The organism is Streptomyces sp. NPDC018026 (genome assembly GCF_044327745.1).
In the GTDB taxonomy this organism is placed as follows: domain Bacteria; phylum Actinomycetota; class Actinomycetes; order Streptomycetales; family Streptomycetaceae; genus Streptomyces; species Streptomyces rubrogriseus.
The window spans coordinates 1-52,678 of the sequence record NZ_JBIRFY010000025.1; the positions used below are offsets into that span (position 1 = coordinate 1).

General features: G+C 73.0%; 45 protein-coding genes and 1 pseudogene. 37 read left to right on the forward strand and 9 right to left on the reverse strand.

The annotated features are described in order from the left end of the window. From ACH4D3_RS39585 to ACH4D3_RS39595, 3 genes and pseudogenes are all read right to left on the reverse strand, one after another. A pseudogene (locus ACH4D3_RS39585) lies at positions 1–197 on the reverse strand (hypothetical protein); the annotation flags it as partial. A 91-nt stretch (positions 198–288) separates the two neighbouring features. Beyond that, positions 289–1,020, reverse strand: a complete 732-nt coding sequence (locus ACH4D3_RS39590; protein WP_398332618.1) for a DUF4157 domain-containing protein — start codon at positions 1,018–1,020, stop codon at positions 289–291. A gap of 161 nt (positions 1,021–1,181) precedes the next feature. After that, complete coding sequence (locus tag ACH4D3_RS39595; protein WP_398332619.1) at positions 1,182–3,974, reverse strand: hypothetical protein; 2,793 nt, start codon at positions 3,972–3,974, stop codon at positions 1,182–1,184. 561 nt (positions 3,975–4,535) lie between these two features. Between ACH4D3_RS39595 and ACH4D3_RS39600 the strand changes: the two genes are divergently transcribed. From ACH4D3_RS39600 to ACH4D3_RS39615, 4 genes are read left to right on the forward strand one after another with little or no spacing between them, the layout of a single operon-like run. Further along, the gene (locus tag ACH4D3_RS39600; RefSeq protein ID WP_398332620.1) at positions 4,536–6,140 is read left to right on the forward strand and encodes a phage tail sheath subtilisin-like domain-containing protein; all 1,605 of its coding nucleotides are present in this window, start codon (positions 4,536–4,538) and stop codon (positions 6,138–6,140) included. 52 nt (positions 6,141–6,192) lie between these two features. Further along, on the forward strand, positions 6,193–6,642 hold the full coding sequence (locus ACH4D3_RS39605) for a phage tail protein (RefSeq protein ID WP_003974723.1): 450 nt from the start codon (positions 6,193–6,195) through the stop codon (positions 6,640–6,642). Then, positions 6,642–7,175, forward strand: coding sequence for a hypothetical protein (locus ACH4D3_RS39610; RefSeq protein WP_109035221.1), 534 nt, complete (start codon positions 6,642–6,644; stop codon positions 7,173–7,175). The genes ACH4D3_RS39605 and ACH4D3_RS39610 overlap by 1 nt, the downstream gene beginning before the upstream one ends. Next, positions 7,172–7,330: a DUF6760 family protein gene (locus ACH4D3_RS39615; RefSeq protein ID WP_007450918.1), complete on the forward strand. Its 159-nt coding sequence runs from the start codon at positions 7,172–7,174 to the stop codon at positions 7,328–7,330. The genes ACH4D3_RS39610 and ACH4D3_RS39615 overlap by 4 nt, the downstream gene beginning before the upstream one ends. 2,546 nt (positions 7,331–9,876) lie before the next feature. On the opposite strand, the gene ACH4D3_RS39620 is transcribed toward ACH4D3_RS39615, so the two are convergent. Then, positions 9,877–10,500, reverse strand: a complete 624-nt coding sequence (locus ACH4D3_RS39620; protein WP_398332621.1) for a hypothetical protein — start codon at positions 10,498–10,500, stop codon at positions 9,877–9,879. Here ACH4D3_RS39620 and ACH4D3_RS39625 point away from each other — a divergent pair. From ACH4D3_RS39625 to ACH4D3_RS39685, 13 genes are all read left to right on the forward strand, one after another. Continuing rightward, positions 10,466–11,230 (forward strand): hypothetical protein, encoded by a 765-nt coding sequence (locus ACH4D3_RS39625; protein WP_398332622.1) that lies wholly within the window; start codon positions 10,466–10,468, stop codon positions 11,228–11,230. The genes ACH4D3_RS39620 and ACH4D3_RS39625 overlap by 35 nt on opposite strands. 89 nt (positions 11,231–11,319) lie before the next feature. Then, positions 11,320–11,742, forward strand: a complete 423-nt coding sequence (locus ACH4D3_RS39630; RefSeq protein WP_003974727.1) for a phage tail protein — start codon at positions 11,320–11,322, stop codon at positions 11,740–11,742. Between the two features lie 28 nt (positions 11,743–11,770). Beyond that, a complete protein-coding gene (locus ACH4D3_RS39635) occupies positions 11,771–12,493 on the forward strand; it encodes a LysM peptidoglycan-binding domain-containing protein (protein WP_398332623.1) in 723 nt (240 codons plus the stop codon). Then, entirely contained in the window at positions 12,493–14,427 is a 1,935-nt protein-coding gene (locus ACH4D3_RS39640) for a VgrG-related protein (protein ID WP_398332624.1), read from the forward strand. Before ACH4D3_RS39635 ends, ACH4D3_RS39640 begins: the two co-directional genes overlap by 1 nt. 34 nt (positions 14,428–14,461) lie before the next feature. Next, on the forward strand, positions 14,462–14,914 hold the full coding sequence (locus tag ACH4D3_RS39645) for a GPW/gp25 family protein (protein WP_398332625.1): 453 nt from the start codon (positions 14,462–14,464) through the stop codon (positions 14,912–14,914). Further along, positions 14,914–16,872 carry a putative baseplate assembly protein gene (locus tag ACH4D3_RS39650; RefSeq protein WP_398332626.1) on the forward strand — a complete coding sequence of 653 codons (1,959 nt, stop codon included), beginning with the start codon at positions 14,914–14,916 and terminating at the stop codon, positions 16,870–16,872. The genes ACH4D3_RS39645 and ACH4D3_RS39650 overlap by 1 nt, the downstream gene beginning before the upstream one ends. Before the next feature lie 59 nt (positions 16,873–16,931). Continuing rightward, on the forward strand, positions 16,932–17,441 hold the full coding sequence (locus ACH4D3_RS39655) for a phage tail protein (protein ID WP_398332656.1): 510 nt from the start codon (positions 16,932–16,934) through the stop codon (positions 17,439–17,441). Further along, positions 17,438–18,823: an NADase-type glycan-binding domain-containing protein gene (locus tag ACH4D3_RS39660; protein ID WP_398332627.1), complete on the forward strand. Its 1,386-nt coding sequence runs from the start codon at positions 17,438–17,440 to the stop codon at positions 18,821–18,823. The genes ACH4D3_RS39655 and ACH4D3_RS39660 overlap by 4 nt, the downstream gene beginning before the upstream one ends. Positions 18,824–19,241: 418 nt before the next feature. After that, positions 19,242–19,859, forward strand: coding sequence for a hypothetical protein (locus ACH4D3_RS39665; RefSeq protein WP_398332628.1), 618 nt, complete (start codon positions 19,242–19,244; stop codon positions 19,857–19,859). After that, complete coding sequence (locus tag ACH4D3_RS39670) at positions 19,846–21,543, forward strand: GH3 auxin-responsive promoter family protein (protein WP_398332629.1); 1,698 nt, start codon at positions 19,846–19,848, stop codon at positions 21,541–21,543. The genes ACH4D3_RS39665 and ACH4D3_RS39670 overlap by 14 nt, the downstream gene beginning before the upstream one ends. Then, positions 21,543–22,406 carry a class I SAM-dependent methyltransferase gene (locus ACH4D3_RS39675; protein ID WP_398332630.1) on the forward strand — a complete coding sequence of 288 codons (864 nt, stop codon included), beginning with the start codon at positions 21,543–21,545 and terminating at the stop codon, positions 22,404–22,406. Before ACH4D3_RS39670 ends, ACH4D3_RS39675 begins: the two co-directional genes overlap by 1 nt. Then, complete coding sequence (locus tag ACH4D3_RS39680) at positions 22,403–23,569, forward strand: hypothetical protein (RefSeq protein WP_398332631.1); 1,167 nt, start codon at positions 22,403–22,405, stop codon at positions 23,567–23,569. The genes ACH4D3_RS39675 and ACH4D3_RS39680 overlap by 4 nt, the downstream gene beginning before the upstream one ends. Next, a complete protein-coding gene (locus ACH4D3_RS39685) occupies positions 23,566–24,306 on the forward strand; it encodes a DUF6182 family protein (protein WP_398332632.1) in 741 nt (246 codons plus the stop codon). The genes ACH4D3_RS39680 and ACH4D3_RS39685 overlap by 4 nt, the downstream gene beginning before the upstream one ends. 26 nt (positions 24,307–24,332) lie before the next feature. Here ACH4D3_RS39685 and ACH4D3_RS39690 read toward each other — a convergent pair whose 3' ends face one another. The 3 genes from ACH4D3_RS39690 to ACH4D3_RS39700 all read right to left on the reverse strand — a co-directional run bounded on the left by ACH4D3_RS39690 (position 24,333) and on the right by ACH4D3_RS39700 (position 26,289). Beyond that, a complete protein-coding gene (locus ACH4D3_RS39690; protein ID WP_398332633.1) occupies positions 24,333–25,112 on the reverse strand; it encodes a DUF4097 family beta strand repeat-containing protein in 780 nt (259 codons plus the stop codon). An 85-nt stretch (positions 25,113–25,197) separates the two neighbouring features. Beyond that, positions 25,198–25,572: a hypothetical protein gene (locus tag ACH4D3_RS39695; RefSeq protein ID WP_398332634.1), complete on the reverse strand. Its 375-nt coding sequence runs from the start codon at positions 25,570–25,572 to the stop codon at positions 25,198–25,200. Between the two features lie 66 nt (positions 25,573–25,638). Then, positions 25,639–26,289 carry a LuxR C-terminal-related transcriptional regulator gene (locus tag ACH4D3_RS39700; protein ID WP_398332635.1) on the reverse strand — a complete coding sequence of 217 codons (651 nt, stop codon included), beginning with the start codon at positions 26,287–26,289 and terminating at the stop codon, positions 25,639–25,641. A 297-nt stretch (positions 26,290–26,586) separates the two neighbouring features. Here ACH4D3_RS39700 and ACH4D3_RS39705 point away from each other — a divergent pair, with 297 nt between their 5' ends. The 15 genes from ACH4D3_RS39705 to ACH4D3_RS39775 all read left to right on the forward strand — a co-directional run bounded on the left by ACH4D3_RS39705 (position 26,587) and on the right by ACH4D3_RS39775 (position 43,401). Then, a complete protein-coding gene (locus ACH4D3_RS39705) occupies positions 26,587–27,663 on the forward strand; it encodes a fatty acid desaturase family protein (RefSeq protein WP_398332636.1) in 1,077 nt (358 codons plus the stop codon). Between the two features lie 142 nt (positions 27,664–27,805). Further along, positions 27,806–27,919, forward strand: a complete 114-nt coding sequence (gene mftA, locus ACH4D3_RS39710) for a mycofactocin precursor MftA (protein ID WP_385973095.1) — start codon at positions 27,806–27,808, stop codon at positions 27,917–27,919. Between the two features lie 26 nt (positions 27,920–27,945). Beyond that, positions 27,946–28,209 (forward strand): mycofactocin biosynthesis chaperone MftB, encoded by a 264-nt coding sequence (gene mftB / locus ACH4D3_RS39715; protein ID WP_398332637.1) that lies wholly within the window; start codon positions 27,946–27,948, stop codon positions 28,207–28,209. A 49-nt stretch (positions 28,210–28,258) separates the two neighbouring features. Continuing rightward, complete coding sequence (gene mftC / locus ACH4D3_RS39720) at positions 28,259–29,509, forward strand: mycofactocin radical SAM maturase (RefSeq protein WP_398332638.1); 1,251 nt, start codon at positions 28,259–28,261, stop codon at positions 29,507–29,509. Beyond that, positions 29,506–31,467 carry a mycofactocin system FadH/OYE family oxidoreductase 1 gene (locus ACH4D3_RS39725; protein WP_398332639.1) on the forward strand — a complete coding sequence of 654 codons (1,962 nt, stop codon included), beginning with the start codon at positions 29,506–29,508 and terminating at the stop codon, positions 31,465–31,467. Before mftC ends, ACH4D3_RS39725 begins: the two co-directional genes overlap by 4 nt. Beyond that, positions 31,464–33,419 (forward strand): mycofactocin system FadH/OYE family oxidoreductase 2, encoded by a 1,956-nt coding sequence (locus ACH4D3_RS39730; protein WP_398332640.1) that lies wholly within the window; start codon positions 31,464–31,466, stop codon positions 33,417–33,419. The genes ACH4D3_RS39725 and ACH4D3_RS39730 overlap by 4 nt, the downstream gene beginning before the upstream one ends. Further along, on the forward strand, positions 33,416–34,345 hold the full coding sequence (locus ACH4D3_RS39735; protein ID WP_398332641.1) for a mycofactocin-associated electron transfer flavoprotein alpha subunit: 930 nt from the start codon (positions 33,416–33,418) through the stop codon (positions 34,343–34,345). Before ACH4D3_RS39730 ends, ACH4D3_RS39735 begins: the two co-directional genes overlap by 4 nt. Continuing rightward, entirely contained in the window at positions 34,338–35,648 is a 1,311-nt protein-coding gene (locus ACH4D3_RS39740; RefSeq protein WP_398332642.1) for an FAD-dependent oxidoreductase, read from the forward strand. Before ACH4D3_RS39735 ends, ACH4D3_RS39740 begins: the two co-directional genes overlap by 8 nt. Then, a complete protein-coding gene (locus tag ACH4D3_RS39745) occupies positions 35,645–35,941 on the forward strand; it encodes a ferredoxin family protein (protein ID WP_385973075.1) in 297 nt (98 codons plus the stop codon). Before ACH4D3_RS39740 ends, ACH4D3_RS39745 begins: the two co-directional genes overlap by 4 nt. After that, positions 35,938–36,789: a mycofactocin-associated electron transfer flavoprotein beta subunit gene (locus tag ACH4D3_RS39750; RefSeq protein ID WP_398332643.1), complete on the forward strand. Its 852-nt coding sequence runs from the start codon at positions 35,938–35,940 to the stop codon at positions 36,787–36,789. The genes ACH4D3_RS39745 and ACH4D3_RS39750 overlap by 4 nt, the downstream gene beginning before the upstream one ends. Beyond that, positions 36,786–37,571, forward strand: a complete 786-nt coding sequence (locus ACH4D3_RS39755) for a mycofactocin-coupled SDR family oxidoreductase (protein WP_398332644.1) — start codon at positions 36,786–36,788, stop codon at positions 37,569–37,571. Before ACH4D3_RS39750 ends, ACH4D3_RS39755 begins: the two co-directional genes overlap by 4 nt. Before the next feature lie 53 nt (positions 37,572–37,624). Continuing rightward, complete coding sequence (mftF, locus tag ACH4D3_RS39760) at positions 37,625–39,037, forward strand: mycofactocin biosynthesis glycosyltransferase MftF (protein WP_398332645.1); 1,413 nt, start codon at positions 37,625–37,627, stop codon at positions 39,035–39,037. 47 nt (positions 39,038–39,084) lie between these two features. Then, complete coding sequence (mftE, locus tag ACH4D3_RS39765) at positions 39,085–39,747, forward strand: mycofactocin biosynthesis peptidyl-dipeptidase MftE (protein ID WP_398332646.1); 663 nt, start codon at positions 39,085–39,087, stop codon at positions 39,745–39,747. 446 nt (positions 39,748–40,193) lie between these two features. Then, positions 40,194–43,001, forward strand: a complete 2,808-nt coding sequence (locus ACH4D3_RS39770; RefSeq protein ID WP_398332647.1) for an AAA family ATPase — start codon at positions 40,194–40,196, stop codon at positions 42,999–43,001. 130 nt (positions 43,002–43,131) lie between these two features. Then, positions 43,132–43,401, forward strand: a complete 270-nt coding sequence (locus ACH4D3_RS39775) for a PqqD family protein (RefSeq protein ID WP_398332648.1) — start codon at positions 43,132–43,134, stop codon at positions 43,399–43,401. 52 nt (positions 43,402–43,453) lie between these two features. Here the strand turns inward: ACH4D3_RS39775 and ACH4D3_RS39780 are convergent, their stop codons facing one another. Together ACH4D3_RS39780 and ACH4D3_RS39785 are read right to left on the reverse strand one after the other, a co-directional pair. Further along, positions 43,454–43,720, reverse strand: a complete 267-nt coding sequence (locus tag ACH4D3_RS39780) for a PqqD family protein (RefSeq protein ID WP_398332649.1) — start codon at positions 43,718–43,720, stop codon at positions 43,454–43,456. Between the two features lie 323 nt (positions 43,721–44,043). Further along, positions 44,044–44,814, reverse strand: coding sequence for a thioesterase II family protein (locus ACH4D3_RS39785; RefSeq protein ID WP_398332650.1), 771 nt, complete (start codon positions 44,812–44,814; stop codon positions 44,044–44,046). 535 nt (positions 44,815–45,349) lie between these two features. On the opposite strand from ACH4D3_RS39785, the gene ACH4D3_RS39790 reads away from it, so the two are divergent. From ACH4D3_RS39790 to ACH4D3_RS39810, 5 genes are all read left to right on the forward strand, one after another. After that, complete coding sequence (locus tag ACH4D3_RS39790; protein WP_398332651.1) at positions 45,350–48,049, forward strand: AAA family ATPase; 2,700 nt, start codon at positions 45,350–45,352, stop codon at positions 48,047–48,049. A gap of 154 nt (positions 48,050–48,203) precedes the next feature. Then, positions 48,204–48,995, forward strand: a complete 792-nt coding sequence (locus ACH4D3_RS39795) for an ABC transporter ATP-binding protein (protein WP_398332652.1) — start codon at positions 48,204–48,206, stop codon at positions 48,993–48,995. 2 nt (positions 48,996–48,997) lie between these two features. After that, positions 48,998–50,356, forward strand: coding sequence for an FtsX-like permease family protein (locus ACH4D3_RS39800; RefSeq protein ID WP_398332657.1), 1,359 nt, complete (start codon positions 48,998–49,000; stop codon positions 50,354–50,356). 183 nt (positions 50,357–50,539) lie between these two features. Then, a complete protein-coding gene (locus ACH4D3_RS39805) occupies positions 50,540–50,959 on the forward strand; it encodes an SRPBCC family protein (RefSeq protein WP_398332653.1) in 420 nt (139 codons plus the stop codon). 105 nt (positions 50,960–51,064) lie between these two features. Next, positions 51,065–52,513: an MFS transporter gene (locus ACH4D3_RS39810; protein ID WP_398332654.1), complete on the forward strand. Its 1,449-nt coding sequence runs from the start codon at positions 51,065–51,067 to the stop codon at positions 52,511–52,513. The last annotated feature ends 165 nt before the right edge of the window (positions 52,514–52,678 follow it).

Here is a 52,678-nt window from a genome sequence, read left to right on the forward strand (position 1 = left end):
TCCACCGTCCCCGTCGTCCCCGGATACAACCGCAGCGTCTGCGGCTCCACCGTCGTCCAGGGAGCCACATCCCCCACTGGCTCGAACCGGTACTCATCCACCACGTCACCGGTATTACGCACCCTCAGGCGCACACGCGTACTACTGCCGGGGTCCACAGTCGCGGACGCGGGCTCCAGCGAAGTCCACAGGCTCACATGCCGACGCTACGAGGAGGTCGACGCAGCGTCAGGAAGCAGCAGGGCAGAGGGCGTTGCCCCAAAGGGCCGTTCGTGCGGCGCCCGGGGACTACGCCCCGTCCTCCACGTCGTCCGCGACCGCTCGCTGGGCGACGAGGGACGGGGCGGTGGTGTGCCCGGCCTTGAAGGCCGCTCCGTCGTTCACCGCCGCGACCTCGGAACCCTGCCCCGGATCGGTGACGGCGGGGCTGCCGCCGCTCGCGCTGCCCGTCTCCGTGATTCCCCGGCTGTTCTTGTCGAGGTGGCTGGCCTCGTGGGCGAGGATCTCCTCGTTGCCGATGGCGGACGGGCCGAGGTACACGTCCATGCCGATCGTCATGGCCTCGGCGCCCATGGCCGCCGTCGCGCGCTGGGCGACCGGGCCCGTGTACATGCGGGCCCCGGCGAGGGCGGGATTGTCGTAGAACGGCACCGCCTTGTCGAGGAAGGACCCGGGGAGCGTCGAGCTGGGCTCCCCCTTGGCCTCCTTCAGGAGCTGGTGCTGCCCCTCCGGGCTCCGGTCGTCGATCCCGTCGTGCCCGCAGCCGGCGCCGTGCTGGTGCGAGTCCGGATCCATACGGCGCTGGACGGTGTGCCCGCAGCCGGGTCCGTGCTGGTGTGCGTCCCGGGCGACGACGCGCTGGACGGCGGCGTTACCGGCGGCGCTCTGCAGCGCCAGGACCGTCGCCGGGGTCATCGGCGCTCCGCTCACTCCGGTGGTGGGCGCGGGCGCGGCCCGGTGTGGAGCGCGGCCGCCCCGGGCGGCCTGCTGGTCGGCGGCTTCCTCGTGCGCGCGCACCATGCGCTCCCTTCGACACCGTACGTGTGACCCTCAGCCTTACCGGAGCTTCCCCGTCGCCGACAGGTCTACGCGGGCAACGCCGGGGGCAGTGCCGTCGAACCGGGGCCCTGCCGGTCCGACGCGAGCCGGCGCCCCGCGGCTCGCGCATCCCTCCGCGGCGCTCAGGAGGCCATCCCCTTGGCGATCTTCGCCTCCCACGTCTTCTGCTGTGTGGGGTCGTTGAGCGAGGCCTCCCACTCTTCCCGAGTCTGATTGTGCCTTTCATGGCCGCACTTGATCTTTTCGAGCATGACACGCGCCATCTTGCGGATGTCGTCGGGAACGTTCTTGCCCGCGGGGACGGCCGGACCGGCCGCGAACGCATAGAGCTCCTGTGCCATGAGCTGACGCTCGCCCTGGTCCACAGATTTCGTCAGCTTGACGAACTCCAGTACCGCATCGCGCTTTCTCTGCCCCTTGCCCTTGGACTCTCCGGAGCCCTGCTCGTGCTCGGTGCTCTGAGTCTGCTCCGTGCTCTGGGTCTGCTCGGTGCTCGGAGTCTGCTCCGTGCTCTGAGTCTGCTCGGCGCTCTGGGACTGCTCGGGTTCCTGCTGAGCCGGCGTGGTCCGGGCATATTTCGTGGGATCCCGCATCACCTCGACACGCTTGGCGCCCTTCTTGGCCCCCTTGTAGACGGCACCTCCGCCCAGGAAGGCTGCCGCCACACCGCCTATGACGGGCGCGGCCACACCGAGGGTCGCCCCGGTGAGACCTGCGATCGTCAGGGCGGCGGCTGTGATGCGCGCCGCGTTCCCCGTGACACCGGCCCCGCGCTTGAAGATCTTGTTCTTCTGCTTTCGTATGACGTACTCGTTGATGAAGGAGAGGTTTCCCAGCAACTCCCCCCGGGAGCGCTCGATATCCTCCCTGAGGCGCTCGATTTCGTCTATTGTTTCCTTGTTCGAACCGCCCTGCGGGTCTGCCAGCTTTGAGCTTTCCTGAGCCAGCTGTTCAGTCGCCACCCCAAGATCGTCGAAGACCTTCTGAAGGTTTTCCGGGCGTTTCGCGGATATCTTTCGGAAATCCTTCCTGAGGTTGTGGTGTTTATTGATCGCACCCGCACCGGCCAAGGCGTCACGGGCGAGGAGAGGTGCGGAAAAGCCTATGATGAGGCCGCCGGACGCCTCGTCCAAGGCCAACACGCCCGCTTCGACGCCAGTACTCTTCTTCACATTACTGACCATCTTGACGGTGTCATTGGCCGCCATCATGGTGTTGGATGCGGCGCCGGCCGACTTCCCCTTCTTGTCCTTGGACGCCTGGTGCCCATCCGGGCCCTTCTTCTCGCTCTCCTTGCCCGTCTTCCTTCCGGTCACATAGCCACGAGCGTCGTTGATCCCTCCCGCGACGCTGACCATCACGTTGTGGACGGTCTCCACCACTCCCAGCGTCGCGATGTCGCCCAACTGCCCAGTGTTCGAGTGGGCAGTCGCGTTGCTCTTGACCCCTCCCGCCGTCGGCGAACTGACGCGAAGGAAGCCGACGTCGAGCGGATCCATCACCTGCTTGATCTTGGTCATACTGGCGCCTTCTTTGAGCCGTTCCCGCTTTCCCTTCTTCTTCGCGTCGGACGTCGCCGTCTCCGCCGACGGCGCCTGCTCTGCCGACGTCGCCGTCTCCTTCGCGGCTTCCGCAGCCCGCTTCACGGCCACGGCCTCGGCCGCCCGCGCCTCGGCCTCGTCCTCCGTCGCCTTCCGCTGCTCCTGCGCCGCGGTGGCCGCCGCCGCTTGCGCTTCGGCCACTATTTGCCGCTGATCCGTCACCTCCTGCTCAGCCAGCACCGTCTGTTCCTCGGCGGCCTTCTTGCTCTTGACATGCGTTTCCAGAACGGCCTGGGCCTTCGCCACCTCACCCTCTGCCGTTTGCTTGGCCTTCTCGAACCCCCTCAGCGTCTCCTCCGCCGCCTCACGATCAGCCTTGGCAGCATCAAACTCGGTCACCCGGGTATTCATCTCCACCCCGGCGTCAATTACCTGCTTCTCAGCCTCCGCCGTATCCGCCGAGGCTTGCGTCAACGCAGTATTGGCCTCCGACTCCTCACCGGTCGCCTCATCAGCCTCCCCCTTCCGTTCATTACTCTTGTTTTCGGCGGCAACCACCTTCTCCTTTGCCGCCTTCGTGGTCTTGGTGCATTTATCCACCACACCCTGCAGCTTTTTCTCGGCGTCCCTCGCCTTCTTCCGCACCTTCTCCTCGGCCGCCGCCCGCGCGGCTACCTCTTCCCCCGCGTTGTTCCGGGCCTCCTCCTCAGCCCTGGCCTTGTCCCTGAACGCCGCCAGCCTGGCCCTGGCCGCAGCCTCCGCGGCCTCGGCCTGCTCCGCCTTCTGGTTCACCACCCCCAGCTTGGCCTCCGCCGCAGCCTGCGCGGCCCTGGCCTTCTCGGCCTTGTCGTTCAGCACCTTCAGCGCAGTCCTGGCCGCGGCCTCCGCAGCCTTGGCCTTCTCGACACTCTCTTTCCGCTTCTTCAGGTCGGCCTCGGCCGCAGCCTTCCTGTCCTGCGCCGTGCCCTCCGCCTCGACCAGCGGCTCCAGGGCAGACTGGGCCCGCGCCCGATTTCCCTCCTCCGCGTCAACAGCGGTTTCCCATCGGCTCTTGTCGCGCTCCGCCGTCTTGCGCAGTGCCTCCGCGTCACCAGCCTTCGTCCTCCCCTGTTCCGCCAGGGCCTCGGCCTCTGCTGCCCGTTTCCGGGCGCCGGCCGCCTGCTGGGTGTGACTCCACACATCGGCAGCGGCCTTGCTCCGTTCCTCGGACTTGGCCTCAACCTGGCTCTTCAGCTTCTGCGCCTCGGCCTCGGCTGCCTGCTTCCGCGTTTCGGCGTCCTCCTGCCGCTCCGCCGGAGCCTGCTCGGACTGCGCCGCCGAAACGGGCGTACCGACGGCGGCGGAGACGGAGCCCGACCGTTCGAGGCCGGCCACCAACCCCTGCGTCCCCGACGAACTCGCCTGCGCCCGATCTGTGGCCCCGGTTGCCTCACGCGTGGCGGTCGCGCGCTGGATCGCCGCGGCGACGGCCTTGTTTCCGGCACCGGCCTGCAGGGAGGCCAGTGGCCGCTGCTGACGTGCCTGCGGGCGGGACGGGACCGCCGCGGCCCCGGACGGACGGTGTCTCTGCGTTTCGTGCAAGCGGTCCGACACGGACAACCCTTCCTGACGTCCCGTCACCGGCACCGTCACCGGCCCCCACTCGGCAAGGCCGCGCCCCCGGCGCGACGGGACGGCGCGTTTCCCATACCGGACGTGATCGCAAGATGACATCCTGGCGAACTGACACTCAATACATGATGTTGAAGCAGAAACGCCGGACAACCACCAGTGGTCCGCGGGGGAAACGAGGGGAAACGAGGGGAGACTGCCCCAAGGGGCACGACCAGGGGCAAGGAACCTGCCCCTGCTCCGGCACCCGGGGACGTTTCGGCGGCGGCAACGCGCGCGTGAGGCTGAGGGGCGTCCTGTCTCGTACCCCGAGGAGAGCAGAGCATGCCGTCCTACCTGTCGCCCGGCGTCTACGTCGAGGAGGTGGCCAGCGGCTCGCGCCCGATCGAGGGAGTGGGCACGTCGGTGGCGGCCTTCGTCGGTCTCGCCCCGACCGGCCCGCTGAACGAGCCCACGCTGGTGACCAACTGGACGCAGTACGTCGCGGCCTTCGGTGACTTCACCGGCGGGTACTACCTCGCGCACTCCGTCTACGGGTTCTTCAACAACGGCGGCTCGGCCGCCTACGTCGTCCGCGTCGGCGGCTCGGCCGAGGACGCCGCCGCCGACGGTTCGGTCAACGGCGCCGCCGCCCCCGCGGCCGTCACCGGCAGCACCGCCAAGGCGCTGCCCGCCGCCGAGCCCAAGCAGCTGGGCACCTTCGCCGTGACGGCCACCGCGGCCGGCCAGAGCGGCCCGCTGACCGTCGAGGTCGCCGACCCCGAGGGCGAGGGCCCCGCCGAGCGCTTCAAGCTGATCGTCAAGGACGGCGACAAGCCGGTCGAGACCTTCGACGTGAGCGCCAAGAAGGGCAACCGCTCCTACGTCGTCACCCAGGTCAAGGAGCGCTCCAAGCTCATCACCGTGACCGAGGCCGCGCCGTCCGCGCAGCTGGTCCGGCCGGAGAACCAGAGCCTGACGCTGCCCGCGCCGCCGTCCGCCGCCCCCGCCGTTCCGGCCGGGCAGGCCGAGAGCGCGCACCCCGGCCCCGCCCAGTACCTCGGCGACTCCTCGGACCGCACCGGCTTCGGCGGCCTGGAGGCGATCGACGAGATCTCCATGGTCGCGGTGCCCGACCTGATGGCCGCCTACCAGCGCGGTGCGATCGACCTGGAGGCCGTCAAGGCCGTCCAGCTCGGTCTCATAGCCCACTGCGAGCTGATGGGCGACCGCGTCGCGATCATCGACCCGCCGCCCAGCCAGAACGCCCGCCAGATCCGCGTCTGGCGCCAGGAGACGGCCGGCTACGACTCCAAGTACGCCGCCCTGTACTACCCCTGGATCAAGTCCTTCGACCCGGCCACCGGCCAGTCCCGCCTGGTCCCGCCGAGCGGTCACGTCGCCGGTATCTGGGCCCGCAACGACTCCGAGCGCGGCGTGCACAAGGCCCCCGCCAACGAGGTGGTCCGCGGCGCCGTCGACCTGGAGCTGCAGATCACCCGCGGCGAGCAGGACCTGCTCAACCCGATCGGCGTCAACTGCATCCGCTCCTTCCCCGGCCGCGGCATCCGCGTCTGGGGCGCCCGCACCCTCTCCTCCGACCCGGCGTGGCGCTACCTGAACATCCGCAGGTACTTCAACTACCTGGAGGAGTCGATCCTGATCGGCACCCAGTGGGTGGTGTTCGAGCCGAACGACCACAACCTCTGGGCCCGCATCCGCCGCAACGTCTCCGCGTTCCTGGTCAACGAGTGGCGCAACGGCGCCCTCTTCGGCCAGAGCCCCGACCAGGCCTACTACGTCAAGTGCGACGAGGAGACCAACCCGCCGGAGTCCGTCGACCTCGGCCGGGTCGTCTGCGAGATCGGCATCGCGCCGGTCAAGCCCGCCGAGTTCGTCATCTTCCGGCTCGCCCAGTTCTCCAGCGGCGGCGGCGAGCTGGACGAGTAGGCGGAACGCGCCCCCGCCCTTGTCCCACATCCTCTAGAAGGACAGCGAACTCATGTCTCTCCCCAAGCCCGAAGACGTACTCGTCGCACCGAATTTCGGCATCCAGATCGACGGTGTGATGGTCGAGTACCTCAACTCGGTCTCCAACCTGCAGATCGAGCAGGACGTCATCAGGTACCAGCAGAACCAGGGCACGACCGGCCGCAACAACGTCACCCTGATGCCGGGCGTGGCCAAGGACGGCTCGGTCCAGGTCGAGCGCGGTATGAGCCAGTCGTCGGTGTTCACCCAGTGGATCAACGACTCCATGGCGGGCCGGATGGCCACCGCCCGCAAGAACGCCACGATCATCGTGATGGACTACGAGGACAACCCGGTCAAGCGCTGGAACCTGCGCAACGCCTGGTGCAGCAAGGTCGTGGCGGGCACCCTGAAGGCGGGTGACACCAACGCGCTCACCGAGACCATCACCATCGTGTTCGAAGAACTGGTCGTCGAGTAATGCGCCGTAGCACCGCCAAGGCACCCGCCGCGGCACCCCAGTCCGCGGCGGCGGGAGCGGACTTCCCCCGTTCGGCTCCCGCCGCCGCGCCCACGGAGGCGCCGGCCGGTTCTCCGGCCGGCCCTCCGGCCGGGCCCCCCGTCGACACCGCCCCGAGGCAGCAGATGCAGACCGAGTTCCCCTTCGAGCTGCCGCGCGGGTACGTCGACGAGTCGGGCACGGTGCACCGGGACGGTGTGATGCGCCTGTCGACGGCGCGGGACGAGCTGATCCCGCTGCGCGACGTGCGGGTGCAGGAGAACCCGGCGTACCTGTCGGTGGTGCTGCTCGGCCGGGTCATCACCCGGCTGGGCACGCTGGCGATGGTGCACGACGGCGTCGTGGAGAACATGTTCGCCTCCGACCTGGCGTTCCTCCAGGACTTCTACCGCCAGATCAACGCGGAGGGGCACACGCGCGCGGCGGTCGAGTGCCCGCACTGCTCGGAGCCCTTCGAGGTGGAACTCGGCGGGAGCCGCCTGGGGGAATCGTGACGTACGCGACCGACCGGCTGCACGAGGAGATCGCGTACGTCGCCTACCACTTCCACTGGAGCCTGGAGGCGATCCTGGACCTGGAACACCAGGACCGCCGCCGGTACACGGACCAGATCGCGTCCCTCGTGACGCGAGGCACGGCGGAGGGCTGATCGGTGGGACTCCTGGACCGGCTGCGGGGCCGTCGCGACGACGGCGGAGCCAACGGGAACGGGGGCGGGATCGCGGCATCGGCGGCGGCCCCGTCCACCGAGACGGGTCCGCCCGCGGACACCGGCTCGCGTCCGGACCCGGGCGCGGACGGACGTGCGGCATCCGCGCCCGGACCCGCGCCCGTGTCCGTCGCGGCCTGGACGGGCCTGCCGCCGATCCAGCGCGCCACCGGAGCGGGCCGCACGGGGGTGGCGGACGCCGCTTTCGGCGGCCGCCTTCCGACGTGGCAGGACCCGTCGTTCACCGGGGCGCCGTCCCCGGCGGTACTCAACCCGGCGGCCGGCGACAGCCTGCTGTCCGGCGCCTTCGACTCGCCGGCCCGCCGGACCTCGTCCACGCCCCTGGCCCGCCCGGCCGGCCCACCGCCGGTACAGCGGATGCCGGTCGCACCGCTGCGCGCGATACCGGCGGACGCACCGGCCCAGGCCACGGCACCGGCCACGGCACCGACCGCGCCCACGGGTTCCGCCCCGAGGGCGCGCGGTGGTGCGTCGGGTACGTCTGCGGCTCGTCCCACGCCGTCGGCGGCTCCGACGGCGAGCACGTCGCCGAGCGCGCCCGCGGCCACGCCGGTCCAGCGGGCGCGTTCCGGCGCGCCGGCGTCGTCCGCCGCGCCCGCGAGCAGCCCGGCCCAGCCCTCCCGCGGGGTCCGGGTGACGCCGGTGCCCGCGCCGCCCGCCGCCCCGCGTCCGCGGCAGTCGCTGACCAAGGCCCCGTCCGGATCGCCGGCCGTGCAGCGCCGGGCGTTGCCGGCCAGCCGCCGGACCACCGGAGCCGCCCCGGCGGCCTCCGGCTCGGCGCCCTCGTCGGCGGACGCCGACCGAGCGGACCCCGGCTCGGCACCGGCCGGGGGCGCCTCCCCGGCCCACGGTTCCGTCACCCCCGCGCCCGCGCCGGCCCAGGAACCCGTCCAGCGGGCGGTGTCCGCGCCCGGGACCACACCGGCCCCCGACGCCTCCGGGACCACACCGGCCGTCACCGCGTCCGGCGACGCGACGGCACCGGCGTCCCCGGTACGGCGGCCCGGCGGCGGCAGCCCGTCGGCCCCTGCTCCGGCGAACAGCGGCTCCGCGTCCGGCACACCACCGGTCCAGCGCGCCGCCGTACGGCCGTCCAGCCCCACGCCGGACGTCGCCGCCACGCCCACCACCCCGCCCGTCCAGCGGGCCACCACCACTCGACCGACCGGCAGTGGCAACCCGCCGACCCCCGCACCGGGCAACAGCGGCTCCCCGTCCGGCACACCGCCCGTCCAACGGACCACCACGCCGCGGTCGTCCAGCGGCGGCACCCCCTCGTCCCCCGCACCGGGCAACAGCGGCACCGCGTCCGGCACACCCCCGGTCCAGCGGGCCACCGCACGGCCGTCCAACGGTGGCAACCCGCCGACCCCCGCACCGAGCAACAGCGGCACCGCGTCCGGAACCCCACCGGTCCAGCGCGCCGCCGTACGGCCGTCCAGCCCCACGCCGGACGCCCCGGCAGGACGCGGCAGCATCCCGCAGCCCGTCGGCGACAACCCGGCGGCCACCGCGCCGGACGTCGGCACCACGCCCACCGCACCGCCCGTCCAGAGGGCCACCACGACTCGACCGACCGGCAGCGGCACCCCGTCAACTCCCGCACCGGGCAACAGCGGCAGCACACCCGGCACACCCCCGGTCCAGCGCGCCGACACACGCCGGTCCGGCTCCCCGGCACAGCCCGGCAGCGGCAACCCGGCCGCCGCACCGGCCGACAGCGGCAGCGCGGCGGACAACCCGGTACGGCGGACCCCCGCACCGGACGGCGGCGCCAACCCGGCGGCCACCGCGCCGGACGTCGGCACCACGCCCACCGCCCCGCCCGTCCAGCGGGCCACCACCACTCGACCGACCGGCAGCGGCACCCCGCCGACCCCCGCACCGGGCAACAGCGGCTCCGCGTCCGGAACACCGCCGGTCCAGCGCGCCGCCGTACGGCCGTCCAGCCCCGCGCCGACCGACGCCGCGGCCTCGACGCCGCCGGTGCAGCGTGCCGTACGCCGCACGGACGGCGGCACGCCTCCCCCGGCGGGCAACGACACACCCTCCGCCCGACGAGCCACCGCGCAGCCCGCCCGCCCCGCCCCCGCAGGTGACCGCCGGACCGGTTCGCCGGAGGCCGCGGCGACCGGCGCCCCGGTGCAACGTGCCGTGTCCCGGCCCGAGTCGGGGTCCCGCGCCCCCGCGCGGCCGGTCCCGCCCGCGTCCGGCACCACCTCGGACGCGGCGCAGGGCGGGGCCGCCCCGGTGCGCCCGACGGAGTCCCGGCCCGCCACCACCCCCGCGACCGGCACCGGCACCCCGCCCACCGAGGGCACAGCGGCTCCCTCGCCGACGTCCGCGCCGGGAGCCACCCCCGTCGGTCCCCCGGTCCAGCGAGCCGGGTCGGCGGCCGAAGGTCCCTCGGACGGCCGGCAGCCCCCCGTCCAGCGCCGGGTGTCGGCCGCCCAGCCGTCCCCGGCTCAACCGGCCGGCGCACCGCGGCCCCCCGCCACACCGGCGGAGCCGTCGGCACCGACCGGCCCCGGCCCTGCCGCCACGGTCACCGCACCCGCCTCGCCCAGCACGCCCGGAGTCCGTACCGCGCCCACGCCCGCCGTACCGCTGTCCCGGCCGGAGACCGGCAGGACAACAGCCCCGGCGGCCCCCGTGCAGCGCAGCGCGGCCGGGCGGCGACCGGGGCTCGGCGCGCCCACCTCGTCCGGCCCGGTCAGCGCCGTACGCCCGACCGTGACGCCGGTCCCGACGACGACACAGTCACCGTCACAAGCACCGGCACAGGCACCGGCATCGGCACCGGCACAGGAACCGGAGTCCACCGCCGCACCGGTGGGGCCGACCGCGGCGCCCGCGCGTCGTTCTCCGCTCGGCGCGCCCCTCTCCGCGCCCCCGCGCGACACCACCTCGCTCACCACCCGGTCCCCGGCGCCGGTGCCCTCCGCGACCGAGGGCGGCACACCGCGACCGCCGGTCCAGCGGGCCACCACCCAGTCCGTCGCGCCCGCGGCACCCCCCGTCACGACGACGACCACGGCCACCGCCACCGCCGCCATGCCCGCGGTACCGCCCTTCGCGGCCCTGGCCACGCCCGACACACCCTCCTTCGCCTCCCTGGCCACACCCGCCACACCCCCCTTCGCGGCTGTGACGGCGCCCCCGGCGGCGCCGCCCTTCACGCCCCCACCGCTGCCCGGAGGCGGCGGGTCCACGCCCCCCGTCGTCCAGCGCGCGCCCGCCAAGGCCGTACCCCTGCGCAAGCCCGTGTCCCGCGCCGCCGCCACCGGAGCCCCGCTCCCGGTGGCCCCGCTCACACCGCCCCGGCCGTCGGCGGCCCGGCCCGAGATGCCGGTCGCCGCGCAGGCGGAGCCCGCGGACGCCATGCCGGAGGCCCTCGCCCCGGGCGACGCCGGGTCCGGGGCCGGGTCCGCCGGTGGGCCGCCGGTCCAGCGGTTCTTCCGCCGTTCCCGCCGTGCCAGCCGCACCACCGCCGCCCTGGCCTCCGCCACGGCCGCCACCGTGGTGGACAACCTGACCCGGCTGGACCCCCCGCCGTCCCGACCCGGCCCGGCCGAGCCACCGCCCCCGTACAGCAGCGACCCGCCGCCCCCGTACGAGGCGAGCGCGGGCGCACCACCGCCCGAGGATCCCCCGCCCGCGTACACGGCAGTCCCCGAGGGCGGGTTCGACCCGCGTGAACTCACCGACTTCCAGCTCGACGAACTGGTGCACCGGATCATCGGCCGCGTCACCCGTCTCGTCCGCACCGAACTGCGTATGGACCGCGAACGGATCGGCAGACTGCGCGACCCGCGCTGACCGGACCGCACCGGCCCAGCCGGACGGCCGGACCGCACCGAGGGCCACGCCCGCCGCCACCGCTCCCCGACAAGAAAGGTCGACCCCCGATGACCCGTAAGGACCCGGGCTCTTCCATCTGGTTCAGCCTCGCCATCGACGGCGAGAGCCTCGGTTACTTCAACGGGTGCGAGGGGCTGTCGACCCAGGTCGAGGTGGAACAGCGCCAGGAGGGCGGCAACAACGGCTTCGTCTGGCAGCTGCCCACCCGCGTCACCTACTCCAACATCCGGCTGACCCGCCCCCTCACCCCGGACACGGCGAAGGTCGCCAAGTGGATCTCGTCGGTGCAGACCGGCATCCAGCGGCCCACCGCGCAGATCTCCGCCCTGCGCGCGGACGGGTCGCTGGTCGCCCGCTGGGGGCTGATCGACGTCCTGCCCGTGAGCTGGCAGGGCCCCAGCCTCGACCCCGGCAGCGCGTCCGTGGCCAACGAGGTCCTGGAGATCGCCCACCACGGGTTCACGGACTGACGGCGCCGCGGAGCAGAGAGGAAGAACCATGGCCAAGAGCAGCAAGGGCGCCGGCAAGAGCCTCGTACGCGCCAACCTCGCCATCCACGAGCCGCCCACCGGCAAGTCCACCTCGCCCGGTGCGCTGATCAAGCGGTTCCCGTTCGAGTTCAACCCGGCGCAGCTGTCGATCAGTCAGCGCTCCCAGTGGAAGGCGACCCCGACGGCGGCCGTGCGGAAGGCCGCGAAGCCGCAGTTCCTGGGTGCCGAGCCGCGCGAGATGACCCTGGAGATCTTCCTGGACTCCTCGATGAAGCCCGGCGGCAACACCGTGATGAAGAAGGTCGAGTCGCTGCTGATCTGCTGCGAGGTCACCGCCAAGAGCCTGGCCGCCAAGCAGCCGTCACCGCCCTGGGTGATCTTCGAGTGGGGCTCGTTCTCCACGGCCCGGTTCAACGCCTACGTCGCGTCCATCGAGACCCAGTACACGCTCTTCGGCACCGCCGGCGTCCCCATCCGCGCCACCTGCCAGATGGCCCTGGTCGAGATTCCCGGCCCGACCCCGAGGCAGAACCCGACCTCCGGCGCCCTCACCGCCCAGCGCGTGCACCGGGTCGTCGCGGGGGACTCGCTCCAGTCGCTGGCCTGGAGCGAGTACGGCAGCGCCAACGCGTGGCGGGTGATCGCCGAGGCCAACGGCATCGACGACCCGTCCCGTCTGCCGACCGGTACCGAACTCATCCTGCCGGCCACCGAGGAGGTGCCTCACTGATGGTGCGTCCCTCCTTCTCCAGCATCGTCGAGGTGAAGATCGGCGGCGCCAAGCTGCCCGACAACATCGCCCCGATGCTCACCGACGGCTGGGTCGACCAGGGCGTCAACGTGCCGGCGGCGTTCCGGCTCACCTTCCGCGACCCGTACCACAAGCTCCTCGGCGACCTGAACGTGCAGTTCGGCACCCCGGTCGTCATCACGCCGATCGCCGACGGGCAGGGCAAGAACAACCCCCTGCTGACCGGTGAGGTCACCGGCCTGGAGACCGACTACGACGGCACCGGCAGTTTCACCGTCATCCGCGGCTACGACTACGGGCACCGGCTGATGCGCCAGCGCCGGGTGGCCGCGTACCGCAACCAGAAGGCCTCCGACATCGCCCGCAAGCTGGTGAAGATGGACGGCGTCTCCGTCGGCCGCATCCAGGCGACCAAGGGCACCTACGGGTTCATCGCCCAGCCCAACGTCACCGACTGGGACTTCCTCGCCCGGCTCGCCGACGAGAACAAGATGATCATGTACCTGGACTCCAAGGGGAAGTTCCGGTTCGTCACGCCCAAGCCGTCGGCCGGAGCGCCGTCGCCGAACACGGACGGCGACCAGAGCACCTTCGTCCTCCAGGCCGGCCACGACATCCTGCGGCTGCGGGCCGCCGTCACCGCCGCCGACCAGATCGGCAAGGTCGAGTCGCGCGGCTGGAACGTCACCACCAAGAAGAAGATCACCGAGATCGCGCCGGCCACCACCGACCCCGGCATCAAGATCAAGTGGACGCCGGGCACGGCCGCCGGCAAGTTCAAGCCCGGCAAGCTCGTCGAGACCGCCAGCCCGTACGACAAGCAGGACGAGGTGCGCAACGCCGCGAAGGCCCTCGCCTCCGACGTCACCGCCTCCTTCGCCGAGTTGGAGGTCGCCGCCAACGGCCACCCCGACCTGCGGCCCGGCGTCCCCGTCGCCCTCGCCGACGTCGGCACCCCCTTCGAGGGCAAGTACACCGTCACCTCGGTACGCCACCACTTCGGCGACGGCGTCGCCTACGAGTCCTGGATCACGGTCAGCGGACGCCAGTGGCGCTCCCTGTACGGGCTCGCCTCGGGCGGCAGCGGCGGCACGGACCCGGCGAGCGCCGCCCGGCTGCCCAGTGTCGCCAACGCCATCGTCACCGACGTGCAGGACCCCCTCAAGCAGGGCAGGGTCAAGCTGCAGTTCCCGTGGCTGGACGACACCTACGTCAGCGACTGGGCGCGCAGCGTCCAGATGGGCGGCGTGGCGGGCGGCGGCATCTTCCCCATGGACGTCGGCGACGAGGTACTGGTCGCCTTCGACCGGGGGGCGCTGGACCACCCGTTCGTGATCGGCGGCCTCTACAACGGCCGGGACGTGCCGACCAAGAGCGACGTGCCGCTGCACGACGGCCTGAAGAAGAAGGCCGTGCGGCACACCCTGTCCGACCGCCAGGGCAACCGGGTCGACCTGCTCAGCCAGCGCACCGGCGGGCGCAAGCAGGGTGTCCGGATCGCCAGCGGCAACGACAGGCTGACCATCAACCTCGACCGCACCAAGACCGAGATCACCGTCGACAGCAAGGGCTCCGTCAGCATCACCGGCAGCCGCTCGGTGTCGGTGGAGGCGGGCACCGACCTGTCGCTCAGCGCCAGACGCGCCCTCACCATCAAGAGCGGCGGACCCCTCAGCATCCAGGGCGGCAGCATGGTCAACGTGCGCAGTGGGGGTCTGGTCGGAGTCAACGCGGGAGGCGCCCTGAACCTGGGTGCGGCCGGCGCCGCGACGCTGAGCGCCGGGGCCGCGACGACCATCTCCGGCACCGTCAACGTGCAGATCAACTCCGTCATGACACGGATCATCGGCGCCCAGTTCGAGGTCAAGGCCCCCGTCTTCAAGGTCATAGCCCCTCCCATGCCGGGCCTGTGACGAAGCGTTTCCGAGGAAGGCAGGTTGTTCTCTGATGGCCGAACAGTTCGTCGGCTCCGGCTGGTCGTTCCCCCTGCGCATCGGGCCCACCGGCGGGATCGCCCTCGTCAGCGGCGAGCAGGAGGTGGAGGAGGCCATGCGGCTCATCCTCGCCACCGCGCCCGGGGAGCGGCCGATGCGCCCGGAGTTCGGCTGCGCCATCCACGACCTCGTCTTCGCCCCCGTCAACGAGCAGACGGCCGGCCGCATCCAGCACGAGGTGTATGTCACCCTGGACCGCTGGGAACCGCGCATCGAGGTCCACGACGTGGACGTCACCACCGGCGAGGAGCAGAACGTCCTCTTCATCGACGTCCGTTACTCGATCCGCGGCACCAACAACCCGCGCAGCCTCGTCTTCCCGTTCTACGTCATCCCCTCCCACGACGAGCCCGACCTCCCCGACACGCCGGCCGGCCTCCCGGGCTCTCCCGAAAGCGACCGCTGATGCCCCTGCCCTCTCCCAACCTCGACGACCGCCGCTTCCAGCAGTTCGTCGACGATGCCAAGCGCTACATCCAGCAGCGCGCCCCGGAGTGGACCGACCACAACGTCTCGGACCCCGGTGTCACGCTCGTGGAGACGATGGCCCACATGGCCGACCAGATCGTCTACCGGCTCAACCGGGTCCCGGACAAGAACCACCTCGCCTTCCTGGACCTGGTCGGCATCACGCTCTTCCCGCCGTCGGCCGCGCGCACGGACGTCACCTTCTGGCTGTCCGCGCCGCAGGAGGACACGATCCTCGTCCCGGTCGGCACCGAGGTCGCCACCCTGCGCACCGAACGCGACGAGGCCATCGTGTTCGCCACCGAGCACGACCTGCGCATCGTCCCGTGCGCGATGGACCGGCTGGTGACGCAGACCCGCGGCGAAGCCGTCAGCGACCGCACCACGGACCTCGCCGAGAGCAAGGACGTGATGTGCTTCGCCGAGGCGCCGGGCCCCGGCGACTGCATGCTCATCGGCCTCAGCGCCGCCGTCCCGGACTGCGCGCTCGCGCTCGAACTCGACAGCCGCGTCGACGGCGTCGGTGTCGACCCGCGCCAGCCGCCGCTGGTCTGGGAGGCCTGGACCGAGGACGGCTGGCAGCCCTGCGAGGTCGACCGCGACGGCACCGGTGGTCTCAACCGCCCCGGCGACGTCGTGCTCCACATACCCGGCGGCCATGTGCTGTCCCGCAACGGCGGCCACGAGGCCGGCTGGATCCGCTGCCGGGTCACCGAACCGCTGAGCGGCCAGCCCTTCTACACCACCTCGCCGACCATCCGTTCCGCCGAGGCCTACACCATCGGCGGCACCACCGGCTCCATCCACGCCGAGACCGTCCTGGACGAGCCCCTCGGCGAGTCCACCGGCCTGCCCGGCCAGCGGCTGCGGCTCGAACACGCCCCCGTCGTCGCCGGCGAACCGTCGGTCCTCCTCCAGACCGCCGCCGACGACGGCTGGCAGGACTGGCAGGTCGTCCCGCACTTCTCCGGCTCGCACGCCGACGACCACCACATCACCGTCGACGCCACCACCGGCGAGATCGGCTTCGGCCCCGCCGTCCGCGAGGCCGACGGCACCCTGCGCCAGTACGGCGCCGTGCCGCCCAAGGGCGCCGTCGTCCGCGCCCGCCGCTACCGCACCGGCGGGGGCAGGGCGGGCAACGTGGCCCGCGGCGCCGTACAGGTGCTGCGCACCTCCATCCCGTACGTCTCCGAGGTCGTCAACCGGGAGGCCGCGCTCGGCGGGGTCGACGGCGAGACCATCGAGGAGGCCAAGCTGCGGGCGCCCATCACGCTGCGCGCCCAGGAACGCGCCGTCACACTGCGCGACTACGAGGAACTCGCCCGCCGCGCCGCCCCCGAGACCGCCCGCATCACCTGCCTGGAGGGCGCGGAGAACGAGTACGGCGCCCACGCCGTCCGCGTCCTCGTCGTCCCCCAGGCCGTCCCGGACCCCGGCGGCCGGCTCCGCTTCGAGCAACTCGTCCCCGGTGACGCCCTCCTGAACCGCATCACCCGCCACCTCGACGAACGCCGCCTGATCGGCACCCGGCTCGCCGTCGGCCCGCCCTACTACCAGGGCGTCACCGTCGTCGCCACCGTGCACGCCTTCCGCGACGTCGACGCCGATCGCGTGCGCCGGCAGACCCACGACGCCCTCTACCGCCACCTCGACCCGCTCACCGGCGGCTCCGACGGCAAGGGCTGGCCCTTCGGACGCCCCGTGCAGACCGGTGAGCTGTTCGCCGTCCTCCAGCGCGTCCCCGGCGTCGAACTCGTCGACGAGGTCGTCCTGCACCCGGCCGACCCGCTCACCGGCAAGCGCGGCGACCCCACCAACCGCATCGACCTCGACGCACCCGCCCTGGTCTTCTCCTACGACCACCGGGTCCGCGTGATCGGGGACGGCGCGTGAAGTCCGCCTCGCAACGGGGCTCCGTCGACGGACTCGGCTCGTCGCTGCCCATCGCGTCGATGCTGCCGGCCGTCTTCGCCGACGACGACCTCGCGCTGCGCTTCGTCGCCGGGCTCGACGACGTCCTCGCGCCCATCCTGAACGTCCTGGACTGCCTGGACACCTACTTCGACCCCGCCCTCACCCCGGCGGACTTCGCCCAGTGGCTCGGCACCTGGGTCGGCGCGGAGACCGACGGCACCGAGGCCGAACCCATGCTGCGCGCCGCCGTCGCCGCCGCCGCCCGGCTGCACCGCGTACGCGGCACGCTGCAGGGCCTGTCCGAGACCGTCCGGCTCGCCTTCGGCGTCGCGCCGGAGATCACCGAGAGCGGCGGCGCCGCGTGGAACGCCCGGCCGCTCGGCCCGTTCCCCGGCCGCCCCCGCCCGCAGTTGCACGTCGCCCTCCGGCTGCCCGACCCCAGGCCCGTCGACGTCCACCGGCTGGACGCCCTGGTCGCCGCCGCCCGCCCCGCCCACATGCCCTACACGGTCGAAGTGACCGCCTCCGAAAGGACCCCGGAGAGATGACCACGCAGAACTGCGCCGAGTGCGGGACCCCCGCGGAACCGGGCCAGTCCTTCTGCGACGCGTGCGGCGCCGTGCTCAGCTGGGACCAGGCCGGCGCCGCCCGCACCGCACAGCCCGCCGCCGCGTCCGACCAGCGCCCCGGCTTCGACGCCTTCGCCGGTGCGGGCGTGCCGCCCGCCCGCACCGGCCGCCCGGCCGCGGCATCCGCCGACGAACCGGCCGGGGCCATCGGGGAGAACCCGACGCTGCCCCAGCCGCGCCGCACCGCGGCCGCGGGCGCCGCGGGCGCCGCCGGGGGCACGCCCGGCACGGGGAACACCCCGGACGCCGCGGCCCACGGTGCGGGAGGTGCCGCGGGCCCGGACGACGCCGCGGGAGCCGCCGCCCGCCCGGCGCCCGGCACCGACGAGACCGCCCCCACCGCCCCGGTCCCCTCCGCCGCCGCGCCCGCGCCCGCGCCGAACGGGCTCAGCGACACCATGTCCGACCGGGCCCGCTCGCTCCTCGTCCCCGTCGCCGACCCCGAGGCGCCCGCCCCGGCCGCGCCCCCCACCGTCGCGCCCGTGCTGCCCGGCCGCCCCGACGCGGACCGGCCGCAGGTCCGCGCCCCCGGCCACCAGCCGGACATCGCCAACGGCCCGCCCTGCCCGTGGTGCTCCACCCCCAACCGCCCCGACCGCCACTACTGCGCCCGCTGCGCCATGCCCCTGGTCGCGAGCGGCGACCAGGCCTCCCTGCGCGCCCCCTGGTGGCGGCGGCTCTTCGGCGGACGGCGTCAGGAGACCCCGTGGGCCGGCGACCGTCCCCGTCTGCGCCGCGTCTTCGACCGCATCGGCACCTGGATCACCGTCGCCGTCGTGGCCACCCTGGCCGTCCTCGGCTTCATGTACATCCCCGACGGCGTCCAGAACACCCGCGACCACTTCGCCAAGCGCGCCCCCGTCTCCCCGGACGGCATCAAGGCCTCGCGCTCCTTCCCCGGCCACAATCCCGAACTCCTCATCGACAAGCTCAGCAACACCTGGTGGGGTCCTGGCATCTCGGAGTCCGGCCAGGGCCAGTGGGTCGAGGCCAGCTTCACCGAGCCGACCCGGCTGCTCGACGTGATCATCACCCCCGGTGTCTCCACCCGCGCCGACAAGCTGCGGGAGTCGGCCCTGCCGCACCGCGTCAAGGCGACGATCACCATGAAGGACGGGTCGGTCAAGACCCGCGACCTCACCCTGGACCAGGGCGCCGGCGGCCAGCGGCGCCCGTTCCGCGTCGGCGAGGTCACCAAGGTCCGCTTCACCATCGAATCCGCCCACGCGGCATCCGCCAAGAAGCAGGTGGCCATCTCCGAGATCGAGTTCTTCGGCCCCTCCAGCGCCAACCGCTCCTGACCCGTCCCCGGCCGCCGGAACGGCCGCCGAGAACGACCGACGGCACCGCCCGCACGTCACCGCGTGCGGGCGGTGCCGTCACACTCTCCGGAACCACCGTGCGAACACAACCCGGCACACAGCCCAACAGCCCCTGATTTCCAGGCTTTCACCGGCCCCTCGGGTAGGGGTCGGTACGGGTTGAGCGCCGCGGCCGGCCCGCCGCTAATAGATGCTGCGGGGTCGTCACCGGACCGCACCGTCCGGGGCCCGCCGACACCCGGACCGCCGAGGCCGTGCGCCCGGCCGGCTGCCGCACCAGCTCCGAGAGAAAGACGGTGGACGTCGTATGATCGCACCTCCAACTCCCCTCGGCCCGACGGCGCATCCGCCGCATCCGGCGGCCCCTTCGGACCGGCCGAGGCCACCGTTCTCCGTTGTGCTGGGCGCCGACTACGCGGGCAAGTCCTCCGCCCTGGCGGAACTCGCCCGCCTCGTCCCCGAGGTGCGGATCGTCTCCGCCGACGACGAGCTGCTCGACCCCGGACACTCACTGATCACCCGGCTGCGCCGCGGACTGGTGGGCGACGTGATGCCCGCCCTGCACCGCGACTACTCGGCCGACTTCATGCTGACGATGCTGCAGGCGGCCGTACTGCACCTGCGGGACAGCATCGCCCGCGCCCCCGCCCACACACCTGTGCTGGTGGACTCCTACTACTACAAGATCCTCGCCAAGTGCCGTCTCACCGGCCTGGACCAGCACCCGCTGTTCGACTGGTGGCGGTCCTTCCCCCAGCCCCAGCAGGTCATCTTCCTGGAGGTGTCGGCCGAGACGGCCTGGCGCCGCTGCGGCGAGGGCCGCGACCTCAATCCGCTCGAGCACTACGGCGCCCGGCCCGACCGTGCCTCCTTCGCACGCTTCCAGGCCGATCTGCACCGGGTGATGTGGGAGGAAGTCCGCACGCTGCCCGTCTCGTTCATCGGTGAACAGGACCGGGTGTCCGCCGTCGCACGCGAAGTCCGGGAGGTGCTGACCGCACATGAACCTGTCTGAGGAATGGGCGGACCGCGATCGTGTCCGCCGCTACCGGCAGCGGGTCTTCGACGAGCGGGAGGGCATCTCGGCCGTCCTGCCCGACGCCCGGGAGCAGCAGCGGAACGTGCTGCGGGAGATGGTGCGGCACAACGCGGACACCGAGTACGGGCGTGCCCATGCGTTCGCGTCGATCCGCGAGCCTGCCGACCTGCGCAAGGCCGTCCCGATCAACGACTACGCCGCGCTCTCGGAGTACATCGAACGCATGGCGGCCGGCGAGAGCGGCGTACTGAGCGCCGACGATCCCGCCGTGTACTTCACCAGCAGCGGGACGACGGGCAAGCACAAGAAGATCCCGGTCACCCCGACGTTCATGCGGCGCACCTTCTTCCCCTTCTACTACGCCGCCTGGGCGCCGCTGATCGAGCACTACCCCGATGTGCTGGCCCGCCCCGACGCCGTCCTGAACCTGAAGCACGACCCCCTGGCGGCTCCTCCCACCACCGCCTCCGGACTGCCGCACGTGGGTGCCAGCCAGGTCGACTTCGGTGCCCGGTTCGGCGAACCGCTGTCCGCCGAACCCGGCACGGGCGCGCCCTGGGGCGTCCTTCCGGTGCCCGTCGAGCCCGGCGACCACCTGGAGAAGGCCTATCTGCGGCTGCGGCTGGCGGCGGCGAGCGACGTGCGCCTGGTGATCGGGATCAACCCGGCCATGGTCGCCGCCCTGCCGTACCAACTGCGCCTGTGGTGGCCGAGGCTGGTCAGGGAAATCCACGACGGCACCCTCGGCGGGGTGCCGCACACGGCTCCCGACGCCGCGCGGGCGCGCGAACTGGAGCGGCTCGCCGAGCACTTCGGCACCGTCCGGCCGGCCCACGTCTGGCCCCGGATGCGAGCCCTGTTCTGCTGGACCACCGGCATGGCGTCGCTGTACCTCCCGCGGCTGCGCGAGGAGTTCGGCACCGGGGTGGCAACGTTGCCGGCGCCGGTCGCCGCGTCGGAAGGACCCGTGGGCGTCGCCCTGGACCGGCACGAGTCGGCCTGTTCGCTCACCGTGGGCGCCTCGGTGTACGAGTTCCTGGACGCCGACGAGGACCTGACGCCCGAGGCCGCGACCCTGTCCTGGGACGAGCTGGAGGAAGGGCGCGACTACCACGTCGTCTTCAGCCACATCGGTGGGCTGTACCGCTACGCGGTGGGCGACGTGGTGCACGTCGTGGACCGCGTGGCGGGAGTGCCCCGGGTGTCGTACGCCGGACGTGCCACCCGGTCGAGCGTCGCCGGGGAGCGTCTCCGCGAGGCCCAGGTCCTGCGGGCGCTGTCCGCGGCGAGCGACGGCACCGGTCTGGATGTGCGCAACGCCGCCTGCCGCGTCGTCGACGGTGCGGGCGGCGGACCGTCCTACACCTTCGCGCTGGCGTCGTACGGGGCGTGGTCGTCCGCGGAGACCGCCCGCTTCGCCGCGCTGCTGGACACCGCGATCGGCCGCGAGTCGCGCGACTACCGTGCGGCGCGCGCCGAGGGGCGGCTGGGCCCGGTGACCGTGCGTCTGCTGGACGAGGACGCCTTCTTGCGGGACTGGCACGCGGCCGTCGCCACCGGCATCCGGCCGACGCAGGTCAAGGACCGGCTCTTCCGCCAGGACCCGGCCCAGTGGGAGAGGCTGACCGGCGCCGCGCGGCCCGGTCGGGGAGGACAGTGATGACCGACGTTCTGAGCCCGGTCGAGCGGACGGCCCTGCTGACGGCCGCGCTGCGCGCGGCGGAGACGAGCCGCGAGGACCGGCTGTTCGACGACCCCTACGCCGGCCTGCTGGCCGGGGACACCGGATTCGGTCTGCTGCGGCGGATACGCGAGGCGACGTTCCCGCCCGGCGAGGAGCGCAGCGCCCCGAGCACGCCCGACTACAACGCCATCCGGACCCGCTTCCTGGACGAGTGGCTGCACGGCGCGGCCCGCGAGGACGACGCCCCGCAGATCGTCCTCGCGCCCGCCGGCATGGACTCGCGGGCCTACCGGATGGACTGGCCGGCCGGAACCCGGTACTTCGAGCTGGACCGGCCCGCCGTGCTGGCCCACAAGGCGCAACGGCTGGCGTCGGCGCGGCCGCGGGCCGACCGGCGTGCGGTGGCGCTCGACCTCACCTCCCCCGCGTGGGAGGAGGAGCTCCTCGCGGCCGGATACGATCCCGCCCGCCCGTCCGTCTGGCTGCTGGAGGGGCTGCTCTACTACGTCGGTGAGCGGGACGCCCACCGCCTGCTGGGGCGGGTCGCGGCCCTGATGGCCCCGGGCAGCCGGATCGCCGCGGACCTCGTCAACGACGCCGCGCTGGTGCTGCCCGACGTCCAGGTGCTGCTGAAGGTGTTCGCCGACTGGGGCTGCCCCTGGGTGTTCGGTACGGACGAGCCGGAGGCGCTGTTCGGTGCCCACGGCCTGCGGGTGGCGGCCGTGCAGCCCGGCGACCCGGGCGCCGACTACGGCCGCTGGCCGGATCCGGTGCCGCCGCGTTCGGTGCCGGGGGTGCAGCGGGTGTTCTTCGTCCACGGGCGGAAGCAGCCGGTATGAGCGCCACCGCGACCGCGCCGCAGGCACCGGCCGGCGCCGGGGCGCGGGGGCCGGGCAGGCCGCGCGTGCTGCTCGCGCCGATCACCGTCACCCCGTCCAAGCCGCTCACCCCCAGCCACCTCAAGGGTCTGCTGTGGACGGACGTGATGTACCGCGCCAGCAGCGGGATCGCCGACGTGGTCTACCGCTACAGCCCCACCGCCTACCACCTCACCGAACAGACCCTGGGATTCTGGGAGTACCTGGACCGCACGGTCGGCGACGTCGACTACTCCGGGCTGTCGGAGGAGCAGATCGGTGAGCGGTACGTCGATTACCGGGCAGCGGCTCAGAAGGCGGACGCCGCCGCGCTGCGGCCCTATGCCGAGGCGGTCGAGTCGGACGGCTGGGTGCATCCGGCAGCGGCCCGGGTGCTGGAGCTGTGGACCGCCCACTACGCCCGCCTGGGCATGCACGATCCCGGACTGACGGCCCACCAGCCGCCGGCGCTGGGCGCCGAGGAGTCGCTCGAGCGCCTGCACGACCTGGGGTTCTGCCTCGACCTGCGCGGCTGCGGCGGGCCGGTGTACCTGGACGCCACCCGGCACGGCCTGCCGTTGCGCCAGATCGTCGACGCCGACGGCCGCCCGAACTACCTGGCGTGCATGATGCGGGAGCTGCTGCCCCTGGGCCGGCACTTCGACGAGGTCGTCCTGCTGTACGACCGGGAGCTGGATGCCGACTACCACCTGGTGGAACGGGTCCTGGCGGCGAGCGGCGTCTCCGTGCGCCGCGTCGTGCTGGGCCGGGTGCCGATCGACGGCCGGATCCGGTCCGCGCGGCACGGCGGCTGGGCGGGACACACCGTCGGTGCCCTGCTGGACGAGCTGGGCGGAGAGTACGAGGACGCGGTGCTGCGGCTGGGCCTGCGCCTGTACTTCATCGCGGTGCTCGGCGCGGGCCAGCAGCAGTCGTTCCGCCGGGAGGTACTGCGCCAGAGCCTGGCCCGGGCCGCCCGGCTGCTGTCGGCCGGCCCGGTGCCGGACCCGGCGCCGGTGGCGGACGTGCTGGCCCGGCACCGCAAGGACCACCTGTACGTCAACCCCTACCGCCTGACCTCCAGCCTGCTGGCCAGGCACCGCCCCGCTCCCGCCCGGGACCTCCTGGAAGCGGTCTACCTGTGATCATCTCTCAGCAGTTGCTGCGTGCCGAGAACGCCCGGCGCATCCGCGAGGTACGCCCGGAGCTGGCCGCGCGGATCGATCTGATGACGGACGAGGGTCTGCTGGCGGCGGGCCGGGAGGTGACGGCGCAGAGCGCGGAGCCCAAGGTACTGGCGGTCTGCGTACTGCGGGAGTTCGACCTGTCCGCCTGGATCAGGGAGACCTGCGTGTTCGCCCACCGCATCGCGGGCGGGGCCGCGGCGGCCTGGCGGCACGACTTCACGCGCACCGTCTTCCTGGCCGGCAATCCGGCCAATCTGCGCGAGCGGTTCCGCTTCGACCACGTCGCGGACGACGGCTCGGCCGCCTGGCTCGGTCCGGCGCCCGCCGAGGAGAGCACCTCGCTGCGCCGCCTGCTCAAGCTGTTCCCCGTCGGCGCGGTACTGCCGAACGTCTCCGGCACGGCCGTTCGGCTGCCCGCCGACGGGACCGCCGACGGCCGGGTCCCGGTGCTGCGCGAGCTGCACCTGGCCACGGCCGGGCTGACCCTCGCGCAAGCCCTGGTGCACCTGCACCACCTGCTGGCCGAGGCGGTGCTCGACGGCCTCGTCGGCCCCGGCGACCGGCTGGTCGTGCGGCCGGTCCCGCACCTGGTCGGGGTCGCGGGACCGTTCACCGCCCTTCGGGTCGTCCCCTCGCACCGGCGGCCCCACGAGCTGCGCGCCCACGCCGCCCTCGGCGCCGGCCGGCCGCTCTGACGTCCCGCGCCCCGGCGGGGCGCGGGTCAGGCCCGGCGCAGGGTGATGTCCCCGCTGGTCGTGGTGATCTCCAGGGCGATCTCCCCGGCTCCCGTCGAGGGGGCGCCGTCGGCGAGCTCACCGCGCCGGTCCCCGCTGTTGGTCCGCAGGACCGGCCGGACGCCGAAGGCCCGGTCGACGCCGATGGTCACGTCACCGGAGGAGGTGGTGACGTGGACGGCCCCGCCGCCGACGGTGGCGACGCGCACGTCCCCGGAGTTCGTCCCGACGCGCAGCCCGCCCTCGGCCGTGCCCAGGCGCATGTCGCCGCTGGACGACTTGCCGCTGACCGGTCCGCCGACGTGCTGCACGCGCAGGTCGCCGGAGCGGGCCGCGAAGGTCAGCGCTCCGCCGACGGTGCCCAGTTCGCTGTCGCCGGAGTTCACGTCGAGCCGCACGTCACCGGCGACGTACTCGGCCTTGGTCTGCCCGGAGCCGGTGTCGACGGTGAGCCAGGACAGCTGCCCGTGGGTTTCGAGGTCGGCCGAGTCGGAGGTGATCTCCAGGGCCGATCCCGCGGGCACCAGGACGTCCACCCGGATCCGTCCCTTGGGCCGGTCGCCCTGCTCGCCGGTGCGCACGGTGAGTACGCCGCCGTGGAAGTCCACCGTGGTCGCCTCGGCGGCCTTGCGGTCCCCGGAACGCCAGGACGCCGCCGGCTGCACCTCGGCCGAGACGCCCGGCCCCGCGGTCGCCTTCACCACGCACTTGCCGCCGGGAATGCGTACGGACGCGGTGACCGGGCCGTTCGCCGGGAATTCGTACATCGCACCTTCACCAATCGTGTGAGCGGGGAGACGGCTCCGCGCTGTGTGTAGGGGGTACGGCCGGGCCTGTGCTCGGGGCCGTCCGTCACGGTCGTACGGACGCCGCCGCGGCGGGTGTCCGCGCCGGTCCCCGCACCGGGGGCCCGGGCCAGGAGTCGTCGGCGGACAGCGCCCGTACCGCACTGTCGTCGAGGCCGATCAGGCGGCCCACCATCGGCAGCCAGGTCTGCCGCACGCTCGCCTGGGCGCTGTCCACCAGCTCGTCCCACGGCACGGCCGTGGGCACGATGCGCGGCGCGTCGGGCCGGCCGGCCGGAGCGGGCACCGCAGTCGGGGAGGGAGAGGGCATGGACGGGGCCGCGGCCCGGGCCAGCGCGACGTGCGCGCAGCTCCGTACCGCGTCCAGCCGTCGCTGCCTGGACTCCTGAGGGCCGTACCGTACGCGCAGGTCGCGGGACATTGCGCCAGGCTAGGACGGACGGCGACGGACCCGACACCCCGACCGACCCCTGTTTGCGGCGCCCCCTCATTGCCGGTCGAGGTAGGCGAGGACGGCGAGGACCCTGCGGTTGTCGTCGTCGGACTGGGTCAGGCCGAGCTTGGTGAAGATGTTCGCCGTGTGCTTGGAGATCGCGCGTTCGGTGCGCACGAGCTGTGCGGCGATGGCCGCGTTGGACCGGCCCTGTGCCATCAGCTCCAGCACCTCCAGCTCGCGTGCGGTCAGCCGGCCCATCGGCTGGTCGGCCGTGGAGTGCCGGGCCACCAGTTGCGAGATGACCTGCGGGTCCATGGCCGTGCCGCCCCCCGCGACCCGGCGGACCGCGTCGATGAACTGGTCCGCGTCGAGGACCCGGTCCTTGAGCAGATAGCCGACTCCCCCGCTGCCGTCGGCGAGCAGCTCCCGCGCGTACAGCTGCTCGACGTGCTGGGAGAGCACCAGCACGGGCAGTCCGGGGCGCTTGCGGCGGGCGGCCAGCGCGCACCGCAGGCCCTCGTCGGTCTGCGAGGGCGGCAGCCGTACGTCGACGATCGCCACGTCCAGGCGCGGGTCGTCCAGGGCGCCGGTGAGGGCGGGGCCGTTGTCCACCGCCGCGACCACCTCGAACTCATAGGCCTCCAGCATGCGCATCAGTCCGTCACGCAACAGGAAGAGGTCCTCGGCAAGCACTACGCGCACAGAATTCTCCAACGTCGCCGCATCTCGGGGGCCACCGGGCGTGGACAGTGGGCCGTTGACGAACCTACCCAGTACGACGTGGGGCGCCCCGGGCGCAAAGGCCTGTGCGCCCCCCTAACTTCCGCTGCGCCCGGGCGGGTTGCCGGGCCCGCGCACCGCACCCGTCCTCGCCCGAAAGCCGCAGGTGAAACGCATAGGGGTGGCGTCAGCCCCCCATGGGCGCGTGGGGTTGCCCCCACCCCTTCGGCGGGGCCCGGCCCACTATCCCCACGCCGTCCCGTTCCCGAGACTCCCTGCATGACGTTCCCGACTGACGCCCTGACCGACACCGCCGCCCCCGCGGCCCGGCCCCGTACGTCCGGCTCCGGTACCGGCAGTGACTTCGCCCGGCTGTCCCAACGCATCGCCGAGGCCGGTCTGCTGGCCCGGCGGCCCGGCTACTACACCGTGCGCCTGGGCCTGGTGACCGCGCTGCTGGCCGGGTGTGCCGTGGCCGTCGTCGTGCTCGGCGACACCTGGTGGCAGCTGGCGGTGGCCGCCTGCCTGGCCGTGGTCTTCGGTCAGATGGCGCTCGTGGCACACGACCTGGCGCACCGGCAGGTCTTCAGCCGGCGCGGGCCGAGCGAGACCTGGGGCCGGCTGTTCGGCAACCTCGGGATCGGAATGAGCTACGGCTGGTGGATGAACAAGCACACCCGCCATCACGCCAATCCCAACCACGAGGAGCTCGACCCCGACGTCGCCCCGGACATCCTCGTGTGGTCGACCGACCAGGCCCGCTCCAGCCGGGGACTGGCCCGCTTCCTCGGCGGCCACCAGGCGCTGCTGTTCTTCCCGCTGCTGACGCTGGAGGGCTTCAACCTGCACGTGTCGAGCATCCGGGCACTGCGCGCACCGTCGACGAAGCGCCGGGTGCTGGAGGGGGCGCTGCTGTTCACGCACATCGCGGTGTTCCTGACGGCCCTCTTCCTGCTGCTCTCCCCGGGCAAGGCGGTGGCGTTCGTCCTGGTGAACCAGTGCCTGTTCGGCGTCTACCTCGGCTGCGCCTTCGCCCCGAACCACAAGGGCATGCCGACCCTCACCGGTGAGGACCGGCCGGACTTCCTGCGGCGCCAGGTGCTGACCTCGCGCAACGTGCGGGGCGGCCCCGTGGTCGACGTGCTGCTCGGCGGGCTGAACTACCAGATCGAGCACCACCTGTTCCCGAGCATGCCCACTCCGCACCTGAAGCGGGCCCAGGTCATCGTGCGCGACTACTGCGCCGAGATCGGCGTGTCCTACCACGAGACGGGGCTGATCCAGTCCTACCGGGAGGCACTGACGCATCTGCACCGGGTGGGGGAGCCGATCAGGCGGCAGCGCAGGGAGGCGTGAGGGCCCGGGACCCGGCGCGCGGACCCCTAACCCGGCGGCAGCCGTGAGGATAGGGGTCCGCGCGCCTTCTGGTGCCCGCACCCCGGAGTTAGGTTTGTCCGCAGCTCAGACCACTTTGCCGCTCTCCGACGGAGGAGTTGTCGTGTCCGAGACCGAGTACCGCCAAGAGCCCGCTTCCGACGATCCGGAGGCAGAGGTCGAAGAGGACATTCTGGTCGAGGAGATCTCCATCGACGGCATGTGCGGCGTCTACTGACGAATGCGCCGCGGAGAGGAGCAGCCGTGTTCGACCCCGACCGGCCCTACCGCTGTTCCCCCCAGGTCGCCCTGCGCCCCGAGCCCTTCGGCGCTCTGGTGTACCACTTCGGCACCCGGCAGCTCTCGTTCCTGAAGTCGCCCGAACTCCTGCGGATCGTCAGCACGTTGGAACTGCACGACGACGTGCGGTCGGCGGTGGACGGGGCGGGGGTCCGGCCGGAACGGCGGGCGGCGTACCTCCGGGCCCTGGCCGGGCTCGCCACCGCAGGGACCATCGAACCCCGCTGAGTCCGCGACCGGACGCCCCGGGGGAGCCAGACGTGACGGGAGAGACCGCTTGAAGCTCGTCGACCACATGTCGCGAGGGCTGGACGCCCCGATCTGCCTGACCTGGGAACTGACGTACGCGTGCAACCTGTCGTGCGTGCACTGTCTGTCCTCCTCGGGCCGCCGCGACCCCCGGGAGCTGGACACCGCCCAGTGCCGCGCGGTCATCGACGAGCTGCAGCGCATGCAGGTGTTCTACGTGAACATCGGCGGCGGCGAGCCGACGGTCCGGCCGGACTTCTGGGAGCTCGTCGACTACGCGACCGACCATCAGGTGGGGGTGAAGTTCTCCACCAACGGCGTCCGGATCACGCCGGACCGGGCCCGCCGGCTCGCCGCGAGCGACTACGTGGACGTGCAGATCTCCCTGGACGGGGCCACCGCCGAGGTGAACGACGCGGTGCGCGGGCCGGGTTCGTACGCCACCGCCACGACGGCCATGCGGAGACTGGCGGACGCGGGCTTCGCCGACTTCAAGATCAGTGTCGTGATGACGCGGCAGAACGTCGGCCAGCTCGACGAGTTCGCCTCGCTCGCCGAGGAGTTCGGGGCGCAACTGCGGCTGACCCGGCTGCGCCCCTCGGGACGCGGCGCCGACGTGTGGGACAGCCTGCACCTCGGCGCCGACCAGCAGCGGGTGCTCTACGACTGGCTCGTGGAGCACGGCGAGGGCGTGCTGACGGGAGACTCGTTCTTCCACCTCAACGCGCTGGGAGAGGCACCCCTGCCGGGACTCAACCTGTGCGGCGCGGGCCGGGTGGTGTGTCTGATCGACCCCATCGGCGACGTCTACGCCTGCCCGTTCGCCATCCACGAGGAGTTCCTGGCGGGCAACGTCCGCTCCCCCGGCGGCTTCACCGAGGTGTGGCGCGGTTCGCCCCTGTTCGCCGCGCTGCGCGAGCCGCAGGGCGCCGGAGCGTGCTCGGCGTGCTCGGCGTACGACGCGTGCCGGGGAGGCTGCATGGCGGCCAAGTTCTTCACCGGCCTGCCGCTGGACGGGCCCGACCCGGAGTGCGTGCGCGGGCACGGGGAGCGGGCGCTGGAACTGGTGGCCGCCGGGTCGGTGCCGCGCCCCGGTGCGGATCACTCGCACCGGACCCGCCCGGCGACCGCGGCCCGCCCGGCGACCTCGGCCGGCCCGGTGCCGGTGGCCATCGGCTGGGGCCCGCCCGCCCCGGGGGGCGCGCCGCCGGACCTGGCCTGCGATCCCGACCCGCTCGCCGGTTTCCGGTCGCCGCGACGCACCAGCGGCGTTTCGTGACCCTCTGCCTGCCCGTCGTCCTGGCCGGCCGTACCGCGCCCAGCCGGGTCGTGTTCGGGCCCCACGAGACCAATCTCGGGACCGGCCGGGCGTTCTCCTCCCGGCACGTGGCCTACTACGAGCGCCGCGCGGCCGGCGGAGCGGGTCTGATCGTCACCGAGACCGCCAGTGTCGACGACTCGGACTGGCCGTACGAGCGGGCGCCCCTGGCGGCCGACTGCGCCGAGGGCTGGCGGGCCGTCGGCGCCGCCTGCCGCCCGCACGGCTCGCTGGTGGTCGCCGGGCTGGGACACAGCGGGTCCCAGGGGTCGTCCGCCTACGCCCGGTCCGCCCTGTGGGCGCCGTCCCGGGTCGCGGACGTGGTCACCCGCGAGATGCCCATGGAGATGGAGCGCCCGCAGCTGGAGCGGCTGGTGGCGGGCTTCGCGGACGCCGCGCGCGCCGCCGCAAAGGCCGGTCTGGACGGAGTCGAGGTGGACGCCGGCCAGTTCAGCCTGGTGCGGCAGTTCCTGTCCGGGCTGACCAACCTGCGGGACGACGCTTACGGGCAGGACCGGGCCCTGCTGCTGCGCTCGGTGCTCGACGCGGCACGCGAAGCCCTCGGCCCGGACCGGATCCTGGGTCTGCGGCTGTCCTGCGACGAGCTGGCCCCCTGGGCGGGCATCACGCCCGAGCAGGCCGCGGACATCGCGAAGGACGTCGCCGGGCGGATCGACTACCTGGTGGTCGTGCGCGGGTCCGCGATGAACCTCGCCGCGACCCGACCGGACCTGAACACGGCGCCCGGGTTCAACACCGGCCTGTGCCGTTCCGTCCGCGAGGCGGTGGCCGGTGCGGTCCCGGTGGTGCTGCAGGGCTCCGTGGTGGACCCGGCCGAGGCGCAGCGCGCGCTCGACGAGGGCGTCGCGGACCTGGTGGAGATGACACGGGCGCAGATCGCCGACCCCGGTCTCGTCTCGCTGTGGCGGGCCGGGCGGGGCGAGCGGATCCGGCCGTGCGTGCTCTGCAACCAGCGGTGCCGGGTGCGCGACGGCCGCAACCCGGTGGTGAGCTGTGTCGGTGAGCCGCGCAGCGGCCACGAGACCGAGGATCCCCGCCTCGACGGCGCGGACGAGGGCACGCTCGACGTGCTGGTGGTCGGCGGCGGCCCGGCCGGTCTGGAGGCGGCCCGGGTTCTGGCGGGCCGCGGGCACCGGGTGGAGGTCGTCGAACGCGGCCCGGCGCTGGGCGGCACCCTGCGCACGGCCGCCGCCGTGGGCGGCCGGTCGGCGCTCGGCGGGCTCGCCGACTGGTGGGAGGCGGAGCTGCGGCGACTGCGGGTAACGGTGAGGACCGGCCGGGAGGTCACCCTCCGGGACTTGGACGCCGCCGAGGCGGCCGGTCGTGCCGTCCTGCTGGCCACCGGCTCGCTCCCCGGTCCGCGCGGCTACGAGGTGCAGGACGCCGCGGTGGTCGAGGCGGCCGACCTGCTCGCCCTGGGGCCGGAGCGGACCCTGCCGCACCCCGGCCCCGTGGTCGTGGTGGATCCGGTGGGCGACGCGGTGGGCGCGGGCGTCTGCGAGCTGCTCGCCGGCCGCGGCTACGAGACCGCCATCGTCACGCAGGACCAGGTGGTGGGCACCCAGCTGGCCCTGACCGGTGACCTGGCGGACGCCAACACCCGGCTGCAGCGGGCCGGGGTGGAGCTGGTGAAGCGCAGCGTGCCACGGGTGGCGCGCGCCGGTGAGCTGGTCGTCGAGGACGTGATGACCGGCCGGCTGCGCACGCTCGGCTGTGCGTCCGTCGTCCACTGCGGCCACCGGCTCCCCGACGAGACCCTGTTCCTGGCCCGTCCCGGCACGCTGCGGGCGGGCGACTGCGTGGCGCCCCGGACGCTGTACGAGGCGGTCCTGGAAGGCCGGCGGGCGGCTCTCGACCTGGCCGCCGGCGCCAAACCCGACGGTGAGCGAAGGCCATGACGTACCGGCACCTCTTCTCCCCCCTGCGGGTCGGCCCGCTGACGCTGGCCAACCGCGTGGTCTTCTCGGCCCATCTGACGAACTTCGCACAGGACGGGCTGCCCAGTGAGCGGCATGCCGCGTACTACGGCGCGCGGGCGGCGGGCGGGGCCGGGCTGGTGATCACCGAGGAGCACTCGACCCACGTCACCGACTGGCCCTACGAGAAGCTCATCCACGGCTTCCGTCCGGCGGTCGTACCGGGCTACCGGCGCATCACCGACGCGGTGCACGCGCACGGCGTCCCGGTGCTGGCCCAGCTCAACCACAACGGCGGCCAGGCCTCGGGGATGTACTCGCGCCGGCCGGTGTGGGCTCCCTCGCCGGTGCCGGACCCGCTGTTCCGGGAGGTGCCCAAGGCGGTCGACCTCGCCGAGATCGCCGAGATCACCGACGGCTACGCGACGGTCGCCGGGCACACCGTCCAGGGCGGCTTCGACGGTGTGGAGCTGCAGTGCTCGCACTCCTCCGTGGTGCGCGGCTTCCTCTCCCCCGCGACGAACCTGCGCACGGACGCGTACGGCGGTGCGCTGGCGAACCGGGCCCGGCTGCTCCTGGAGATCGTCGACGCGGTCCGGGAGGCCATCGGCCCGGACCGGGCGCTGGGCGTACGGCTGTGCGGGGACGAGCTGATCGACGGCGGCACGACCATCGAGGAGGCCGTCGAGGTGGCCCGCATGGTGGAGGCGACCGGGAAGGTCGACTACATCAACACCTCCATCGGCGTGGCCACGTCGACGCTGTACATGATCGAGGCCTCAATGGCGGTACGCCCCGGGTACGCGCTGTTCGTGTCCAACGCGATCCGCCGTGCCGTGCGGCTCCCGGTGATCGGGGTCGGCCGCATCAAGGACCCGGTCCAGGCCGAACGGGCGCTGGAGGAGGGGCACTGCGACCTGGTGGGCGTGGTGCGCGGGCAGATCGCCGACCCCGACTTCCTCGCCAAGGCACGGGCCGGGCACACCGCCGAGATCCGCACCTGTCTGTCCTGCAACCAGGAGTGCGTAGGCCGGATGGGCCTGAACCACCGGCTCGGCTGCATAGAGAACCCGCGGGCCGGTCACGAGGCCGTCGACCTGCCGGTGCCGCGGGCGGGCACCCGGCGGGTCCTGGTGGTCGGCGGCGGTCCGGGCGGGCTGCAGTCCGCCGCGACGGCGGCGCGGCTCGGGCACCGGGTCACGCTGTACGAACGCGCGGGGGCGACGGGCGGGCAGGTGGCGTCCGCGGCCGTCGTGCCGGGGCGGGCCGAGTTCCTGGACCTGACCCGCAATCTGCTGACCGAGTGCCGCCGCCTGGGCGTCGAGATCAGGACCGGCGTGGAGGCGACGGAGGAGATGCTGCGGGCCGAGCGGCCGGACGCGGTGGTGCTGGCGACCGGCGCCCGCCCCCAAGCGCCGCACTGGGCGGGCGGGCTGGCACGCGTCGTGGACGTGCGGGACGTGGTGGAGGACCGGGCGGCACCCTTCGGCGACGTGCTGGTGGTGGACGAACTCGGCTTCCACCAGGCCACGTCGGTGGCGGAGCTGCTGGCCGACCGGGGCTGCCGGGTGCGCATCTGCACGCCCGGCATGGTGGTCGGCCAGGACCTCGGCATCACCCTGGACATGGAGACGTTCTGCGCACGGGCGGACGCCAAGGGCATCGAGTTCGCCACGGACCGCGTGGTCCTGTCCGCCGCGGGCGAGGAGGACGGCGACGGGGTGAGCGTCGAGGTGCTGACCCACACGACCGGGCAGATGTCCCGCGTGCGCGCCGACTGGGTGGTGTGCGCCGTGCACCAGACACCGGAGGACGACCTGTGGAAGGCGCTGCGGGACGCCCCCTTCGAGGTGCACCGGGTGGGCGACTGCCTGGCACCGCGCCGCGCGGACGCCGCGGTCGTCGAGGGCCACCGAGTGGCGGCGGCGCTGTGAGCGCGGCACTGCCCGCGCTGGACGCGGTCGCGGTCGTGCCGGTCCGCGGTGGCGGACTCCCGCCGGGGGCGGACGAGTCCGCGGCGGAGGCCGGTGCGGCGGCGCTGCTGGTGGGGGACGGTACCGAAGCGGCCCGCGCCCGGCTGGGCAGCGCCCGGACCGCGTGGACGATGGAGGCGCCGCTGCCGGACGCCGGTGTGCTGGCCGAGGCGCTCGCCCCGCTGCTGGCACGCGTGCACACCGTGCTGCTGCCCGCCTCCCCGGACGGCCGGGACCTCGCGCCCCGGCTGGCGGTGGCGCTGGACCGGCCCCTGCTCGCCGGGGCCGTCGCGGTGTCCGGGCAGGGCGCCGAAGTGCTCCGGCACGGGGGCCGGCAGCTGGTCGAGCTGGCGGCCGCCGGGCCCTTCGTGGCGACGCTGCTGCCCGGTGTGCGCGGTGCCGAACCGGCACGCGGCGAACCGGTGACACACCGGGTCGAGGCCGGGTGGCCGGACGCGCCCGGCGGCACGGAGACCCTGGGGACCGTCGCGCCCGGTCCCGGCGGCACCCCGCTGCCTCAGGCGTCCCGGGTGCTGGGGGCGGGGGCCGGACTGGGCGGCGGCGCGGCCGTCGGACTGCTGGCCCGGGCGGGACGGGCCCTGGGCGCTTCGGTCGGCGCGACCCGCGCGGTGACCGACCAGGGCCTGCTGCCGCACGACCGGCAGATCGGCACCACCGGTGTGGTCGTGGACCCGGACCTGTATCTGGCCTTCGGCGTCTCCGGGGCCGCGCAGCACGTCGGCGGCCTGGGCAGCCCGCGCCACGTGGTCAGCGTGAACACGGACCCGCACTGCCCGATGACCGCGATGGCCGACCTGGGCATCGTGGCCGACGCCCCGGCCGTACTGGCCGAGCTCGTCCGGCGCCTGGAGGCACCCCATGAGTGAACGCATGTTCGACGTGGTCGTCGTGGGGGCCGGCCCGGCGGGCTCCGCGGCCGCCCTGACCGCGGCGCGCGCCGGTCTGTCGGTGGCGCTGGTGGAGCGCGGCCCGCATCCCGGATCGAAGAACGTCTACGGCGGCGTCGTCTACGGCCGGGTGCTGGACGAACTCGTACCCCAGTGGTGGGAGCAGCTGCCGGCCCAGCGCTGGATCACCCGCCGCTCCACCATGATCATGACCGACCGGCAGGCGGTCACCGTGGATGTGCGCGCCGAGGCCTGGGGCGGGCCGCCGTACAACGGGGCCACCGCCTTCCGGGCCGACCTGGACGGCTGGCTGGCCGGGCTGGCCGAGGAGGCCGGTGCCGTGCTGGTGCTGTCCACGGTCGCCACCGGTCTGCTGCGGGACCCGGACGGAACGGTGCGCGGCGTGCGTACGGACCGCCCGGACGGCGATCTCACCGCGGGCGTCGTCATCGCCTGCGACGGGGTGAACTCCTTCCTGGCCAAGGAGGCGGGACTGTTCACCGGCCGGGACGCCGCCGGGCACAACTCGCTCGGGGTCAAGGAGACCCTGGCGCTGCCCCGCGAGGTGATCGAGGAGCGGTTCGCCCTGCGCGGCCGCGACGGCCTGGACATGGAGATCCTCGGCTGCACCCGCGGCATCCCGGGCGGCGGCTTCCTCTACACCAATCTCGACTCCCTCAGTCTCGGCGTCGTCGTCGGCCTGAAGGGCCTGGCGGACTCGGGGGTGCGGCCGGAGGAACTGCTCGCCGACCTCCGGGCCCACCCGTCGATCGCGCCGCTGGTGCGCGGGGCGGAGCTGAAGGAGTACACCGCGCACCTCCTTCCGGAGGGCGGCTACGACACCATGCCCGAACTCGCCGGGGACGGGATCCTGGTCGCCGGGGACGCCGCGGCGATGTGCCTGGCGGCCGGCGTGTGGCTGGAGGGCGTCAACTTCGCCATCGGCGCGGGCATGTACGCGGGCCGGGCGGCCGCCGAGGCGCTGGCCCGCGACGACACCTCCCGGGCGGGGCTGACCGGCTACCGGCGCATGCTGGAGGAGTCCTTCGTCCTCGCCGACCACCGCCGGCTGCGCCGGGTCCCCGGCCTGGTCTTCTCCGACCGGGTGCAGCAGCGCTACCCCGCCCTGCTGTGCGACCTCGCCGAGGAGTTCTTCCGGGTCGACAACCCCCGGCCCAAGCCGGGCCTGGGGCGCCTGCTGCGCAGTACCGCGTCCCGGCACGGGGTGCGGCTGCGCCATCTTCTGTCCGACGCAGTGACGGGTTGGAGGTCGTTCGGATGAACGCCGAGTACCGCGACATCGCCTTCGAGAGCCGGATGTCCACGGTGGACTTCCGGCTCTCGGAGCGCGCCCACATCAGCGTGGACGCGGCCGTGTGCCGCTCCTGCCCCCACCAGGTGTGCGTGCACGCCTGTCCGGCGAAGCTGTTCGTGCCGACCTCGGACGGCGGCATCCTCTTCAACTACGAGCAGTGCTTCGAGTGCGGCACCTGCTACCAGGTGTGCGACGCCGAGGGCGCCATCACCTGGACCTACCCCGACGGCGGCCACGGCGTCGTCTTCCAGCAGGGATGAGCGACGTGCTGGTGGCCGCCGCGATACGGCACGGCGACCCCGGGGTGCCGGTGGACCCGCTCACCGGCGCCGTGCGGGAGGACCGCGGGACCGGCCGGGCGAGCGACGCGGGACCGGCCGCGCTGGAGCACGCGCTGCGGCTGGCGGACGCGCTGGGCGGGCGGTGCGTGGCGGTCACCGTCGCGGGTGCCGGGGCCGACGGCATGCTGCGCGAGGCGCTCGCGGCGGGCGCGCACGAGGTGCTGCGCGTCGAGGGCCCCGACCACGACGGCGCGGCGACGGCGCGCACCCTGCACCGGGCGCTGCTGGAGCGGCACGGTCCGCCGGACGTGGTGGTGTGCGGAGACGAACCGGCCGGCCACGGCACCGGCGCCACCCCGGCGTTCCTCGCGGCCCGGCTCGGCGCGGCCCAGGCACTGGGGCTGCTGGAACTGCGGGCGGCGCGGGATGCGCTTGACGCCGTGCGCGGGCTGGACGCGGGGCGCTGCGAACGGCTGCGCATCCCGCTGCCCGCGGTGTGTTCGGTCCGGGCCGACTGCGTCCGGCCGCGGCGGGCGCCGCTGCCCGCCGTACTCGCCGCGAGCCGGGCCGGGATACCCGTCGTGACGGTGGCCCCGCCGGCGTCGCCGGACGCCGTGCGCACCGTCGCGGTACGGCCCTACCGGCCGCGGCCGAAGGTGCTGCCCGGACCCTCGGGCGACACCGCGCGGGACCGGATGCTGGCGCTGACCGGCACGTTCGTGCCGCGTACCCCGCCCCGGGTGGTGGCCGCCGCCGAACCGGCCCACGCGGTCGAGGAGTTGCTCGGGTTCCTGCGCGCCCACGGCTACCTGGAGCAGGACCGGTGAGCGCCCGGGTCGCGGTGGTGACCGGGGCGGCACGCGGGATCGGGGCGGCGGTGGTCCGGCGGCTGGCGCGGGAAGGCTGGCGGGTCGTCGCCGTCGACGTCTGCGCGGACCTGCCCGGCGTGGCCTATCCCCTGGGCACCCGGGAGGAGTTGGCCGCGCTCGCCGCCGAGTGGCCGGACGCCGTGGTGGACGTGGTGGCCGACGTGCGGGACACCGGGGCACTGGGCGAGGCGGTCATGCTGGCCGAGCGCGAGTTCGGCGGGGTGGACGCGGCGGTGGCCGCCGCGGCGGTGATGGCCGGCGGGCAGCCCCTGTGGGAGACCGGGGACGACGACTGGGAGGCACTGTTCGGCATCGGCGTGCGGGGCGTCGCCAACCTGGCCCGGGCCGCCGTGCCCGCGCTGCTGCGCAGGCCCCCGCCGCGCTCGGGCAGGTTCGTCGCTCTGGCGTCGGCCGCGGCCCATCGCGGGATGTGGCACCTGGCCGGGTACGGCGCCGCCAAGCACGCCGTGGTCGGACTGGTCCGGGGGCTGGCGTGCGATCTGCGGGGCACCGGGGTCACGGCGACCGCCGTGTCACCGGGTTCGACCCGTACGGCCATGCTGGACGCCAGCGCCGCGCTCTACGACCTGCCGGACGTGGAGGACTTCTCCCGGCACCAGCTCGTGGACCGTCTGCTGCTGCCCGACGAGGTGGCCGCCGCGGTGTGCTGGCTGTGCCGCGCGGAGTCGTCCGCGGTGACCGGCACGGTCGTGCACGCCGACGGTGGTCTCACCGTGTGACGGTTCGGCAGAGTCCGTCCGTGCCCGGCGCGGACGGGGAGAAGAGGTGGAACGTGACGACGCCCTTGCGCATGACCGCCGACCCGGGTCTGCGGCGCCTGAACGGCGGGCGGCTGCTGCTCGGCGGCTCGCCCTACCGGGTGCTGCGGCTGTCGGCGACCGGCGCCCGGCTGGTCGACGAGTGGCTGGCGGGAAAGCCCGTGGCCGCGCGGGACGCGCACCGGCGGCTCGCGGACCGGCTGGTCCGGGCGGGGATCCTGCATCCCGTGTACGAGACGGCCCGGCTCACCGGTCGGGACGTCACGGTGGTGGTGCCGGTGCGCGACCACGCCGAGGCGCTCGCCCGGCTGCTGCCGGCGGTGCGGGACTCCGCGCGGGTGGTGGTCGTCGACGACGGGTCGCGGCGGCCGCTGCCGGACGCCGCCGTGCGCCACCACACCTCCCGGGGCCCGGCGGCGGCCCGCAACACCGGCTGGCGGCTGGCCGGCACCGAACTCGTCGCGTTCCTGGACGCCGACGTCGTCCCGGACGCGCACTGGCTGGACCCGCTGCTGCGGCATTTCGAGAACCCCGACGTCGTAGCGGTGGCACCGCGCGTGCTCAGCGCCACCGGAACGTCGCTGCTCGCCCGCTACGAACAGGTGCGTTCCTCGCTCGACCTCGGTGGCGCGGCGGCACCGGTGCAGCCGGGCGGCCGCGTCTCCTACGTGCCCTCCGCGGCCCTCGTCGTGCGCGCCTCGGCCCTGCGGGAGAGCGGCGGCTTCGACGAGGGGATGCGCTTCGGCGAGGACGTGGACCTGGTGTGGCGGCTGGCGTCCGCCGGTTTCCAGGTGCGTTACGAGCCCGCCTCCACCGTCGTGCACACGCCGCGCTCCCGGTGGCGGGCGTGGGCCCGCCAGCGGTTCGACTACGGCACGTCGGCGGCGCCGCTCGCCCTGCGCCACGGCCGGGCGGTCGCCCCGCTGAAGGTGTCGGTGTGGAGCGCCGCGGCCTGGGCGGGACCGGCCGCGGGCCGGCCGCTGACCGGGCTGGCGGTGGCGGGGGTGACCGCCGCCCTGCTGCCGCGCAAGCTGAACGCCGTCGGGGTGCCCGCGGCCGAGTCGCTGCGGCTGGCGCTCTACGGCCATCTCGGCGCCGGACGGCTGCTGGCCGACGCGGTCACGCGTTCCTGGTGGCCGGTGGCGGTGCCCGCGCTGGCGGCCACCCGCCGCGGCCGCCTGCTGCTGGCCGCGGCGTACGCCTGCCATGTGCGGGAGTGGCAGCAGCGCCGCCCGCCCATCGATCCGTTGCGCTGGACGGCGCTGCGCGCGCTCGACGACCTGGCCTACGGCTCCGGCGTGTGGTGGGGCGCCCTGCGGCACCGCACCGTCGCCCCCCTCCTGCCGGACCTGTCCGACTGGCCCGGCCGCGACGGTGTGCGCACGGAGCCGGCGCCCGGCGACCACGCGGGCGGACAGCCGGAGTGAGGCGGTCCCACCGGCTGGACGCGTTGAGCTCGCCGGAAGTCGCGGCCGTGGCCGCGACCAGCCTGCTGGCGGTGCCCGTCGGCTCGACCGAACAGCACGGCCCGCACCTGCCGTTGACGGTGGACACCGACATCGCCACCGCGCTGGCCGACACCCTGGCCCGGGAGCGCGACGACGTGCTGCTGGCTCCGGCGGTGTCCTACGGGTCCAGCGGCGAGCACGCCGGCTTCACCGGCACGTTGTCCATCGGCCGGCAGGCCGTCGAATCGGTCCTGGTCGAACTCGGGCGTTCGGCCGACGCGTTCGCCGGGGTGGTGTTCGTATCCGGCCACGGCGGCAACGCGGTGCCGCTCGCCCGCGCGGTGGCCCGGCTGCGCCGGGAGGGACGGCGCGTCCTGCCGTGGTCGCCGACCGGCTCGCCCACCGACAGTCACGCCGGCCGCACCGAGACCTCGGTCATGCTGGCGCTGCGCCCGGAGACCGTGCGCACGCCTCTCGCGGAACCCGGTGACGTGCGGCCGCTGTCCGAACTCCTGCCGCGGCTGCGCGCGTCGGGGGTACGCGCGGTCAGCGGCAACGGCATCCTGGGCGACCCGGCCGGCGCCACCGCCGAGGAGGGCCGCCGCATCCTGGCCGCCTGGTCCCGCGACCTGCTCGGTGTGACGGAACGCTGGGCCGCCGCCGCGCGGGCCGCGACCGCGACCGACTGAGCGCGTCACTCCCCTTCCCCGCTCTCCCTTCCCCGCACTCCCTGCGCTGCTTCCCGCTGCCCTCCGTCAACTCTTCCCGGCAGAGGGTTGTCACTCCGCCCTGCCGCATGTACGGTTGTCTCATACGTAAGTACGTATAGATCATTTGCCCACCTGCGGCCCTCGCGAGGGCCGCCCACGAACGCCGCGCTCGTTGTGTTCCCCCGCCAACGAAGGCGCGGCCCCGGTCGGGGCTCCCGCAGCCGCGGGAAGCCCCGACCCTCAATCGACCGTGCGACGGCGTCGAGGCACTGATTCCGCCAACGCGACACTCCGCCGCCGCACAACTCCGTGGGCAAAATTTTGAGGTCCCCCTCCAAATCGGAACCAAGGGTGGGCTATATTCAGTCATACGTCTTAGTCATACGTTCATGCCACGCACCCGTACAACGGGGAGGTCCGACGACATGACGCTCGTCGAACGCGATCGGCCCATCGATCTCCTAGAACAACTTCTGTCCGAGAGCCGCGCCGGCCGGGGACAGGTAGCTCTCATCAGCGGCGGTCTGGCCAGCGGCAAGACCGCCGTCCTCGACGCCTTCACCGACCGGGCCACCGCATCGGGGGCTCTCGTCCTCAGTGCCACGGGCTCGCGGGCCGAACGCACCCTGCAGATGGGGGTGCTGGACCAGCTGTTCCGAAGTCCCGCCCTTCCACCGGAGGCCGCCCGGGGCGCGGCGGACCTGGTGACGGTCGCGGCACAGAGTCCCGACGAAGTGGACCTCGACCCCGTGACGATCCACCGTTCACACGTCAGCCGGGTCCACGGCATCTGCTCGGTGCTGCTGGACCTCTCCCGCGAGCACCCGCTGGTCATCACCGTCGACGACCTGCAGTTCGTGGACGGGGCCTCCCTCCAGGTGCTGCTGTATCTGCAGCGCCGGATCCGGGCGGCGCGGATCGTGATCGTCTTCAGCGAGTGGGACCATCGCCGCACTCCGCTGCCGCGCTCCTACGCGGAACTCACCCGCCGCCCGCACCACGTGATCAAGCTGTCCATGCTGAGCGAGGAAGGCATCGCGCAGCTGGCGGCCGAGTACCTGGAGCCCGCCGGGGCCCTGCGCCTGGCCCCGCACCTGCACCAGTGGAGCGGCGGCAACCCCCTGCTCGCACGCGCCCTGTTGCAGGACAGAGCGGCCGCCGGCCTGTCGGACGCCTCCGGCACACCCGACACCTGCACCGCCTTCACCGGCGGCGTCCTGAGCTGCCTGCACCGCTGGGACCCGCTGCTGCCGGAGGTGGCCCGGGCCCTGGCCGTACTGGGCGACTACTCCTCGCCCTCGATGGTGCGCCGGCTGATCGGTGTCGAGATCGGCACCGCGGCACAGGTCATCGGCGTCCTGCAGGAAGCCGGGCTGCTGCACCAGGACCTCACCTTCCGCCACCAGGCGGCCCGTGCGGCGGTACTGAGCAGCCTGGAGCCCGGCGACCGGACAGTGCTGCACCAGCGGGCCGCGGCCATCCTGCGGGAACACGGCGTCGCCGCGTCCGACGTGGCGCACCACCTGATCGCGGCCGACAGCGGCGAGGGCCAGTGGGCCGCGGAGGCCCTGCGCGAGGCCGCCCAGGAGGCACTCGCGACGAACCGGCCCGACTTCGCGGTGCAGTGCCTGACGCTCGCGCTGGCCGCGTGCTCCGACCAGCGGTCCGGCACAGCCATACGAAGAACGCTGATGCGCATCGAGTGGCGCGCCAATCCGAGCGCCGCCGCCCGGCATCTGCCCCCGCTGCACGACGCCCTGCGCGCCGGATCGCTGTCGGGACGCGACGCCGTCCTTCTGGTCCGCCACCTGCTGTGGCAGGGCAGCCCGGAGGCGGAGACGGTCGCCAAGGAGGTCTTCCGCGACGCGGACGAGCAGTGCGACATCGAGACGATGGCCGAGGTGCGGCTGACGCAGGCGTGGATCCACGGCTTCTCCCCCCTGGGCAGCGACACCGGAATGGACGCCCCCGCGGCCCTGAAGAAGAATCCCGGCAAGGCCAACGGAAACCTGTGGGTACAGGCGGGTGCGACCCTCGGCGCCGCGCTCGCCGCGCAGAGCAGCAGCCGGGTCGTCGACAACGCCGAGCACATCCTGCGCAGCTGCCAGCTCGACGACCGCACGCTCGAAGCCATCGCATGCGTCCTCACCGCACTGGTCTACGCGGGAAGATCCGACCTCGCGGGCGCCTGGTGCGACTCCCTGGCACAGGATGCCGAGCGCCAGGGGGCCGGCACCTGGAAGGCGGTGCTCACCGCGCTGCGGGCGGAGATCAATCTGCGCCAGGGCAACGTGGCGGAGGCCGCGGCGCAGGCGCGCGACGCGCTCGACCAGCTGCCCGCGCAGGCCTGGGGCGTGGTCATCGGACTGCCGCTGTCGACAGCCATCTTGGCGGACACCGCGATGGGACGGCACACTCCGCTGCCCGAACGGGCCGTGCCGCCCGCCATGTTCGACACGATCTTCGGGCTGCGGTACCTGCACGCCCGCGGTCACCGCCATTTCGCCCAGGACCGGGTCCTGGCCGCCATCAACGACTTCCAGCGGTGCGGCGACCAGGCCCAGGAGCGGGGCACCGATCTGCCCGTCCTGGTCCCGTGGCGCACCGACCTGGCCCAGGCGCACATCCGGATGAACCAGATGCAGACGGCCCGGGAGCTGGCGGAGGAGGAGCTGGCACGCCCCGGAGCGGACAGTCCCGTGGTCCGGGGCCACGCACTGCGCGTGCTCGCCGCCGCCAGCGACCCCAAACTGCGTTCGGGGCTGCTCAGGAAGGCGGTGGACGCCTTGCAGGACTCGGGTGATCGCGTGGAACTCTCGCACACCCTCAACGAGCTGAGTCAGCTCCACCACGAACAGGGGCACCACCACCGTGCCCGGGTGGCGGCCCGCCAGGCGGCACGGGAGGTGCGGACCCACCACACCAAGGAGTTGCTGTCCCAGCCCCTCGTACGGCCCGACCGGCCCGCCGAGGACTCCGAATCAGCCGTTTCCGCCACCGATTCGGTGCTGAGCGACGCCGAGCGCAGAGTCGCGACACTGGCGGCCCTGGGCCACACCAACAGAGAGATCAGCCGTCGGCTCTTCATCACCATAAGCACCGTCGAACAGCACCTCACCCGCGTGTACCGCAAGCTCAACGTCCGGGGCAGGGCCGACCTTCCGGCCGGCCTGACCGTGCACCGCGACCACCCCACCGTCGGTGCCGGCCCGCACACGTCGCAGGCGTACTGAGGCCAAGAGGGATCTGGATACACCCAAAGGGTGAGGACAGCCCCCTCTTCAACATCGGATCGACCTGCCACCATGGAGACTGTCGGTTACCTGAAGCGGCGGACAGCGTGGGGTCCGCGGGGAGGCAGTCGTGGCCATTCTTCCCAACCCGGACGTCACAGCGGTCGTCTTGGAGGACGGGTGTTTGGAGTTGCACTCGCAGCAGTCGGAGAAACCCATTCGCTGCGCCCCGGTGAATACGGCGATGTGGATCGCCATGCGCCAGCACGGCGGCCATCTGGACACGGTCGCCGACCTGTTGGCCGACCTGTGGGACGTGGATCCCGGACTCGTACGTTCCGATCTGGACCTGTGGGTGAGCGAACTGGGGAACGCCGGCCTGGTGCACGACGCCCCCTGAAGGAGAGGCGCAGTACTCCCTGACTACGCGAGGCTCCGGAGCGCCGCCGGGCTCAGCCCTCGACGCGACAGAGTTCCGCGGCCCGCAGCTCGTCCACCCACATTTCGAGTTCCGCGCGGATGAGTACGCATTCCGCGTTCCACAGCTCGGCAAGCGCATTCGCGGCTTCCGCCGGATCTCCGTCGTGCTGGCGCAACGCGATCCACAACGCGGCGGTGTGCGGTGCGAACCTGTACGTCTCACCCCCGGCCTTACTCAGGAGCAGCTCTCCGTTTTCCAGTACGGTCGCCGTGACACCGTGTCGGGGCAGAACTCGCATCGCCCCTCCCTCCTTGAAGCAATCCACGCCCGGACATTGAGGGAGCGGAGAACCCTGAAGGCCAAAAGGCCGCTTCGGCGACGAAGTGACAGACAGGTATTTCACGGCAACAACCCCGAGGGGCGTATGGACCCCGAAGAACAGCTGTGGAGACCAGGGAGCAGCCCAGCCGTACATACTCACTTTATATGTCACTTACGCAGCAGTAAAGGGCGGTAACCAACGGTCACCTAAGCGGCGTACGGGCCCCTGAGCAGGCAGGCGTGAATTGAATATGCAACAGGAGCACCGCATATGCGGCGCTCCTGTCCGGCCCGGGGTCGTCAGCGGGAGTCGGCCACCGCGGCGCCGGCAATGTGGCCGGATATCTCGGCCATCACCTCATCGGCGTGGGCGTTGAGGAAGAAGTGGCCGCCGTCGAACCGGCGCACCCTGAACGGCGCGGTCGTGTGCTCGGCCCAGGCGGCCGCCTCGTCCTCGGTCACCTGCGCGTCCCCGGTGCCGACCAGCGCGACGACGGGGCAGGCCAGCCGCGGGCCGCCCGGGAAGCGGTAGGTCTCCGCCGCCCGGTAGTCGTTGCGGATCGCCGGAAGGACCATACGGAGGAGCTCCGGGTCGCCCAGTACCTGCGAGTCGGTGCCGCTGAGCTTCCTCAACTCGTCGATGAGCATGTCGTCGTCGGCCCGGTGGACGGTCTCCTCACGGAACCGGGACGGGGCGCGCCGGCCGGAGGCGAACAGCCCGAGCGGCACGATGCCCCGGCTTTCGAGCCGGAGGGCCACCTCGAAGGCGAGGGACGCCCCCATGCTGTGCCCGAACAGCGTGAGCGGCCGGTCCGCCCACGGCATCAGTTCCTCCACCACGGCGTCGGCCAGTTCGCCGATGCTGTCGATGCACCGCTCACCGCGCCGGTCCTGCCGGCCGGGGTACTGCACGGACAGCACGTCGACGCCGGGGGACATCGCCCGCGAGACGGGGAAGTAGAACGTGGCCGATCCTCCCGCGTGGGGGAAGCAGACCAGCCGCGTCGGCGCCTCGGGCGCCGGGTGGAACCGGCGGATCCAGGCGCCTGCCTCGGCGGACGATCCAGTCATGGCTTCTGCACTCCATTCCCCCGCGGACGGCCGGTGCCGCGCCTCCGCACCGTGCCGCATCGGCACGGCACACCACTCATGCAATTCCGAATTCACCGGACCGTACGACAGCGTTCAGCCCACCCGGCACGGAGACTCGTCCGGATGCCGGACCGGTTCCTCGCAAAATGCAAAGGGAGAGCAAAAAACCGTCGGGGCGGTACCGGATCGCCCCGAGGGTTCATTCAACCCGCCGACCCGTGTGGCCCGCCAGAGGGATCCACCCCTACTCTGCACCCCGCTCCCCCTAGCTGAGAGCTGGTTCACAGGGGCGGCGAACGCGACCGTGGCCGAAATTGGACATTCCCCCTGGTAGATCGCGCATCAACGAGATTTAACCCGGCGCTTATTGCGTCAGGGCTTCTGGCCACTATGTTGAGGGTTGGCGTATACCTATTCTCAAATCGCTCACACGTACCGCCCGAGGCTCGCCGGCAGCTCCGCCACAACCTGCCGGACGGCACCGGGCGGCTTCACTGACAGTCGGGGGACTAACGTGACGCTCGTCGGACGGGAATCAGTACTGCACATATTGGATGAAGCGCTCAGAAGGTGCGCACCCGGAGAGGCGCGCACCGTCCTGGTGGAGGGCGCGGCGGGGTGCGGCAAGAGCGAACTGCTGGACGCCTTTTCCGAGCGGGCGTCGGAGGCCGGAGCACTCGCGCTGTCGGCGGTCGGGTCGACGGCGGAACGTACGCTTCCGCTGGGCGTGATGCGGCAACTCGCCGCCTGCGCCGGGCCCTGGTCGCTGCCGGAGCCGGAAGCCGACGACGAGCCGCCCCGGGCCGCGGCCATGCTCGCGTTCTCGGCCGCCCTGCGCGGGCCGACCCCCACGACGCCGGTGGTCGCCTGTGTCGACGACCTGCACCTCGCCGACGACGCGTCGCTGAGCTATCTGGCCCACATCCTGCGGCACGCCCGATCGGCGGCGTTCCTCCTCGTGGGCAGTACGCCTTTACACGACAGCGGACAGCACCGCGACTTCCGGACCGAGCTGCTGCGCCGGGGCAGCATCACCCGCGTCCGGCTGTCGCGCTTCACACCGGAACAGACGGCGACGGCCCTCACCGGTCCCGGGCAACCGGACCGGCCCGCACGGCTCGTGACCGAACTGCACGCCTACAGCGGCGGCAATCCGCTGCTGCTGCGGGCCCTCACGGAGGAGTACGAGTGGACGGTCTCGCAGACGGAGGCCGGACCGCACCCCGGGCCGGACGCGTCCGGTCCCCGCTTCCCCGCACCCGACGGCCTGTTCGTGGCGGCGGTCGAGAGCTGTCTGCGCCGTAGCCACCCCGGGACGTACGAGGTCGCACAGGCCCTGGCCGCCGTCGACAGCGACATCACCAACCAGGAGTTGGCCCGCCTGGCCGGTCTCTCCGTGCAGCACGTCACCCGCTGCCTGGCCTCGATGACCGCCGCGGGCATCGTGGAGCACCGGCGTTTTCGCCATCCCGTCGTGGGGACGACACTGCTCGACCGGGTGGAGCCCGCCGACCGCGCCCGGCTGCACCGGCGCGCAGCCGAGGTACTGCACGCGGCCGGGAAGCCCTGCACGGTGGTGGCCGAGCACCTGATGGCGGCCTGGCAGGACGGCGCGGACCTCCCCGGCCACGCGTGGGTGTCCGATCTCCTGCGCGAGGCCGCGGAGCATCTGGTCGACCGGGACGTCTCCCAGCAGGCGGCCGCACTCCTCGAACTCGCCCACGACATCACCACGGACCTGCAGCAGCGCGCCGAGATCAAGACCCGGCTCGCGGCGATCACTTGGCGGTTCAACCCCGCCAAGGCCGAACAGCACCTGTCCCTGCCCCTGGACATGCTGCGGGCGGGTGAGCTGGCCGTCGAGCGTCTGGCACCGCTGGCCACGCTCCTGGTCAGGCAGGGCCGCGTGGCCGAGGCGCGCGAGGTGCGCGAGATGCGCAGACGCCAGGCGGGGGAGGCAGGCGAGTACACCGTCGCGGTCCTCGACGCCGAGGACGCCACGCCCAACGAGGGGACCGGCTGGCGGCCGTCCGGCGACTTTCCGGACAGCGAGGCCGTCCGGTGCGAGGAGTTCCTGCGGTACATGACGCTCCAGCACTTCTCACTCCAGGACGCCACCCTGCTGCCGCTGGCCCGGGCCGTCCGGACCCTGATCTACGCCGAGCAGCCCGAGCGCGCCACCTGGTGGTGCAACCGGTGGGGCGAGGCCGCGGCCCGTCACAACTCGCCCACCTGGCAGGCCGTGTTCGCCACGCTGCAGGCCGAGGCGCTGCTGCGGCTGGGCGACCTGACCGGAGCCGAGCAGCACGCGCTGCTGGCGCTGGACCACCTCCCGCAGCGCAGCGGCAACGCCTTCGCCGGGAGCCCGACCGCCTTCCTGATCCGGGCGCGCACGGCCATGGGCCGGCACGCCGCCGCGGCCACCCAGCTCGAACAGCCGGTCCCCGAGACCCTGTTCCGCAGCGTGCACGGACTCGACTACCTCTACGCCCGCGGACTGCACTGGCTGGCCACCGGCCTCCTGCGCGCCGCCCTCGCCGACTTCCTGGAGGTCGGCCGGCTCACTCAGGAGTGGGGCATGGACCGGCCCTGCTTCCTGGCCTGGCGCGGAAGCGCGGCGGAGACCTTCCTGCGGCTCGGGGACCACCAGCGCGCGGAGAAGCTGATCCTGGAGCAGCTGGCCACCCCCGACGCCGGGAGGGCGTGGGTGCACGGGACATCGCTGCGGCTGCGGGCGGCCCTGCAGCCGTCCCGGCAGAGCCTGCCCCTGCTCCATCAGGCGGTCGACGAGTTGCGCAGGTCCGGTGACCGGGTGGAACTGGCGCGGGCGCTGGCCGACCTCGGCCAGGCGCTGACCGAGACGGGCGACGCCGCCCGGGCCGCGGCCTTCTCCCGCCAGGCATGGGGCCTCGCCGAGAGCTGCGGTGCCCACGTGCTGCGGGACCGGATACCGCCGAGCGCCCTCAGCGAGGCCGGACCGGCTCCCGCGTCGGCGCTCCAGGAGGCCCCGCCCGCCGACTCCGAGTGCCGCCTGAGCGAATCCGAGCGCCGGGTGGCCACGCTCGCGGCGCGCGGATACACCAACCGGCAGATATCGCGCGAGCTGTACATCACCGTCAGCACCGTGGAGCAGCATCTGACCCGGGTCTACCGCAAGCTCGACATCACCAGCCGGCAGGACCTGCCCGCCGACCTCCAACTCGCCGCGCCCTGATGCCGAAAGGCCGCTACGGGGGGTACCCCTAACGCTCGGGCAGGGGTGTGCTGGGTACACCTCCAACTCGGGTGTTGCGCCCATCGCGACTCCCCGGCGGCGTCCGTACCTTCGATGTCGAAGGCGCACCGGGCGCCGTTGGAGGAGATGGCAGATGTCCAGGTCCAGGCACGAGACCACCAGCAGCAGCGGTGACGCGCTGCGCCTCGAGTCCGTCAGCAGGACGTACGGCACCGGCTCGGGGGCAGTGACGGCCCTGGACGACGTGTCGCTGACGCTGGGGGCCGGAACCTTCACCGCGGTCATGGGGCCGTCCGGCTCGGGCAAGAGCACCCTGCTGCAGTGCGCGGCGGGCCTCGACCGCCCGAGCAGCGGCCGGGTGTTCGTGGACGGCACCGAGATGGCGGCCGGCAGTGAGGCGAAGCTGACCCGGTTCCGCCGGGGCCGGATCGGCTTCGTCTTCCAGCACTTCAACCTGCTGCCCATGCTGACGGTCATGCAGAACGTGACGCTGCCACTGCGGCTGGCCGGCCGCAGGATCGACCGGGCGGCCTGCCGTGCGGTGCTGGAGCGGGTGGGCCTGGGTGAGCGCCTGGACCACCTGCCCGCCGAGCTCTCCGGCGGCCAGCAGCAGCGGGTGGCCATCGCGCGTGCCCTGGTCACCCAGCCCCGTGTGCTCTTCGCCGACGAGCCGACCGGTGCCCTGGACACCCGCAGCGCCCGGGACGTCCTGATCCTGCTGCAGGAGTCCGTCCAGTCCCACGGCCAGGCCGTGGTGATGGTGACGCACGACCCGGTGGCCGCCTCGTACGCGGACTCCGTGCTCTTCCTCGCCGACGGCCAGCTGGTCGGCATGCTGGAGCGCCCGACCGCCGAGGCGGTCGCCGAGCGGATGACCCACCTGGGCGAAGAAGTGGCCCGGCGACGTGTGATGGCGGGTGCGTGACGATGATGTCCCTGGCTCTTCGGTCGCTGCGCCACCGTGCGGGCGGCTTCGTGGCGAGCTTCCTCGTCATGTTCCTCGGCGCCACCATGCTGATGTCGTTCGCCTCGATGCTGGACACCGCGCAGCACGACGCGGTGGACGCGGGCAGTGAGGAGACGCTGACGACCCTGGCGAGCGTGGTCGGCGGCTGGGGCCTGCTGCTGGTGGTCTTCGCCGTGACCTCGACGCTCACCTTGTCCGTACAGCAGCGCGGCAGCGACATGGCGCTGCTGCGGAGCGTGGGCGCCACGCCCGCGCAGATCGGCCGGATGGTCGTGGGCGAGGCGGTGGTGCTGTCCGTCCTGGCCTCACTGCTCGCCGTGCCGGGGGCGATGTTCGCCGGGCAGGCCCTGCTGGACGTGCTCGTCGACACCGACCAGGTGCTGCCCGCCGTGTCCTACCGGTTCGGGCCGATCGGCTTCGCCATGGGCGTGGGCATCACCCTGGTCGCGGCCGTCCTGGCGGCCTGGCTCGCGGCCCGCCGCACGGCCCGGGCCCGGGTCGCGGAGGCGGTGGCCGCGGCGGCCACCGGCAGGCGGCGGCTCGGCAGGATCAGGGTCGTCGCGGCGGTGCTGTTCATGGCGGGCGGCATCAACCTGGGCGTCCTCACCATCGTCCTGGACCACGGCAAGACCGCGGAGATCATGCAGACCGCCGGCTCGGCGTCGATCCTCGTCGCCATCGGACTGGCGCTGCTGGCTCCCCTGCTCATCCGCGGGGTGACGGGCCTGCTCGGAGGCCCGCTGCAGCGCTTCGCCGGCGTCAGCGGCTACCTGACCGTGCAGAACGTGCGCCGCCGCGCCGACCGGCTGGGCACCGTCCTCATGCCGATCATCCTGTTCGTCGGCATCGGTACCGGCACCTTCTACATGCAGGCGATCGAGAACGCGGCCACCACGGCCGAGGGCATCACCAAGACCAACGAGCAGCGCAACATCGAGACGCTGAACTTCGTGGTCATCGGCACGGTCGTGCTGTTCGCCTGCATCATGCTGGTGAACGTCCTGATCGCCGCCACCACCCACCGCGGCCGGGAGTTCGGCCAGCAGCGGCTCATCGGTGCCACGCCCCGCCAGGTGCGGCGGATGGTGGGCGCGGAGGGCGTCCTGCTGGCCGTCACCGGTGTGCTGTTCGGCACGATCGCGTCACTGGCGACGGTGCTGCCCTTCACCGTGGCCAGGACCGAGGACGTCATTCCCGACACCTCCCTGGCCATCTATCTGGCCATCGTGGCCATCGCGACCGTCGTGACGATGCTGGCGAGCACCGCCACCGCGCGGCGCAGGCTGCGCACGCCGGCGGTCGAGGCGGTGGCCGCCTGACCGGATCGCGAGCGCTCACAGCACGAGCGGGTCCCGGCACCTCACAGGTGCCGGGACCCGCTCTTTTTCCGTGCCGGGCGCGGGAGTTGACCCGGATGCGCGCTACCGGTTGCGGTCCCCCGAGGGCATCTGTACATTTGTCTTAAGCGTAAGTACGTATAGAACAGATGAGGAGTCAGCTTCATGTGGGAGACCACGAAGACCGCCGAGACCACCGCAGCGCCCCAGGCCGTGTGGAGCCGCTACGAGGACCCGACCACGTGGCCGTCCTGGAACCCGGACCTGGTCGCCGTTGACCGCCAGGGCCCGTTCGCCACCGGCACCACCGGCACCGTCACCAACGAGGGCCAGCCGGCCATGCCGTTCACCCTCGTCTCGGTGGAGGAGGGCAAGGGCTTCACCATGGAGACCCAGCCCGGTGGCGGCCTGGTCGCGCAGTCGATCTGCACGCTGACCCCGCTGGACGACGGCGGCACCCTGATCAGCCACACGATGCGGCTCGACGGTCCCCCGGCCGACGAGGTCGGTGCCGCACAGGGCCCGGTGTTCGCCGCCAGCCTGTCGACCGGCGTCCTGGAGCTCGCGGAGCTCGCCACCCGCTAAGACACCCGGGGCCCCCGGTCGTGGTGGTCCTCGATGAAGTGAGCAGGCGTGTGGGGTCGGCATCGGCGCCCCGCACGCCGACATCTTGAGTGAGGAGAGTCCGTCATGAAGAAACGGACGATCGCGATTACCGTTCTGATCATCGCCCAGTTCATCGACCTGGTCGACACCACGATCACCAACGTCGCCCTGCCGTCCATCCAGCGGGACCTCGACGCGACCGACGCCCACCTCGAGTGGATCATGGCCGGCTATCTGCTGGCCTTCGCCGTCCTGCTGATCACCGGCGGCCGCCTGGGTGACATCTTCGGCCGCCGCACCATGTTCCTCATCGGCGTGGCCGGCTTCGGCCTGTCCTCTCTGTGGGCGGCCTCCGCGGACACCGGGACGATGCTGGTGGCGGCACGCGTCGTCCAGGGTGGCTTCGCGGGTGTGATGGTCCCCCAGGTCCTCTCGTCGGTCCAGGTCATGTACGAACCCGCCGAGCGCGGCAAGATCTACGGCCTGATCGGCGCCATGAGCGCCCTGGGTTCCGTCGTCGGCCTGATCGCCGGCGGCTGGATGGTGGAAGCCGACCTCTTCGGTCTCGGCTGGCGCTCGGTCTTCCTGGTCAACGTGCCCATCTGCGTGGTCCTGCTGGCGGTGGCGAGCATCTTCGTCCCGAACAGCCGCTCCGACAACCCGCCGAAGCTCGACCTGATCGGCGTGGTCCTGGCCAGTACCACGGTGTTCCTCGTGGAGTTCCCCCTGATCGACGGGCGGATGGCCGACTGGGCCCCCTGGATCTGGGTCATGCTGGGCGCCTCCCCGGTCGCACTGGTGGTGTTCGTCCTCCAGCAGCGGGCCAAGATGCGGCGCGACGGCTCGTCGCTGCTGCCCATGCAGCTGTTCGCCAACCACGGCTTCAGCAGCGGCCTCGTCGTGCAGATCCTGTTCTGGACCGCCAACGGCTGCTACATCCTTTCCCTGGGCTACTACCTGCAGACCGCGCTGGGCTTCAGCCCGCTGGCCACCGGTCTGACGATCTTCGCCATGTCCGTCGGTTCCATCGTGATCTCCCCGGCCGGCGATCCGCTGGCCAAGAAGTTCGGCAAGTACGTCATCCTCGCCGGTGGTCTGATCCAGGCCGCCGCCTTCGTCTGGGCGATCTACACCATCAACGACAAGGGCACGTCGCTCTCCGGCTGGGACCTCGCCCTGGCTCTGGGCATCTCCGGCGCCGGCATGGTCCTGCTGATCGTGCCGCTCCTCGACGAGTCCCTGCGCACGGTCCCCGCCGTCTCGGCCGGCGCCGCCTCCGGTGCCTTCGCCACCTTCCAGCAGCTCGGCTACTCGCTCGGCGTGGCCGTCGGCGGCGTCGTCTTCTTCAACACGGCCGGCGACCGTCCGACCTTCGACTCCCTCAACGAAGGTGTCATCAAGGCCCTGTGGATCACCGTGGCCGCCTTCGCGCTGTCGGGCCTGTGCGCCCTCATCATGCCGAAGCTGAGGCCGCACGACGCCCAGCCGGCAGAGGGGCAGCCGGAGGCGCCGGCCGTGGCGGCGAGTCACTAGTCCTCCTGAGCACACCGAACGCGCGGAGCACTGAAGAAGGGCTGGTGGTGGGGGGGGGGGGGGGGGGCGCGCCCCCCCCCCCCCCCCCCCCCCCCGCCCGGGCCCCCCCCCCCCCCGGGGGGGGTGGGGGAGGGGGTAGACGAGCGCCCCCCCGCCCCCGCCCCC

What these genes read in the sequence shown, in the direction of transcription:
- ACH4D3_RS39600 (WP_398332620.1), top strand. Translation starts at nt 4,536, where the DNA reads ATGCCGTCCTACCTGTCGCCCGGCGTCTACGTCGAGGAGGTGGCCAGC.
- ACH4D3_RS39690 (WP_398332633.1), bottom strand. Translation starts at nt 25,112, where the DNA reads ATGTACGAATTCCCGGCGAACGGCCCGGTCACCGCGTCCGTACGCATT.
- ACH4D3_RS39750 (WP_398332643.1), top strand. Translation starts at nt 35,938, where the DNA reads ATGAGCGACGTGCTGGTGGCCGCCGCGATACGGCACGGCGACCCCGGG.
- ACH4D3_RS39670 (WP_398332629.1), top strand. Translation starts at nt 19,846, where the DNA reads ATGAACCTGTCTGAGGAATGGGCGGACCGCGATCGTGTCCGCCGCTAC.
- ACH4D3_RS39630 (WP_003974727.1), top strand. Translation starts at nt 11,320, where the DNA reads ATGACCCGTAAGGACCCGGGCTCTTCCATCTGGTTCAGCCTCGCCATC.
- ACH4D3_RS39805 (WP_398332653.1), top strand. Translation starts at nt 50,540, where the DNA reads ATGTGGGAGACCACGAAGACCGCCGAGACCACCGCAGCGCCCCAGGCC.
- ACH4D3_RS39655 (WP_398332656.1), top strand. Translation starts at nt 16,932, where the DNA reads ATGCTGCCGGCCGTCTTCGCCGACGACGACCTCGCGCTGCGCTTCGTC.
- ACH4D3_RS39605 (WP_003974723.1), top strand. Translation starts at nt 6,193, where the DNA reads ATGTCTCTCCCCAAGCCCGAAGACGTACTCGTCGCACCGAATTTCGGC.
- ACH4D3_RS39705 (WP_398332636.1), top strand. Translation starts at nt 26,587, where the DNA reads ATGACGTTCCCGACTGACGCCCTGACCGACACCGCCGCCCCCGCGGCC.
- ACH4D3_RS39780 (WP_398332649.1), bottom strand. Translation starts at nt 43,720, where the DNA reads ATGCGAGTTCTGCCCCGACACGGTGTCACGGCGACCGTACTGGAAAAC.
- ACH4D3_RS39675 (WP_398332630.1), top strand. Translation starts at nt 21,543, where the DNA reads ATGACCGACGTTCTGAGCCCGGTCGAGCGGACGGCCCTGCTGACGGCC.
- ACH4D3_RS39635 (WP_398332623.1), top strand. Translation starts at nt 11,771, where the DNA reads ATGGCCAAGAGCAGCAAGGGCGCCGGCAAGAGCCTCGTACGCGCCAAC.
- ACH4D3_RS39795 (WP_398332652.1), top strand. Translation starts at nt 48,204, where the DNA reads ATGTCCAGGTCCAGGCACGAGACCACCAGCAGCAGCGGTGACGCGCTG.
- ACH4D3_RS39625 (WP_398332622.1), top strand. Translation starts at nt 10,466, where the DNA reads ATGCCCGCGGTACCGCCCTTCGCGGCCCTGGCCACGCCCGACACACCC.
- ACH4D3_RS39645 (WP_398332625.1), top strand. Translation starts at nt 14,462, where the DNA reads ATGGCCGAACAGTTCGTCGGCTCCGGCTGGTCGTTCCCCCTGCGCATC.
- ACH4D3_RS39770 (WP_398332647.1), top strand. Translation starts at nt 40,194, where the DNA reads ATGACGCTCGTCGAACGCGATCGGCCCATCGATCTCCTAGAACAACTT.
- ACH4D3_RS39745 (WP_385973075.1), top strand. Translation starts at nt 35,645, where the DNA reads ATGAACGCCGAGTACCGCGACATCGCCTTCGAGAGCCGGATGTCCACG.
- ACH4D3_RS39785 (WP_398332650.1), bottom strand. Translation starts at nt 44,814, where the DNA reads ATGACTGGATCGTCCGCCGAGGCAGGCGCCTGGATCCGCCGGTTCCAC.
- ACH4D3_RS39640 (WP_398332624.1), top strand. Translation starts at nt 12,493, where the DNA reads ATGGTGCGTCCCTCCTTCTCCAGCATCGTCGAGGTGAAGATCGGCGGC.
- ACH4D3_RS39680 (WP_398332631.1), top strand. Translation starts at nt 22,403, where the DNA reads ATGAGCGCCACCGCGACCGCGCCGCAGGCACCGGCCGGCGCCGGGGCG.
- ACH4D3_RS39810 (WP_398332654.1), top strand. Translation starts at nt 51,065, where the DNA reads ATGAAGAAACGGACGATCGCGATTACCGTTCTGATCATCGCCCAGTTC.
- ACH4D3_RS39650 (WP_398332626.1), top strand. Translation starts at nt 14,914, where the DNA reads ATGCCCCTGCCCTCTCCCAACCTCGACGACCGCCGCTTCCAGCAGTTC.
- ACH4D3_RS39660 (WP_398332627.1), top strand. Translation starts at nt 17,438, where the DNA reads ATGACCACGCAGAACTGCGCCGAGTGCGGGACCCCCGCGGAACCGGGC.
- ACH4D3_RS39730 (WP_398332640.1), top strand. Translation starts at nt 31,464, where the DNA reads ATGACGTACCGGCACCTCTTCTCCCCCCTGCGGGTCGGCCCGCTGACG.
- ACH4D3_RS39590 (WP_398332618.1), bottom strand. Translation starts at nt 1,020, where the DNA reads ATGGTGCGCGCGCACGAGGAAGCCGCCGACCAGCAGGCCGCCCGGGGC.
- ACH4D3_RS39610 (WP_109035221.1), top strand. Translation starts at nt 6,642, where the DNA reads ATGCGCCGTAGCACCGCCAAGGCACCCGCCGCGGCACCCCAGTCCGCG.
- ACH4D3_RS39695 (WP_398332634.1), bottom strand. Translation starts at nt 25,572, where the DNA reads ATGTCCCGCGACCTGCGCGTACGGTACGGCCCTCAGGAGTCCAGGCAG.
- ACH4D3_RS39740 (WP_398332642.1), top strand. Translation starts at nt 34,338, where the DNA reads ATGAGTGAACGCATGTTCGACGTGGTCGTCGTGGGGGCCGGCCCGGCG.
- ACH4D3_RS39800 (WP_398332657.1), top strand. Translation starts at nt 48,998, where the DNA reads ATGATGTCCCTGGCTCTTCGGTCGCTGCGCCACCGTGCGGGCGGCTTC.